General features: G+C 34.2%; 51 protein-coding genes and 4 pseudogenes (2 of these 55 running past the window's edge). 33 read left to right on the top strand and 22 right to left on the bottom strand.

The window, feature by feature from the left end; translation table 11 throughout:
• Nucleotides 1-398, top strand: the 3' portion of a protein-coding gene (locus IPK14_25155; protein ID MBK7996537.1) for a hypothetical protein. 58 nt of this gene lie to the left of the window's left edge; only the last 398 of its 456 coding nucleotides appear in the window; the start codon falls outside the window, past its left edge; it ends in the stop codon at nt 396-398.
• Nucleotides 399-562: 164 nt separating this feature from the next.
• On the opposite strand, the gene IPK14_25150 is transcribed toward IPK14_25155, so the two are convergent.
• The 3 genes from IPK14_25150 to IPK14_25140 form a co-directional block, all read right to left on the bottom strand.
• A complete protein-coding gene (locus IPK14_25150; protein ID MBK7996536.1) occupies nt 563-2,008 on the bottom strand; it encodes a zf-HC2 domain-containing protein in 1,446 nt (481 codons plus the stop codon).
• A gap of 44 nt (nt 2,009-2,052) precedes the next feature.
• Complete coding sequence (locus IPK14_25145; protein ID MBK7996535.1) at nt 2,053-2,688, bottom strand: RNA polymerase sigma factor; 636 nt, start codon at nt 2,686-2,688, stop codon at nt 2,053-2,055.
• 178 nt (nt 2,689-2,866) lie between these two features.
• On the bottom strand, nt 2,867-4,444 hold the full coding sequence (locus tag IPK14_25140; protein ID MBK7996534.1) for a B-box zinc finger protein: 1,578 nt from the start codon (nt 4,442-4,444) through the stop codon (nt 2,867-2,869).
• 288 nt (nt 4,445-4,732) lie between these two features.
• On the opposite strand from IPK14_25140, the gene ruvX reads away from it, so the two are divergent.
• From ruvX to IPK14_25115, 5 genes are all read left to right on the top strand, one after another.
• On the top strand, nt 4,733-5,146 hold the full coding sequence (ruvX, locus tag IPK14_25135) for a Holliday junction resolvase RuvX (GenBank protein ID MBK7996533.1): 414 nt from the start codon (nt 4,733-4,735) through the stop codon (nt 5,144-5,146).
• Between the two features lie 8 nt (nt 5,147-5,154).
• Nucleotides 5,155-6,189, top strand: coding sequence for an endolytic transglycosylase MltG (gene mltG, locus IPK14_25130; protein ID MBK7996532.1), 1,035 nt, complete (start codon nt 5,155-5,157; stop codon nt 6,187-6,189).
• A gap of 127 nt (nt 6,190-6,316) precedes the next feature.
• The gene (locus IPK14_25125) at nt 6,317-6,505 is read left to right on the top strand and encodes a hypothetical protein (protein MBK7996531.1); all 189 of its coding nucleotides are present in this window, start codon (nt 6,317-6,319) and stop codon (nt 6,503-6,505) included.
• A complete protein-coding gene (locus IPK14_25120; protein MBK7996530.1) occupies nt 6,502-7,800 on the top strand; it encodes a hypothetical protein in 1,299 nt (432 codons plus the stop codon). Before IPK14_25125 ends, IPK14_25120 begins: the two co-directional genes overlap by 4 nt.
• A 15-nt stretch (nt 7,801-7,815) precedes the next feature.
• Nucleotides 7,816-8,544: a HAMP domain-containing histidine kinase gene (locus tag IPK14_25115; protein ID MBK7996529.1), complete on the top strand. Its 729-nt coding sequence runs from the start codon at nt 7,816-7,818 to the stop codon at nt 8,542-8,544.
• A 7-nt stretch (nt 8,545-8,551) separates the two neighbouring features.
• On the opposite strand, the gene IPK14_25110 is transcribed toward IPK14_25115, so the two are convergent.
• Nucleotides 8,552-9,529, bottom strand: coding sequence for an MBL fold metallo-hydrolase (locus tag IPK14_25110; GenBank protein MBK7996528.1), 978 nt, complete (start codon nt 9,527-9,529; stop codon nt 8,552-8,554).
• Nucleotides 9,530-9,739: 210 nt separating this feature from the next.
• Here IPK14_25110 and IPK14_25105 point away from each other — a divergent pair, with 210 nt between their 5' ends.
• Nucleotides 9,740-10,972, top strand: a complete 1,233-nt coding sequence (locus IPK14_25105) for a GAF domain-containing protein (protein ID MBK7996527.1) — start codon at nt 9,740-9,742, stop codon at nt 10,970-10,972.
• 596 nt (nt 10,973-11,568) lie between these two features.
• Here the strand turns inward: IPK14_25105 and IPK14_25100 are convergent.
• A complete protein-coding gene (locus tag IPK14_25100; protein MBK7996526.1) occupies nt 11,569-14,811 on the bottom strand; it encodes an exo-alpha-sialidase in 3,243 nt (1,080 codons plus the stop codon).
• A gap of 182 nt (nt 14,812-14,993) precedes the next feature.
• Between IPK14_25100 and IPK14_25095 the strand changes: the two genes are divergently transcribed.
• The 4 genes from IPK14_25095 (at nt 14,994) to IPK14_25080 (ending at nt 19,136) form a co-directional block, all read left to right on the top strand.
• The gene (locus tag IPK14_25095) at nt 14,994-16,160 is read left to right on the top strand and encodes a deoxyhypusine synthase (protein ID MBK7996525.1); all 1,167 of its coding nucleotides are present in this window, start codon (nt 14,994-14,996) and stop codon (nt 16,158-16,160) included.
• A gap of 35 nt (nt 16,161-16,195) precedes the next feature.
• Nucleotides 16,196-16,642, top strand: a complete 447-nt coding sequence (nikR, locus tag IPK14_25090) for a nickel-responsive transcriptional regulator NikR (GenBank protein ID MBK7996524.1) — start codon at nt 16,196-16,198, stop codon at nt 16,640-16,642.
• 202 nt (nt 16,643-16,844) lie between these two features.
• Nucleotides 16,845-18,272 carry a TonB-dependent receptor plug domain-containing protein gene (locus tag IPK14_25085; protein ID MBK7996523.1) on the top strand — a complete coding sequence of 476 codons (1,428 nt, stop codon included), beginning with the start codon at nt 16,845-16,847 and terminating at the stop codon, nt 18,270-18,272.
• Between the two features lie 39 nt (nt 18,273-18,311).
• A complete protein-coding gene (locus IPK14_25080; GenBank protein MBK7996522.1) occupies nt 18,312-19,136 on the top strand; it encodes a TonB-dependent receptor in 825 nt (274 codons plus the stop codon).
• 194 nt (nt 19,137-19,330) lie between these two features.
• Here the strand turns inward: IPK14_25080 and IPK14_25075 are convergent, their stop codons facing one another.
• Complete coding sequence (locus IPK14_25075; protein MBK7996521.1) at nt 19,331-20,248, bottom strand: GDP-mannose 4,6-dehydratase; 918 nt, start codon at nt 20,246-20,248, stop codon at nt 19,331-19,333.
• Between the two features lie 550 nt (nt 20,249-20,798).
• Between IPK14_25075 and IPK14_25070 the strand changes: the two genes are divergently transcribed.
• Nucleotides 20,799-22,019, top strand: a complete 1,221-nt coding sequence (locus tag IPK14_25070; GenBank protein MBK7996520.1) for a hypothetical protein — start codon at nt 20,799-20,801, stop codon at nt 22,017-22,019.
• Nucleotides 22,020-22,057: 38 nt separating this feature from the next.
• Complete coding sequence (locus IPK14_25065) at nt 22,058-22,810, top strand: tetratricopeptide repeat protein (GenBank protein MBK7996519.1); 753 nt, start codon at nt 22,058-22,060, stop codon at nt 22,808-22,810.
• A gap of 60 nt (nt 22,811-22,870) precedes the next feature.
• On the opposite strand, the gene IPK14_25060 is transcribed toward IPK14_25065, so the two are convergent.
• On the bottom strand, nt 22,871-23,884 hold the full coding sequence (locus tag IPK14_25060; protein ID MBK7996518.1) for a (2Fe-2S)-binding protein: 1,014 nt from the start codon (nt 23,882-23,884) through the stop codon (nt 22,871-22,873).
• A gap of 486 nt (nt 23,885-24,370) precedes the next feature.
• Here IPK14_25060 and IPK14_25055 point away from each other — a divergent pair, with 486 nt between their 5' ends.
• On the top strand, nt 24,371-25,075 hold the full coding sequence (locus tag IPK14_25055; protein MBK7996517.1) for a serine/threonine protein phosphatase: 705 nt from the start codon (nt 24,371-24,373) through the stop codon (nt 25,073-25,075).
• Between the two features lie 15 nt (nt 25,076-25,090).
• On the opposite strand, the gene IPK14_25050 is transcribed toward IPK14_25055, so the two are convergent.
• On the bottom strand, nt 25,091-25,333 hold the full coding sequence (locus tag IPK14_25050; GenBank protein MBK7996516.1) for a hypothetical protein: 243 nt from the start codon (nt 25,331-25,333) through the stop codon (nt 25,091-25,093).
• A 260-nt stretch (nt 25,334-25,593) separates the two neighbouring features.
• Between IPK14_25050 and IPK14_25045 the strand changes: the two genes are divergently transcribed.
• The 3 genes from IPK14_25045 to IPK14_25035 all read left to right on the top strand — a co-directional run bounded on the left by IPK14_25045 (nt 25,594) and on the right by IPK14_25035 (nt 27,922).
• Nucleotides 25,594-25,785 carry a hypothetical protein gene (locus tag IPK14_25045; protein ID MBK7996515.1) on the top strand — a complete coding sequence of 64 codons (192 nt, stop codon included), beginning with the start codon at nt 25,594-25,596 and terminating at the stop codon, nt 25,783-25,785.
• A 329-nt stretch (nt 25,786-26,114) separates the two neighbouring features.
• Entirely contained in the window at nt 26,115-26,723 is a 609-nt protein-coding gene (locus IPK14_25040; GenBank protein MBK7996514.1) for a zf-HC2 domain-containing protein, read from the top strand.
• A 131-nt stretch (nt 26,724-26,854) separates the two neighbouring features.
• Nucleotides 26,855-27,922, top strand: a complete 1,068-nt coding sequence (locus tag IPK14_25035) for a tetratricopeptide repeat protein (protein ID MBK7996513.1) — start codon at nt 26,855-26,857, stop codon at nt 27,920-27,922.
• Here IPK14_25035 and IPK14_25030 read toward each other — a convergent pair whose 3' ends face one another.
• Together IPK14_25030 and IPK14_25025 are read right to left on the bottom strand one after the other, a co-directional pair.
• The gene (locus IPK14_25030; GenBank protein MBK7996512.1) at nt 27,923-28,726 is read right to left on the bottom strand and encodes a hypothetical protein; all 804 of its coding nucleotides are present in this window, start codon (nt 28,724-28,726) and stop codon (nt 27,923-27,925) included.
• Between the two features lie 222 nt (nt 28,727-28,948).
• Nucleotides 28,949-29,668, bottom strand: a complete 720-nt coding sequence (locus IPK14_25025; GenBank protein MBK7996511.1) for a hypothetical protein — start codon at nt 29,666-29,668, stop codon at nt 28,949-28,951.
• Between the two features lie 108 nt (nt 29,669-29,776).
• Here IPK14_25025 and rfaE2 point away from each other — a divergent pair, with 108 nt between their 5' ends.
• The 9 genes and pseudogenes from rfaE2 to maf all read left to right on the top strand — a co-directional run bounded on the left by rfaE2 (nt 29,777) and on the right by maf (nt 39,011).
• Nucleotides 29,777-30,286 (top strand): D-glycero-beta-D-manno-heptose 1-phosphate adenylyltransferase, encoded by a 510-nt coding sequence (gene rfaE2 / locus IPK14_25020; GenBank protein ID MBK7996510.1) that lies wholly within the window; start codon nt 29,777-29,779, stop codon nt 30,284-30,286.
• Nucleotides 30,255-31,661 carry a hypothetical protein gene (locus IPK14_25015; protein MBK7996509.1) on the top strand — a complete coding sequence of 469 codons (1,407 nt, stop codon included), beginning with the start codon at nt 30,255-30,257 and terminating at the stop codon, nt 31,659-31,661. The genes rfaE2 and IPK14_25015 overlap by 32 nt, the downstream gene beginning before the upstream one ends.
• Nucleotides 31,662-31,749: 88 nt before the next feature.
• Nucleotides 31,750-33,859 (top strand): annotated as a pseudogene (mfd, locus tag IPK14_25010) (transcription-repair coupling factor).
• Between the two features lie 78 nt (nt 33,860-33,937).
• On the top strand, nt 33,938-34,945 hold the full coding sequence (locus IPK14_25005; GenBank protein MBK7996508.1) for a peptidylprolyl isomerase: 1,008 nt from the start codon (nt 33,938-33,940) through the stop codon (nt 34,943-34,945).
• A gap of 91 nt (nt 34,946-35,036) precedes the next feature.
• Nucleotides 35,037-35,333 (top strand): RNA-binding S4 domain-containing protein, encoded by a 297-nt coding sequence (locus tag IPK14_25000; protein MBK7996507.1) that lies wholly within the window; start codon nt 35,037-35,039, stop codon nt 35,331-35,333.
• A gap of 86 nt (nt 35,334-35,419) precedes the next feature.
• On the top strand, nt 35,420-35,944 hold the full coding sequence (gene hslV, locus IPK14_24995) for an ATP-dependent protease subunit HslV (GenBank protein ID MBK7996506.1): 525 nt from the start codon (nt 35,420-35,422) through the stop codon (nt 35,942-35,944).
• 44 nt (nt 35,945-35,988) lie between these two features.
• Nucleotides 35,989-37,337: pseudogene (hslU, locus tag IPK14_24990) on the top strand (ATP-dependent protease ATPase subunit HslU).
• A complete protein-coding gene (locus IPK14_24985; GenBank protein ID MBK7996505.1) occupies nt 37,309-38,424 on the top strand; it encodes a hypothetical protein in 1,116 nt (371 codons plus the stop codon). The pseudogene hslU and the gene IPK14_24985 overlap by 29 nt, the downstream one beginning before the upstream one ends.
• Nucleotides 38,421-39,011 (top strand): septum formation inhibitor Maf, encoded by a 591-nt coding sequence (maf, locus tag IPK14_24980; protein ID MBK7996504.1) that lies wholly within the window; start codon nt 38,421-38,423, stop codon nt 39,009-39,011. Before IPK14_24985 ends, maf begins: the two co-directional genes overlap by 4 nt.
• A gap of 58 nt (nt 39,012-39,069) precedes the next feature.
• Here maf and IPK14_24975 read toward each other — a convergent pair whose 3' ends face one another.
• The 8 genes from IPK14_24975 to IPK14_24940 all read right to left on the bottom strand — a co-directional run bounded on the left by IPK14_24975 (nt 39,070) and on the right by IPK14_24940 (nt 48,936).
• A complete protein-coding gene (locus tag IPK14_24975) occupies nt 39,070-40,503 on the bottom strand; it encodes an amidase (GenBank protein MBK7996503.1) in 1,434 nt (477 codons plus the stop codon).
• Nucleotides 40,504-40,528: 25 nt separating this feature from the next.
• Nucleotides 40,529-41,416, bottom strand: coding sequence for a tRNA 2-thiocytidine(32) synthetase TtcA (gene ttcA, locus IPK14_24970; GenBank protein MBK7996502.1), 888 nt, complete (start codon nt 41,414-41,416; stop codon nt 40,529-40,531).
• A gap of 27 nt (nt 41,417-41,443) precedes the next feature.
• Nucleotides 41,444-42,898 (bottom strand): hypothetical protein, encoded by a 1,455-nt coding sequence (locus IPK14_24965; GenBank protein MBK7996501.1) that lies wholly within the window; start codon nt 42,896-42,898, stop codon nt 41,444-41,446.
• A gap of 92 nt (nt 42,899-42,990) precedes the next feature.
• Entirely contained in the window at nt 42,991-45,705 is a 2,715-nt protein-coding gene (locus IPK14_24960) for a zinc-ribbon domain-containing protein (protein MBK7996500.1), read from the bottom strand.
• Nucleotides 45,706-45,752: 47 nt separating this feature from the next.
• Nucleotides 45,753-46,145: a hypothetical protein gene (locus tag IPK14_24955; protein MBK7996499.1), complete on the bottom strand. Its 393-nt coding sequence runs from the start codon at nt 46,143-46,145 to the stop codon at nt 45,753-45,755.
• Entirely contained in the window at nt 46,130-47,656 is a 1,527-nt protein-coding gene (locus tag IPK14_24950) for an ABC-F family ATP-binding cassette domain-containing protein (protein ID MBK7996498.1), read from the bottom strand. The genes IPK14_24955 and IPK14_24950 overlap by 16 nt, the downstream gene beginning before the upstream one ends.
• A gap of 63 nt (nt 47,657-47,719) precedes the next feature.
• Entirely contained in the window at nt 47,720-48,547 is an 828-nt protein-coding gene (locus IPK14_24945; protein ID MBK7996497.1) for a peptidyl-prolyl cis-trans isomerase, read from the bottom strand.
• A gap of 206 nt (nt 48,548-48,753) precedes the next feature.
• Nucleotides 48,754-48,936, bottom strand: coding sequence for a hypothetical protein (locus IPK14_24940; GenBank protein MBK7996496.1), 183 nt, complete (start codon nt 48,934-48,936; stop codon nt 48,754-48,756).
• 204 nt (nt 48,937-49,140) lie between these two features.
• Between IPK14_24940 and IPK14_24935 the strand changes: the two are divergent.
• The 7 genes and pseudogenes from IPK14_24935 to IPK14_24905 all read left to right on the top strand — a co-directional run bounded on the left by IPK14_24935 (nt 49,141) and on the right by IPK14_24905 (nt 53,719).
• Nucleotides 49,141-49,327: pseudogene (locus IPK14_24935) on the top strand (50S ribosomal protein L28).
• 362 nt (nt 49,328-49,689) lie between these two features.
• Nucleotides 49,690-50,109 (top strand): annotated as a pseudogene (locus IPK14_24930) (WG repeat-containing protein).
• Between the two features lie 60 nt (nt 50,110-50,169).
• On the top strand, nt 50,170-50,601 hold the full coding sequence (locus tag IPK14_24925) for a WG repeat-containing protein (GenBank protein ID MBK7996495.1): 432 nt from the start codon (nt 50,170-50,172) through the stop codon (nt 50,599-50,601).
• A 138-nt stretch (nt 50,602-50,739) separates the two neighbouring features.
• A complete protein-coding gene (locus IPK14_24920; GenBank protein ID MBK7996494.1) occupies nt 50,740-51,300 on the top strand; it encodes a sigma-70 family RNA polymerase sigma factor in 561 nt (186 codons plus the stop codon).
• Nucleotides 51,263-51,706, top strand: coding sequence for a zf-HC2 domain-containing protein (locus tag IPK14_24915; GenBank protein MBK7996493.1), 444 nt, complete (start codon nt 51,263-51,265; stop codon nt 51,704-51,706). Before IPK14_24920 ends, IPK14_24915 begins: the two co-directional genes overlap by 38 nt.
• A gap of 28 nt (nt 51,707-51,734) precedes the next feature.
• Nucleotides 51,735-52,787, top strand: a complete 1,053-nt coding sequence (locus tag IPK14_24910) for a zinc ribbon domain-containing protein (protein ID MBK7996492.1) — start codon at nt 51,735-51,737, stop codon at nt 52,785-52,787.
• Nucleotides 52,784-53,719, top strand: a complete 936-nt coding sequence (locus IPK14_24905) for a zinc ribbon domain-containing protein (GenBank protein MBK7996491.1) — start codon at nt 52,784-52,786, stop codon at nt 53,717-53,719. The genes IPK14_24910 and IPK14_24905 overlap by 4 nt, the downstream gene beginning before the upstream one ends.
• Nucleotides 53,720-53,724: 5 nt before the next feature.
• Here the strand turns inward: IPK14_24905 and IPK14_24900 are convergent, their stop codons facing one another.
• The 4 genes from IPK14_24900 to IPK14_24885 all read right to left on the bottom strand — a co-directional run.
• Nucleotides 53,725-55,221: a tetratricopeptide repeat protein gene (locus IPK14_24900; protein ID MBK7996490.1), complete on the bottom strand. Its 1,497-nt coding sequence runs from the start codon at nt 55,219-55,221 to the stop codon at nt 53,725-53,727.
• Nucleotides 55,222-55,296: 75 nt separating this feature from the next.
• Nucleotides 55,297-56,166, bottom strand: a complete 870-nt coding sequence (locus IPK14_24895) for a Uma2 family endonuclease (protein MBK7996489.1) — start codon at nt 56,164-56,166, stop codon at nt 55,297-55,299.
• Nucleotides 56,167-56,527: 361 nt separating this feature from the next.
• Nucleotides 56,528-57,475, bottom strand: coding sequence for a Gfo/Idh/MocA family oxidoreductase (locus IPK14_24890; GenBank protein ID MBK7996488.1), 948 nt, complete (start codon nt 57,473-57,475; stop codon nt 56,528-56,530).
• A gap of 30 nt (nt 57,476-57,505) precedes the next feature.
• On the bottom strand, nt 57,506-57,671 hold the final stretch of the coding sequence (locus IPK14_24885; GenBank protein MBK7996487.1) for a 1-deoxy-D-xylulose-5-phosphate reductoisomerase. 1,034 nt of this gene lie beyond the right edge of the window; only the last 166 of its 1,200 coding nucleotides appear in the window; the start codon falls outside the window, past its right edge — the gene reads right to left on this strand; it ends in the stop codon at nt 57,506-57,508.

Below are 57,671 nucleotides of genomic sequence, written 5' to 3'. Positions count from 1 at the left end.
GTCGTTCTGCTAACGGTGCATCAGCCGTAGAAGCAATGAGATTATTCCACTCAGTAGAAGCTACCTATCAAGCTGGCGTTGGTAATGGTGCATTTGGAAGCGCATCAGATTTATTCAATCAACAATTAATTGATGATTCATTAGCAGCAGCAGCTAGTGCTACTGGTACTTCAGTTGCTTCAGGAACAGCAAAATCTGGTTACAATTATACTGTTAATACAACAGCACCTTCTGCTTCATCCTTAGCAGATTTTAACGTAACAGGTACACCTTCTGCTACTAGCGGAATTGGTAGAACTGGCGATCGTACATTCTTCGTAGACGCTACTGGCGTTATTCGTGGTACTACCACTGCTACCGCAATGGCTAATTCTATGTCTACCCCAATTGGTAACTAATTCATTTTATTAGTGATTCTCTAAAAAGCTACGGACTTAAATCTCTAGCTTTTTTATTGTCTTTATATAACGTTATATACATTAAAATAATCTTTCTCTCCCACCAAGTTTTCCAAACAATTATTAAAATAATTAGCTTTTTCTTTTACTATCTATTTATTTATCTATTCAATAAAAACAATATTAATTGTTGAAAAATTAGTTTCTAATTGTTTTCTCTCTTCAGGCTTTTTACTTTTTATTTTATCCATATCTTTTCTTTCTTTTAGTTCATCAACTAAAACAGACCTTTGTCTAGTATTTTCTTTTATTACTTTGCCCACTTTTCTAACAGCTACTAAAGTATTTTCTAAATTGCTAGTTGGTACTTGAATTAAAATAGATGTAATTTTATTATCTGTTACTTTAAGTGTAATATTTCCTTTTTGAGCTTCAGCAATTTGAGTTAATTGTGTTCTAACAACTTGTAAATCTTTTGTTGAAATAGTAATTTCTGTATGTTTAGATGTTTGTCTATTCTCTTCTTCCACTTTTTCAGCAACTTTAGCTGGTGTTTCGGCTCGTCGTGGTTGCGCCATAGATGCTGGTGCAGACATACCAAGATTAGAACTACTTTTACTTGTGTCTGCTTTTTCAGTTTTTTGTATAGAGTTTCCTGGCCTTGCTCCACTTTTTCCTTTAGCTATTTCTGGCCTTGATTGGTTTGGTTGAACTGTTAAATCTCTGCTTTTGTCTTTACTATCTTCTTTTGCAGTAACCTCAACAACTTCAGAAGTGTTTGACTCATTAGAAATATTCTTAGCTTCTTGTTCAGTTAAAACTTTTTTGTCAGCAAAATTATTTTTTGCTAAGTCATCTTGTTCTTTACTCTCAGAAGGTTTCATCTCAACTTTTGAATTACTTACTGCTTTAGGATTGTCACTTGGTGGAGGTGGTGGAGGTGGCGAGGGTTGATTATCTTTTGCACCAAGTACCCCTCCAACTATTGCACTACTATCTAAATTACTAACTTTTCCTGCTAATGCTCCTTCTGTTTCTCCTGCTGAAGCATTTATTTGAGGTTTTGCCAAAGGTTCTGAAGTTGTGAGGGCTTTAGTAGCAATAGAGTTTTCTTTATTTTCTACTATTGGAACTTCAGCCGCAGGAGCCGTAACAGGAACATTTTTAGTCATGTCTTGATTTAAGGATTTTTCCTGTACTGATGTAGCAGAACTTTTTTCTTGCTCAGAATAAAGAGTTATTCTTCCTTCTTTTACCCCACTAATATTAAATGCTACAACTATTAATGTAGCGGCTGTTGCAGTAGCTAAGATCGGAGCTTTATACCTAAAGAAAAATTCATATGTAGAAAGTAAAAAATTAGTAAAGGGATTGGTTTGTTTCTTAGCAGACTGAGAAGCAACTTTAGCAAGCAATTCTTGTCCTGTAGGTAGATTAGGTATTGGAATATCACAACTTTTCATCAAGCTAGACAAATCTTTAAGATCATTAATCATTTGGCTACAATCTTTACAAGTCTGTAGATGTGTTTGTACTTCACTACGACGAGTTAATTGTAACTCATTATCTAGGAATGCTTGTAAATCTTCTATAATTAAGTCGCAGTTCATAAATTTAATTCCTATCGTAATATCTTGCTATTAAGTCTGCTTGCCTAAGTTCTAATATTATCTGATACTCCTGATGATAGTCCGACATTTGGAGGTTTTCGCACTTGTTCAGGAGTATTAGAAAGCATTGGTTCCAATAATTTTTTTAACTCTACTTTACCTCTAAAAATTCTTGATTTTACAGTACCAATAGGTATTTCTAATATTGCTGAAATCTCCTCATAACTTAATTCTTCATACTCACGTAAAATTATGGGTTCACGATATTCTATTTCTACCATCATTAAAGCACGTTGAACTTTTATCTGTAGTTCTTGTTGTTCTAGAGATGTAGCAGGAGAAGAATTTGGTGCTGCAACCTTAGAAACTCGTTCTGCATTTGCTTCATTATCAGCATCCACCATAACTTTATACTCACTACGTCGAATTTCAGAGATAGCACGATTATGAGCAATACGATAAAGATAAGTCTTAAAAGATGATTCTTGTCGCCATTCTCTACAATGTTCAATTATCGCTACAAAAACTTCTTGTGTAATATCTTCTGCTCGTGCTTGATTTCCTAGTCTACGATAAAGAAAACGATAGATAGCCAATTTGTACCGTTCATAAATGGTGACAAATGCTGTCTCATTTCCTGTTTGGAACTGCTGCATGAGTTCCTCATCGGATTTACTCATCCACGTGCCTCCGTGTAAAAGTATAATCTCAACACTAAAACTTTGGTTCCCAACAATATACTTGTTTCTCTAAATAAAATACCAATAAATTCTATAGATAACAAACTTTAAGGGACATAGAAATAACATATTGTATTTCTATGTCCCTATTTTTAACTGGAAAATCTAGGAAAAGTTCTTATTTATCTACAGCAATATCTAATTCTTCAGCACATTTATAAAGAGCTAACCCTAAAATACAAGAAATTACTAAACTAAAATAAAAGGTAAAAATGGCTGCTACAGTTTCATAAACTGCCATACCAAAAAATGGTATTGCTACTATAGGAGCCATAAGTATAAATATTCCTATTTTTATTGTACTACCAGCAATAAACATAGCTGCATACATTAAAAAAGCTTTAACATAAACCATACCCATTCTACGCATAGTGTCTATTCCCACTATAGGATTAACAACCGACCAGAAATCTTGAGTAAATCCTGCAATTGTTATTGCCATTGGATAATAGAAAAAAGCCCAAAGTAGCCCTAAACCAATAACTAAAATAAATATTAAACCAGCACCTACCACTTGTCTTAAGTAATTATTATTAAATTGTTCACTAAGATCTACAGTTTCTTCTTTCTGTTCTCTTTCTTCTTTTTCTAAAGATCTGACTCCAATATCTCGTGTTGGCTCTAATTTTTGTAGTTTTTTGGCAGTTTCTAAATCACGTTCTGCATCATTACCATCAATTAGCCCTTTAATATCTTCTTGGCTAAGAACTTCTTCTTCAGGAACATAGGCAGGCTCTTTAGGGGCAAAAAAACCACCTACTGAAGACAAAGCAAAAAACAAAACCACTACAGGTAAAACACTAACAATGCTTACTCCTATACTTAAAAGCAAAGGCTTAATTACATCATCAAAAAAGGAAAACGCGCTAAAGTCTGGCATAAAGTTACGTTCCATACGTCCCATTGCTACTTGCCTAATAGTTAAAGACATACACCCAAAAAGAAAAACTGTTGCCATAACTGTTGCCATAAAAGAACCAAAACCTATTTGACTACCTAAAACAAGAAAAGCATAAGTAATTGCACCAGATATTAAGGAAATTAAGTGTTGAAAGGGATATTTAGCAGCTTTAACAAATTCATCTACTCCAAAATCTTTTCCTTGCCCATAATAATTTACTGTTTGAGCTACTGCGGTAGCTTTTTCTGCTATATCAGAAACTTTATTACACATATCACCACAAGCAGTACAAATTGCCATACTTCCCATCTTTTTAGGACAATCCTGACAAAACATAGCACTGCAAACACGACAAACAAATTTAGCAGGTACTTGAGGGTGATTTCGGCAAACTCCTGTTGCCATTGGCATAGCGGCAGCAGGATTAAAAACTGGTATGGGAGAAGGAGGAGCTAATGGAGCAGTCATTGGCGTTATTGGCGTTATTGGAGCAGAAACAGAATTATTATAAGAATTATTGCTAGGAAAATTAGGAGGGTTAGGAGATGTTAAATTATTAGTTTGATTTGGTTGTGTTGATGGTGTTTTTGCTACACTAGGCGGAATTGGCTGGCCTGCAAAAATAGCTCTAAGCATAGGGACACGATTAGCATCATTCCAAGCTAAGCTACCTTTTTTTACTTTATCTGTTGGCAAGATCCTACCTTCGGATGCCCATTCTTTTAATGTTTCTGTATCAGCCTCATAAACTTGATCATCAATCATTACTTGCCAAATCTCATTTTGTGTACTCATTAAACTTTTCTCCTATTTATTTTTGGTGGCTGATATTTTTATTGGCTGTTTGCAACAAAAAATATTAAAAAGTTCCATAACTTTATAGGACGAACTATTATATTACTGTCCATCTATTAATATTATTACATAATAGCTAGCCATTTGAGAAGTCTTTTTCGTCTATATTTTTCATTATATTTAATTTTATTTATTTACCGTCTATATCACTTTTATCATTTTCAACCATTTGCTTTATTGCAACTAGCGTTGACAGGCGATTTTAATCACTTCTATACTGTCCTGGCTATGCGAATACTAGCTATTGATTATGGAGAGAAAAGACTTGGTTTAGCTGTTAGCGATGAGCTAATGATGACAGCACGCCCATTAGTTACACTCTCACGAATACCAAAAGAAACAGCCTTAAATCAAATAAAACAATATGTTGAAGACTTAGAAGTTAATCAAATTATTGTAGGCTTACCGCTTAGGCTAGATGGAACAAAAGGAGATTCCGCAGCAAAAGTAGAAAAATTTGTTGCTCAACTTTCAGCTTCTTTATCTTGTCCAATAACTACTTGGGATGAACGGCTTACTTCTTATGAAGCAGAAGAAAGAATGAAAGAATTTGGACTAAGCTTAAAACAGCGACAAGCTAAAATTGATCAGTTTGCAGCATTAATAATTTTGGAAGACTATCTTTCTAATTTGCCTAAGTAAAAACTATAATGAAACGTTTATTAAAAACATCAGTTTTATCTATATTAATATTACTAGCAATAGCTAGTGCAATAGTCTTTTGGGGCTATAAACAACTAATAAAACCAAATAATCATAGTCAAGTAATAATCACTATTGAAGTAGGAATGAGCCGACGAGCAATTGTAGATTTGTTAGTAAAACAAGGGATTGTTAGTAGTAGCTGGCCCCTGTTGGTTTACTTAAGGTTAAATCCAGAAAAAAGTAAGTTACAAGCAGGTGATTATTTATTTGAGTCCCCAATTACCGCATTAGAAGTAATAGCTAAACTAAACCAAGGTTTGGTGGTTACTCAACAAATAACTATTCCTGAAGGTTATGATAAGTTTGACATAATCCAAGCTCTAACGGATGCTCAAATTGATAGTCAAAAAGAAATTGAAAAAGCTATTGCTAATATAGATTTAATAAAAGATTTAGACCCTGAAGCAAAAGATTTAGAAGGATATTTATTTCCTGATACTTACACCTACACTCGTCAACAAAAAGCACCTCAAATTATTGCTGCCATGGTAAAACGCTTTCGCCAAACTCTAACACCTGAACGTCAAGAACGTATCAAAGCAAGGGGAATGACTTTGCATCAAGTAATAACAATGGCATCTTTGGTAGAAAAAGAAGCAAAAATCAATGAGGAACGCCCAACTATTGCGGCTGTTTTTTATAATCGGCTTAAGCGCGAAATGAGATTAGATTGTGATCCTACTTTTATTTATGCAGCTAAAGTAGCTAAAGAATGGGATGGACAAGTAAATAATCCTATACACCGTAAACGTGAATCACCTTATAACACTTATTATATAACTGGGCTTCCTATTGGCCCGATCGCTTCATCTGGCCTGAAATCAATAGATGCAGCCCTTTATCCATCTGAGGTAGATTATTTATATTTTGTTGCTAATGGTGTGGATGGTCATCATAATTTTTCACGAACCGAATCCGAGCATTTAACAGCAGTTGCTGCTTACCGTCGACAAAAGAAACAACAAAATCAAGGTAATTAACTAAGGAAAATTTTAGTTAATTAAAAGCAATGGTTAAAAAATTTGCTGCAAAAGTAGTTAAATCGCTTTATAATCGAGCTACAAATAGAAAACATTAATCCTTAAGTATCTGCAAAAATAAATAATTATGGAAACTTCTGCCGCAAATATTCAAGATTTAGTAAAACGCTATAATGATTATGCTAGACGTTTTAAGATAATTTATGCCTTAAGCAAACATTATTTTGGTCTAGGTCTTCCATTAACTTCTGAAGAAAGTACCCCACCAGCAGACTTAAACCAAGTTTACGGTAAACTTAATTTATTAAGAAAATGATGGAGCAGCCAGACCCAAACCAAGTAACTTCTTTACTTACAGAAATAGATGGGTCATTAAATAGTATTTGGCGATGGTTTGAAGTAATTGACCGTAAACTCACCCCATTTTTGCTACGTAATTATTGTGAAAAAAATAAAGAGCTTCCTAATGAGCATTTACTTTTAATCTCCCAATTTTTGCTTAATAAAAGCGAAAGGCTAGAAGTAGACCAAGGAAAAGTAGATTATTTGCTTACACAATGTTTTTGTGTAGAAACTGATGGACTCCCTAGATTAAAAGTAACTTCTGAACAAAGCTTAAAAGATGAGATATTAAAGTTACTACCAGAATATTTAAGATATGACCACCCAAGTCTAACCACCACTTTAAGCCAATGTGATGCTTTTATTCGTGAACTTATGGGAGTTAACTCTTTTGATGACTTAATTTCTGGTGATTATATTAATAAAGGCCGCAAGCTAAAAAATTCTTTTGGTACACATTTTTATAATGCTAATGTGCTAGCCAAATGTGTCCAAGTAAATACAGTCCTAAGACAGAAATTTGCCCAACTCTACAAAATAGAAAATGAGAAAGTACGCCAATTTAGCCAACTTTTAATTAATACCGGCATGGACATGGTGCAAACAGGTCAAGGAAGCGAAATTACTGCTGAAGGAGCTATGGAATTTAGTTCTAAAAATGACCAAATGTTGCAGTCTGATTATGGGAATAACAGCGAGCGACTACGTACTTTTCTACATATTCGTGCAACTTTAGAAAAGACAATTTCATTTTATGGATTAGATCCTCAATATTCCTCAGAACAAAAAATAGACCGAGATGCCTTAAATGAACAAAGATTAGGTAATAAAATATCTGAGCGATGTAGCAAACTAAAACAATTACTTAGTGGAGTGCCTCAAAATCCTAATGCTTCTGTGCAAATACTTGAGCTAGAAAACTCCCGCCTAATAATTTCTTATTGGGAAAAAGAAGCATTACTAAATAGTAATAATCCTGATCCTGATATGCGTCTTACTAATGATCTTCTAGGGCGTTCTGCTGCAATTATGGCAGAAATAAATGAATCCTATATAACTTACCGTACAGCCCAAGCAAGTTCTCCACCTCACTTATTAGATACTCAGCTAATGACTGTAAATTATTTTATTATGCAAGCCCATCAAATGGCTGATGAACTAGAAAAATTAAGTAATTTTATGCAGCAAAAAGGAAAATTAGAAAAAGCTTGTGATTTATCTGCTACTCGGCATAAATTACTAGATACTTGTTGGAAAATTAAAGTCTAAACTATAGGAAAATATATGCCCCCAACTATAGAAGAATTACAACAACAATTAGACCGATTACATACTATTCTAGCAAGCAATCAAAGGTTTTGGCTAACTGGGATGATGATGGGAAATTTTATTCATGACTTAAACAACCCTCTTACTTCGGTTAATGGCAATGTTGAATTACTGCAAATTAATCCTATAATGGCTGATCCAAAAATTAAAAAACGTATTGATACTATAAACAATGGAGTTAAACGATTATCAGAAAAACTACGAGAATTACAGCTTTTTACTAAAACAACCTCATCTGAAACATTGATTAATATTAATGATTTAGTAAAAGAAGCTGTTCATGTTGCAGGATATTTACCTAAGCCGAATAAATTACCAATTACACTAAATTTAGATTCTAAACTCTTAACTTTTACTGGTAATGCCTACAAACTAGCCCAAGCACTATTAATGATTATAGATAATGCTTTAGATAGCATTACTTATATTACTAACCCAGAAATAAGCGTTAGCACTAGTCAAGATTTGGCAGGTAAAATATTAATTAAGATTACCAATAATGGTTCAATGATTTCTAAAGAATTAGAAGAAAAGATTTTTGAACCATTTTTTTCTACTAAAACCAATGCTTTAGGAATGGGTTTAACTGTAGCCCGCGAAATGATTTTATCTAATTTAGGTACTCTTACTTTTACTAGTAATGAAACGCAAACAGAATTTATTATAACTCTGCCAGTAAAATAGCTTGTGGCTACTGGGCTAAATATAAAGGATTAATACCTTTATCTAAGCTAAAAGTTGCTCCAACTGCTCCAACAACACAAGTTTTGCGACTGAGTGAAGCTTGTTGACGAATACGATAAACAGCCTCTAATCCTGTGCAATGCGCTCCAATAAAATTTTTAGTATTAAGTTCTTTTAATTTCTTTGCTGTCCAATCAAGTTCTTGATCTGTAGCAGCAAAAAGATGAAAGCCGCCTATTGCTGCTAGAATAGGTGCATTTTTGACTGACTTACATGCATGCTCTAATGTATTAATAATACCTGCATGACCACAGCCAGAAATTACTACTAATCCATCAACTGTATTAATTACTAGTGATAATTCTTCGGGAATATTATCATCAATAACCCCTGTGGGAGAGATAGTTTTCCCTGAGCCGCTAATATTTTTTTCTGGATAGATACGTGGAATTGTTCCTGTAACCCAAACACCTGGAGCAATTTCTGTTGGCTTCGTATGTTCAACAAAAGTTCCACCTAAAGCTTTATAGCTAGGTTTAAGTTCTAGCATATCATTAGCTTCTGTTCCAGATTTATTTGGTCTGCTCCAAAATATTCCTGCTCCTACATGTGCGCGAGAAAGTGCCTTAGGAGCTTCTTTCATATAAGCTTGTCTAAGCTCTAATAGTCCTCCTGTATGGTCTGAATGGTTATGACTTAAAATTATATCTTGAACATCTGCTAAATTTACATCTAGTTCACGAGCATTTTTTAACACTGTATCGGGTAATGCCCCTGTATCAAAAAGTATTTTGTAATTATCTGCTGTTACAATTGCAGCAAACCCCCATTCACCAATTCCAGAATCTGCTACCATAGTAGAAAGTATTTGTATATTAAGCTTTTTAACCATATGATCACTTTTGTCTTTTTTAGATGAGCTACAGACATTATTAGTAGTAAGAAATACAAATGTTAAAAGTAAAGTTAAATAAATAAGTTTCATACCACACCTTTTAGATAATTAATTGATATTATTAATAGTTAGGTTACTAGCAATTTTGAAAAAATAGCAACTTTTTGTTTATGATAGTTCAGCTAGTAAATAAATGGAATGTAGGTTTGATATATTTTCAAGTGATCTGCTATAACAATAAACTTATTCCATTCTTATTAATCAATTAAAATTTAATATAAATTGGAGAAAGCGACGGCTATGAGCAAATTTAACTTTCAAGGTTGGTATGAGCAAACTTTAGCTGAAAAGGCCAGATTAGAAGCAGAATTATCACGTGTTTCTAAACTTTCTGAAGTTTTATCTTCTTTATCTACAACAGATAGAACACGTCGCTTGCAACAAACCAGCGAACTTAGTTCTGTGTTTTTAGATAAAGAGTTTGAACAACTTTCTACATTAAATAAAAAAATTCAAGTATTGTATTTTCTAGTAGATACAATTCGCAGTCTTTCGGCAGAAAGTAATCTTACTAAACGCCAAAATTTAATTTTAGAACGTGCCGCTGAGCTTGTAGATGCTGATCAAGGCGCGCTTTTTCTAGTAGATTCAGCTAATAATAATTTGAAAATTAGAGTAAGAGATCAAGAAAGACTAGAAACTCAAGAATTCCCTTCAAATGTTGGGTTAGCAGGTTATGTTGCTTCTAGCGGTAGAACCGTTATGGTTTCAGATACTAGTAAAAATCAGCATTTCTACTCAGAAATTGATGAAAAACCCGTTTATAGAGTAAAAAATATGATTGCAACCCCTTTACGGGATGAATCAGGTAATATTATTGCTGTCATAGAAGTATTTAATAAAAATACTGGAAGCTTTTCTTCTGAAGATGAATATTTATTGCAAGCTTTTGCTGCTCAAGCTGCAACAGTTCTAAATGATAAAATTGATGATGACTCCTCTAGCTTTACTGTTAGCAAAACCATGTTACTAATTATGAAAGCTTTAGCTAGTGGTTTAGATACAGATAATTTACTACAGTCTTTAATGAAGAAAACTTCTCAAGTAATGAATGCTGATCGTAGTACACTTTTCTTAATCGATTTTAACACCAGAGAACTTTGGTCAAAAGTAGCTCAAGGAACAGGAATTAATGAAATTCGCTTTCCTATGGAGTTAGGTATTGCTGGTTATGTTGCTACTAAAGGTGAACTAGTAAATATTCCTGAAGCTTATGATGATGCTCGTTTTAATAAAGATATTGATATTAAAACAGGTTATAGAACTAAAACTATTCTTTGCGCCCCTATTAGAAATGATGTAGGAAAAATTATTGGTGTTCTGCAAGTCTTAAATAAAACTGAAGGTACTTTTGATGACAAAGATGAGCGTCTTATAGGAGCTTTTACTACACAAGTAGGAAAAGTTTTAAAGAGTGCGCAATTTTTAATCAACTTAATTACTATTATGGAACAAATGGGAGATAATAAATAACAGGTAATTTTAAGTAAGTTATTAGTTATATGTAAAACTAATGACTTAAGGCTATTAGTTGTTCCTTTGCTTCTCTAAGAATGGTTTCATATTCTAAAACTTAAGTTTAAAGATTTCAGGGCTTAGTTCTAGAATTTTTTTCATATTTAATAAAGACGTTTTGCCCTATTTACCCAAGTTAACGGAAAAGTAACACAGTGTATTTACCAAGTGTTGTTTAATACACTGTAAACAAAGTTTTCTGAGGTTTTATCTCTTAAAGCCCCAACGGGGCGGCATATTTGTAGCGCAGGGTTTCAACCCTACGTATGATAGTACAGTATTTACAGAGTCACGAACGTGACGACCTAATTAAAATATTGTATTAATTAGGTTTATTATGTTGTCGCTATGCGACTCTGTTTATGTATAATCACCAAGCTTAGGTCTTACGACCTAGGCTATAATTATTTCGTCACGCGCGTGACTTAAGAAACTGAAAAATATCAACTTACTTAGTTTACATTGTATTTAGTTAAGAAATAAAACAGCAATTTTTAGTTTTAATTAAAACTAAAAATTGCTGTAAGCTTACTAAATAGAATAATTATCTAAAATTATTTTGGTGTAGAGGAAATAAATATTTCTGAGTTAGCACTAGAATCATCATTCCAGCCAACAAACAACATATCTTTATTATCAAAAGTAGCTGTAGGTAGTAGAGAAGATCCAGAATTTCCAGATATATTTATTATAGTTCCAAAGTTTTGACCTCTATTATTTGAGCTAGAAAGTAAAATGTCGCGTCCAGTAGTTCCACTTATTTCTTGCCACACAAGAGTTGGATTACCTTGACTATCAACAGCCGTGTAAGGTGCGGTTGCACTACCAGATTTAGATATATTTAGTTTTGGAGTAAAAGTTTTCCCATTATTAGTAGAAGTAAGTAATTGAACATCTCTTCTTATTGCACCTCCAACCCTAACAGACTCATAAAATGACAAATACATAGCATTATTTTGAGAGAAAGCAATGTGTGGTTGGAAAGATTGTAAACTTGAATCAGAAACAACTTTTGCTTTCTTAAATTTTTGACCATTTTTTGAGCTAACTAAGTTAATTTCTACCCTAGTTGAAGTTGGAGCAAATGTAGCAGTATTATAAACAATAAACACTGCACCTTTAGAATTAAAAGCTAAGTAAGGTATAGAGGTTAATAATATTTTATCGTTGGTTTCTTCAAAAACTATTACAGGTTGAGCAAAACTAGTTCCTCCATCACTTGAGCGAGCAGCAAATAGCCCAAAGCGCGAACTTTGGTTATCAAATTCAAAGCCTGCATAGCTAACCATTACATTATTTTTGTTATCTACTGCCACAGCAGAGATAAAAGCAAAGCCTGATTCAGACCCTATTGCTATTGGCCTAGAAAAGGTCTTGCCACCGTCAGTTGATTTAGTAAACAATATTTGTATGTCACCCACCCAAACTACATAAATATTTCCTGCTGTGTCAACAACTAGATTAGGACTAGTATTAAAAAAATCTCCTGTTGTTGAAAGGGTCAGAGGGTCAGAATAAGTTTTTCCTCCATCGGTTGATTGACGATAAAAGACTTGTGTTGCACCTAGGGCAGCAAAATCTGTGTCATCTTCATAAACTGTATGCAAAATATTTTTGCTGTCCATCTTAATACCTGAAGCAATAAAACTATTTCCACGAGTATTGCTAATATTTATAGGTGAAGTGGCTCTACGATTTGAACTATAAACAGTTAAGCGCAAATTAGTTCTTCTTACAGAATTACTACCTGTTGCAGTAACAGTAATAAAATAAGTTCCAGCCGCAACAGTATTAGCAGTAGAAACACTAAGAATAGCAGAATCACCAGCATTAATTGAACTACTATTAAAGCTATAAGTTAGGCCAGCAATTGCTGGTTCAGCCCTTAAGCTAAGACGCTCACGATTACCATTAATCGCAGATGTAGACAAAGAATAATCTACTTTGCTGCCAGCAATTGTATTATCAAAAGTCTTTGTTGTAGAAAGGTTAAAGTCTGCTGCATTAACATCTCGGTTTGTGGCTATTTGAGTAAAGTAGACATCTTGATCTCCACGACGTTCATCACTCCAGGACATATAAAAATTACTATCATCTGCAACTAAACCATCATAATCACCATGATAATCTGAAGTTTCCGAAGGGCTAAACACCCAGTTATGATCAGTAATGCGGAAGTTTTTACCAAAACTAGCACCATTATCTTTAGAAAAAGCCATATAAACATCTGTCAAACTATCATTAACAGTGTCATTACGACGATCCCACCACCTAATTGCTACCGTACCATCACCAGCAACCGCTACTGATGGGTTAATTTGTGTTGTGCCAGTAATATCATCATTTACTTTTAATGGTTGGCTAAAAGTTGTGCCTCCATCGGTTGAGCGAATATAAAAAATATCGCTACGATCTTCTCTTGCATTTCGTGAAGAATCAGCATAAGCAATATGTACACGTCCTTCTTTATCCACTGATATACTTGGGAACCCATTACAGCGCACTCCATCGCCACCAGTCGCACTAAAAAAAGGAAACATATTTGTGTTAGCAATACTTTTAGCTGGACTAAAAGTTTTACCACCATCTGTTGATTTAACTAAAGAAACGCTACTGACTATATTCCCGCTATTAAAATCTATGCCTATAAAAGAGAAAGCCACATAAACTTCGCCATTTGGCCCAACCATAGGCATAGAGCCTTGAACACCAAAACTATCATTTCCACTAATATTTATTGGGCTACTAAAAGTTTGTCCTCCATCAGTAGAAGTTGAAACAGCAATAAATGTGTCTGTTTCTCCAAAAACCGTCCAACTAGCATAAATATTTCCTCTAGTGGCTGTGTTGGTGTTATCAACAGCAATCCATTCTTTATCATGAAAATTGATCTCATTATTTAATGTGTTGCTAGCATCGCCTAAGCCTTGAAATGTAGCACCATTATCAGTAGATTTAGTAACTCCAACTAAAGAATTAAAGTTTGAGCCTTTTAATGCAAGCAAAGCATAATAAAGTTCCCCATTTGGCCCATAAGCTACCACTCCATCACCTAAATTAATTTGATCTATTGGTTCAGGAATAGACTTTTGCTCAAAAGTGTTTCCTCCATCAGTAGAAAAACTATAACCACAAGTATTTCTATTTTCTGAAATATCATTAAAAGAAACTATTACATTATTACCTCTAATAGCAATTGATGATTCGCTTTGAGTACGTAGTATATTGTCAAGTTCAGGCTTGTTAACCGCTACATTACCACCTAAATTTGTTAATTGCTGACTAGTATAGGCTGGTGAAAATTTCTCTTTAGTGTTAGATGAACTTGTCAAACTATTACGTAAAAGTGCTGCTCTTTTACCACCAGAAGAAAGATTCTTAAAAACATGAGGTTTAAGCATCCAGGCGTGTTTTTTGCTTAATGCCAGTTTTTTATTTGCCACAGACAATTTATCAAATTTTGTTGGACTATATTGCCAAGCAGGTCTTTTATCTTTGTTTTTAGGAGAAATTCCCATTTTTTCTTCATAAATTCTTGTCCGTCTGGAAAGTTCTTCCTCCATGATGTTTTGTTGACTATAACTTGCTGGACGATAACGAGGATATCGCAGTTCTCTAGCAATATCTTTTCCTTTTTTAATACCTTTAGTGTCAATTTCCTTTTTTATTTGTTCTCGTCTATTTATTGGTTGTTTTTGGCTTTGTGCATCAACAACATCACTAGTAAATACTAATGATGCCAAAATAAAACTAGTAGCAATTGCTAAAATTAATCCTAGCCTAAAACTATGACTCATAATGCCTCCATATAAAATATTAGGGATAATATACATCAAGACTACTAATTTTACTTACTAAAGTTCAAGTATTTTGCAATGGTGATTAATTAAAATTTCTCTAATTTCTACAAATAACTTAGGTTAAAAGCTGTACTTTATTTTAGTTTTTGCACTTATATAGTCATCAAATTGACGTGAAAATGATATATTTGCAAAATCTTGAGCAAATTATCTACATTTTAAGGAGAACCCTAATTATTTATGGGTGGAAAAAAATATTTATCAGGAAAAAAATCGACCCTTCCCCAATTACAGCTAATACTACTGTAACTGAGTTAATAGAAAATAATTTCTTGTCCTACAATGCTGGACGTTTAAGAGAAGCTTGCCAACTTTTTGTTGAAAAAATGCTGGATGAAGACGTGACAGTAGGCTTAAGTATTACCGGGGCATTAACTCCGGCAGGTTTAGGTATTTCTGCATTAATTCCATTAATAGAAAATGGGTTTGTAGATTGGATTATTAGCACAGGAGCTAATCTTTATCATGATACTCATTTTGGTATTGGGCTAAATCTACATCGTGGTACACCTAATATTAGCGATGTTATTTTGCGTGAACAAGGCGTAGTAAGAATCTATGATATTTTCTTTGATTATAATGTTTTGCTTTCAACAGACGCTTTTTTTAGAGAAATAATTACTGCACCAGAATTTCAGCACACAATGAGCAGTGCAGAGTTTCACCATTTAGCAGGAAAATATGTTAGTGAAAGAGAAAAAATTTTAGGCAGCAAAGGAAAATCCTTAATTGCTGCTGCTTATGAACTTGGAGTACCAATTTATACTTCTTCGCCTGGTGATAGTTCCATAGGTATGAATATCGCAGCTAAACAACTAGACGGCAATAAACTTAATTTTGATGTCTGTTTAGATGTTAACGAAACCGCATCAATAGTTTTAGATACTAAGCGTAAGGGTGGAAAAAGTGCTGTTTTTATCTTAGGTGGTGGTAGTCCTAAAAACTTCCTTTTACAAACCGAGCCACAAATCCAAGAAGTGTTAGGAATTTCTGAAAAAGGACACGACTTCTTCCTTCAAATAACAGATGCTCGCGCTGATACTGGCGGGCTTTCAGGTGCAACACCGGCTGAAGCAGTTAGTTGGGGTAAGGTTGATCCTGATAAACTACCTGATGCCGTCGTTTGCTATGTTGACTCTACAATTGCTCTACCTTTGATTACAGCTTATGCTCTAGCCAGTCATAAGTCCCGCCCATTAAAACGACTTTATGACAAACGCTCCGAGCTAGTAACACAACTTAAGGCAGAATATGAAGCAGCAAAAAATTCTTCTAGCGAAGAATAATTAAATTTTATTAGTCATTATACTTTGGGAGAAATATGTCTAATTTAATTAGATTTGGTGTAAGTATTGAAGACGATCTCTTGGCCCGTTTTGATGATCTAATTAGTGACCGAGGTTATAAAAACCGTTCTGAAGCGTTGCGTGATCTAATTCGTGATGCTTTGGTGCAATCTCAACTAGGAAAAGCTGATAACATAGAAGTATTAGGTAGCTTAACCTTAGTCTATGACCATCATACCAGGGATTTAACTGAGCGTTTAACTAATCTACAACATGAACATCATGACATTATTGTTTCTGTCTTACATGCACATATTAGCCATGATGATTGTATGGAAATGCTGATGTTACGAGGTGCAGCTAGCAAAATTCGTTTGCTAGCTGACTCTCTACTTAGCTTAAAAGGTGTTAAACATGGAAAGCTGTTTACAACTTTTCCTGCTAAATCAATTGTTAGTGGCAAAGACCATCATCGCGGCTAATTAAAACCCTTATCAGTAAGCTAAAATTTAGCTTCTGTTTGTTTTCTGCTAAGATCGTGTTACAAAAATTACTTCTGTGCTACAATGCCATCCAGTAATCAACCTATAAATCAATATAATTAAAGTTTTTATTTAACTTAATATTTAGCCATAAGTGCCACAAAAATTATTTTTGTAGCACTTACAACTTTAAGGATGAGATATGTTATTAAAAAAAATAATCATTGGTGCTTGTTTACTTGGAAGCTTAAATATCAACTCTAGTTTTGCTCAAACTACTGATAATGCAACGGTTAGTAACCAACAAAGAATATTAAAAGGTCAAATAATTGACAGTGTTAGTAAAAAACCTATTGTTGGAGCCACGGTTAAAGTAACCACATCTAGCAGCACTGTTGAAACAACAACGGATGATCAAGGAAATTATTCTATACAAATTAATAATGATTCTGGAACAATCACAGTAGAGGGAAATAACTTAGTAGAAAAATCTATAAATTTCTCAAGCACTGATCAAAGTTTGGATTTAGAGACAAGTTATCTTGTTTCACAAATTCATGACACAGTAGTAATTAAAGCTGAATCTTTAGAACCACAAATAAACCGTCAAGATGAAACACTTTATAGAGAAGGGTTTCCAGCACGAGATGATCAAATTTTATTTCAATTTGGTAGCGGTATTAATGCGGGCCAACATGAAGGCGGGGGAAAAAGCTTAGAAATACGCCGGTTTGGGTTTAACCTAGATCATGGCGGTGTTGGCCCTGGGCTACTGATTAAAGTAGATAATTTTGATCAAAACCAATCTACACAAGGACATGGGCAAGGTTATTTAGGGCAACTTAAATCTTTAACTAGTGAATTAATTGGGGATGTGCAAATCTTAAACGGCCCTTTTGCCGCCCAATATGGTAATTTTTCTGGTCTAGGTGTAGTGCAAGTTTCGTTAAAAGAATCACTTGCACAAACTGCTATAATTCGCCTGCAAGGAGGCAGTTTTAATACAAAACGTGGCTTTTTTGCTGTTAGCCCTCAAAACGGCTTTTTAGCTTATGAAATTTCCCGAACTGACACCCCTTTTGATAAACCTTATGACAGAGATAATGTTACAGGTTCTTATAAATTTAATTTTGGTGACACAAAAAGCTTAGTTTTTAAGTTTAATTTTGGACGCAATGATTTCTTTTCTGCTGGACAAATTCCTGTTGATCTAATTCAAAGCCGCGAAATTGCCCGCTTTGGCGCAATTGATGGCACAGAAGGCGGAAAAGCTAGAACATTTAACGGCAGCGTTTTATTTAGAAAAAACTACTCGGATGGTTCAATCCTAAAGCTTGATGGTCTAATCGCTCGTTCCCTCTTTGATTTATATAACAATTTTACATTTTTCTTAGATCGTCAAGATATTGGCGACCAATTTAACCAACATGATAGCCGTCTTCAACAAGGCATTAACGCCCAGTATTTAAAGCCTTATGATTTTGGCGGTCGTAAAAGTCTGCTTACAATAGGTGGTGGCTATGTTGGCAATCAAATCTTTGTTACTCTAAATAAAAGTGCTAAACGTGATCCCTACCTAAATGGCACTAATGTAAATTCTAATATTCTTTCCGTGAACAGTTATGTTTAATATAGTTTTGCCTTTGGAAAATTACACCTAGATTTAGGCTTGCGTTATGATTCATTTTATTTTGGAGTCAAAGACCGTAATTTCCCTGAATTTAACGGCTCTACAACCAAAGGTGAATTTCAACCTAAAGCGTCTCTTTCCTATCACCCTAGCGAAAAATTACCATTGTCATTTTACGTAAACTATGGACGAGGGGTTAATTCTCAAGATGCTCGTGGAGTAGCACAACGTCCTGAAGGGCCAAAAGTGGCTACAACGGACTTTTACCAAACAGGTTTTGCTTTTAATAAAAGACAACTTAACTTAGCAGGAACATTTTTCTTAATTGATAATTCTGAAACTCAAGTCTATATAACGGACGATAACACCATTGAATTTCAAGGGCCAAGCCGTAGTTATGGATATGAATTAAAGGGGTCTGCTAGACTTAATTCTTTTGTAAGCTTAAATGCTTCTGGAACAAGGGTCTTAAATACATTTTTCAAAGGCACAAGCCCTAGAGAATTTCTTTCCAATGCTCCATCTTTTACATTTAATGCTAATTTAGTGGTTTCAAATCTAAGTGGTTTTAGCGGGGTAGTTAGCTACAGGCATATTAATAGCTATTTACTAGATTCTATTGATACATCTTTAAGAGCAAGTGGACTTGATGTAGTAGACCTAAAAATTTCTAAAAAAATAGTTCGTCGATTTGAAGCTAGTGTTGGGATTGACAATTTATTTAATAAGAAATTTTTTGAAGTTCAAAACTTTGGTGAATCCCGCGCTAGACCTAATGATCCAATTGTTGCTAGAGTTCATGGAACGCCAGGCTATCCTTTTTCATTGACATTTGGCATTACTTTTAGATTCGGTGAAAAATAGTAAAAAATATTTAGATCTATAAATCCAAAACCCTTCTCATTTACGTAATTAATGCACTTGTTGGGTAGTAGAGGTAAGAAAAAGATTTCTATGCCATGAGGAAATATCCCAGCAAAATTTTCCTCCTACCCAACTTTACTATTACTTAATTAGTTAAATTAATAATTTACTAACTTAAATTGTTCTAGTAGCTTCTATGGTTTTTGTAACCAAGAAAAGCCTTTTTCTACTAGGATTTTAGAGCTTTCTTCAGAAGTTTTTAGCCCTAACTCTACTAAATCAGCATCAACCATTATTTTAACCAAATCTGAAAAAGTAACTCTTGGTTGCCAATTTAAAAGTTTCTGTGCTTTTGTTATATCTGCTTTTAGGATAGGAACTTCTATTGCACGTAAATATTGTGGATCAAACTCAACATAATTGGCCCAATCTAGTCCAACATAACCAAAAGCTTCATTTAAGAAATCGCGGACGGAATTTGTTTGACCAGTGCCTAATACATAATCATCAGGTGTGTCTTGTTGTAGAATTTGCCAAATACCTTCAACAAATTCTGGAGCAAAACCCCAATCCCGATAAGCATCTAAGTTTCCCAAATATAGTTTTTTCTGACGACCTGCTAAAATGTTAGCTAAAGCTTTAGTAATTTTTCGTGAGACAAAATTATCTCCTCTTCTAGGGCTTTCATGGTTAAACAAAATTCCATTACAAGCATATAACCCATAACCTTCACGATAATTACGAATCATCCAATAAGAATATACTTTTGCTACAGCATAAGGACTTCTAGGACAAAACGGCGTATCTTCGCTTTGTGGCGGTGGAGAATTACCAAACATTTCACTACTAGAAGCTTGATAAAGACGACATTTAACACCACTTTTTCTAATAGCTTCTAAAAGTCTAGTTGCGCCTAACCCAGTTATATCTCCAGTATATTCAGGAGTATCAAAACTAATTCTTACATGGCTTTGCGCCCCAAGATTATAAACCTCATCGGGCTGAATTTCATAAAAGAGATTTGTCAGCATACTAGAATCAGCTAAATCTCCATAGTGAAGTGTTAAAGGTGTTTTAACTGAAGTCGTATTTTGTTCTAAGTGATCAGGCATCCCGGTTTGCCGAGATTAACGATTATTTGGTAGCAAGAATTGTAAGCTCTCCAATCAATAATCAAAGGTTAGATGAAATAACAACGGAGAGGAAAAGCCTTGAGACCAAACATAGATTTTGAAGAAATTACAGTAATTAATTTGCCAGGTCAAGATGAATGCCAACCAAAGCCCCGCTACAAGATATGAATCAATAACTTACAGACCAAGCTCGCTTTCAATTTCGCTAATTGTTATCCCCATAATTAACCGGGAAGAACTAAACCCCTTCTTTTATGCAAAATTTATCACTCTATTTTCCAAACAATTAATTGGTGATAACAAAAAAAAAAAAAAAAAAAAAAAAAAACAAAAAAAAAAAAAAAAAAAAAAAAAAATAATAAACTTCCCCCCCCCCACACCCCCCACCAATTTTTTTATGTCTTTTAGTATATTTTTACTTACTTATTATTTTTATATTGATAATAAAAAAACTTCTATTCACTCAATACTAATAACTATAACATTATCACTTATTTGCTTAATTAAATTTTCTTTTACAGGTAGCTCTTTGGCAATAATATTTCTAATTACAATAAATGATATTTTAGAAAAACAAAAGCCTATTTTATTAACAACTTTTCTATCTTCCTTCCTTTTACTATGGCTACTTGCAGGACAATCCTTATTTGCAATTCCATCTTTTGTATTAAATGGCTTAACAGTAGCTCAATATTATTCTGAGCTAGCTTTTGGTGGAACACTTTCTGAAATTTCACTAGTGCTATCTACTATATTTTTAGTAATTTTACCAGTAATGCTTAATGAGATAAAACCACAAATAAACAAAGAAAGCTTAAAAACTGCGCTACCATTTCTTGGCTATTTAGGGCTTTCCCAAATGGCTTTTAAGGCTGGTTATACTCGTATAGATGAATTTCATGTATTTACTACTAATAAAGTAATAATAGTAATAGCATTAGTTTACTTACTTATTATTTTTTCTCAAGAAGTAAAGTATTATGTTAAATACTCACTTTTATTAGGTTTACTAGCATCAATAATGTTACTTTCAGCTAACTTAAATTGGTATGGTCGAACAAATCTAATTAAGTATATTAAATCTGGACTAGAAGTATTATCTAATAATATTAGTTTAAGTTTTTCTATAATTACTCAAAAAACAGATTTATCAGCCAATTATCAAGATAAAATGGCAAAAATTCGCCAGCAAAATCCACTACCGCCAATAGATGGATCGGTAGATATATATTCGGCTCGCCAAACTATTTTATTAGCACATAATTTAGATTATCGACCTAGACCAGTATTTCAAAGCAATATGGCTAGTCCAACACAGGTAGCACAAATTAATGTTGATCACTTAAAAAGCAATCTAGCACCTAAGTATATTTTTTTTAATAATGAAGTAATAGACACACGCTACCCTAGCATTGAGGATGGCCTTTGCTGGCCTGAACTTCTAACTTTATATGATATAAAGTCATTTACTCCTAAGCACCAACTCTTACTATTAGAATCTAGTAAAAGCCCAAAAACTTATAGCTTTAAGAATATTTTTAGTCAAAAAACCACTTTTAACCAAGAAATAGATTTAACTCAAATAAACAGTAACCCTCTTTGGGTTAAATTAAATATTGAAACAACATTAACAGGTAAATTAACCTCTGTTTTTTGGCGTATTTCAATACTTTATCTAAAAGTTACGCTAATGGATGGAAAACAATATATTTACTATTTACCAAGAGAAATGGCAAAAAATGGTTTTTAATTTCACCCTTAGTAAATAACTCCATTGATTTTGCTAAATTGGCTAGTCAAAAATGGCAAACAGAGCTTAATCAAAATCTAGTTAAATCATTTACTATTTTAGTAGAAGATAGTAAGTTTACTGATTGGTTCTTTCAATCTAATATTTCTATTTCTTTGGATAATTTAGAATTCCCTAAACAAGACTTAACTAGTCTATTGACTGAACTTAAAGATAGAGAACAACAATTAGCTAAAAATCAAACAAGTACTCAATTATTAAATTTAAGTTTATCTCAAATTCAACAAGGAGATTTTCTTTCAGCTATTATTAGTTGTGAAAAAGCTATAAAGCTAGATCAATCAAGTGCTAGTATTTATAATAATTTAGGAGTAGCCTACACTAGTCTTTCTTTACTTGATGAAGCCATTAAAGCTTTTGAACAAGCCATAGAACTTAATCCAGACTTTACATTAGCAAAAAATAATCTTACAGACGCAACAATAAAGAAAAATAATCCAATAAACACTAGTATTATAACTACTAACTATACATCTTTGACGCTAGCTTACATTAGTAATAATATGTTTGAACAAGCAATAGCCACCTGTGAAAAGTCATTAAACATAAACCCTAATAATTCAATTACATACAATAATTTATGTGTTGCCTACAATAGTTTAGCATTATGGGATAAAGCAATTGTTGCAGCAGAAAAAGCTATTGCTATTTCACCTGATTTCCAATTAGCCAAAAATAATTTAGCATGGGCCAGATCGCAAAAAGAAAAAGTCTCCAATAATAAAAACTAAAATAGCCCAAATTAATGGGCTATAGAAATAACACTCTGTTTTTTAATCTATGTAAGTTAACTAGTAACTAGGTTCACGTTGAGAATCTTTTTCTGCTTCCTTAAGTTGTTGTAAGTATTTTCCTAAAACACCATTCCAGGGAGGAACTACAATAGAAATTGCTCCACTAGCAGGAGTTACACAAGCTAGGCGTATTAGTGGTTTAGCTTCATCTGTATGAATATAACCAAATTCTCTAATACGTTTCTTTTCTCTACCAGTAACGTTTTCTAGTTTTTCTGCTCCGCCTAAAATGCCTACCCAACAAGTTCCACAAGCAGCCGAACGACATTCTACTGGCACAGGGCCTTCCACACAACGTATGTCACGAGCTTTATGATTTCGCTTATCACTAGCTGAGGCCATTGCAATATCTTGACCATTAATTAACTTAAATGTACCTTGAGAGTCATTTTCATTAAAAGTTACTGTCCAAACTTTATCTACTGTACGTAAAAACTGCATTATCAGACCTTGGTTATCATCCTTAGCACGTTGAGATAAAATTTCATCTGGAGATTTTTTTGCTATTTTAGAATCAATTAACACTTTGCCAGGAGCAGCCTTAAAAGCAACAATACCAACTTGTTGCAAGCTCATAAAAGCAACAGCAGTAATACCAACTACTAAAGTGTTATCTACAGATAATTTTTTAGCTACTTGATCGGCTAAATCAAGTATTTGTTTAGCTAGTTCAAGACTAGCAGGAGCTTTATTAGAAACAGCTTGTTCAATAACCGCCGCTTTTACTTCGGGCCAATAACGATGTCCATATAAAAAGGTATGTGAAGAATCTATTTGATCTTTTAAGTAGAAATTACCTTTTAATTGTAATTTTCTAATTAGTTCTTTTGGATCTGAGCTATTTTCTAGTGCTTTTGCTAAAGCTAAAGGAAAAAAAGAAAACCAAATTTGAGTTGCATTTTTATCTATTGGATGAATTTTTGGAAGTATTCTATTAATGGTATTAGACCATCCATCACTATCATATTGATTAAGAAAGGCTTCAAATAACGTTGCCTCATTAGTAGTCATAAGCTGAAAACCTCTTGTAAAAAACTTCTTAGCAAAATAAAACTAAGAGTTTACCAGCTTTTTACTTGCTGTCTCAACTATTGATGGCTAGCTTTCTCCTAAAAGCAAGCTAAACAATAATAAATACTTAGTTTAATGCCTATATTCATTATTAGCATAACGCTCAATAGCATCGGCTATTAACTCAACTTCTAAGCAAGATCTAAACGTTGTTCAACTACTCCAGGGATATTTTTTTCTGAAATAGTAATTTTAGAGAGACAACAAAAAAGACCTGCCACAATTAAACAAAGCACTTAATCCAACAATAACACCCTTAACTAAATATTTTAACCTTCTTTGACTTCTTAATTAAGGTTATTTGCTAGTAGCCTAATGACTTACAGCTAGGCTATATTAAAAAAACTTTTGCCCTAGATTCTATCATAGCTATTTTTTAATAACAGTTTTTATTTATTGTAAATATTAACTTAGGTTAATTACTTTATGAAAAAAACTTTTGCTATTGGTGATGTGCATGGACAATTTAGCACATTAAAAAAATTGCTTGATCAACTGCCAATAAACTGGCAAACAGATGAACTAGTCTTTTTAGGAGATTTAGTAGATCGAGGCTTAGAGTCTCGTCAAGTAATAGAATTCTTAATGCAATTACAAAAAGATTTTCCTACTGTAACAGTGCTTTCAGGTAATCATGAAGAAATGATGGTAAATAGCTATACGGATGAGGAAGAATTTTCCCATTGGTTATTAATGGGAGGTGATACTACTTATTTAAGCTATGTCCAAGGTGTAGTGCATTGGAAAAAATTTATTAAAGAATTATCTTACACTACTTATAATTACTTAAAAAATTTACCTATTAATTACCAAAATGAACATGCTATTTTTGTTCATGCAGGTGCAATGCAAAATAGCAAAAGACAATGGATAGTCGATAATCCGCTGATTGCACGCTGGTATAGAGGTAAAGATTTTTTCCGTAACTACCAAGGAAAAACTATAGTAGTTGGTCATACACCAACTAATAAAATCCGCCTTATGTTAGGAGAAGCTGAAATGCCCCCTAATAGAATGACAGCCTGGAGTCGTAATAATATTATTGCTATTGATTGTGGTGCAGGTCATAATGGTCAACTCTGCGCTGTAGAACTACCTAGCGGAAATCTTTATTATCAACCAGTTATATAATGCTTAAGTATATTCTTAGTCAATTTCTTTTACATTTATTGGCAAATAAATAATAACACTTAGTCCATTTGGAATTAGGTTTTTAGCTTCAATCTTTCCTTTATGTAATTTTACAGTTTGCGCAACAATTGCTAATCCTAAACCACTACCACCCCTATCACGCTCTCTAGCATACTCTACCCGATAAAATGGCCGAAATATTTCTGTTAAATCCGATTGTGGTACACCATCACCTTGATCTTGTACATAACTGCCCAATCTTTACCTAACAAAGTTTGACGGTTTAAAAAAACTTGAACTGTAGAATTTTCTTTAGTATAACAAATAGCATTGCGTAAGATATTATCTATAGCACTATATATTAAGTTTTCATCTGCTAAGACTGAAATTTCATTTAACTGATAAGTCACTTTAGAGTTTTTATTTTGAGCTTCAAAATCAGCATCTTCAGCTATGAATTTGACCCATTTTGCTAAGTTAATACGCTAACATCTAAAGGTCGTTTTGATGAAGCACAAATACGCACTCTTTCACAACAGTATTTACTAACAATGGTTAATATGATAGTTGCCCATACAACCACCACTTTTAATATCTATTCTGTGCTTAATGATGAGCAAAAAAAGACATTTTTAGATTTTCCTCTTTTTAGTGGCCCACCTAGACCTGATGCCCCTTTTTCACCAGGTCATAGAATGCCCAAAAACTAAATTTTTTCTTTCTTACTAATTTTTTTTGATTAGCTTACTCTCCTATAAAATTTTTCTTAAGGTAAAAAGAATGATTAATCTTTTTACCTTAAGTATCATATTTATTAAATTAATTTTAATAGGAATATAAAATAAGGTGATTTACTTATTGTACGTTATATGATTACTAATTCTTTTTACTTACTAATATTAATATGCTAATAATACTAGCAATAGCAATATTAATATGCTAAAGTGCGAAAATTATAACAATTTCTATTAGTTTCAAAACAACCAATAAATAGACTAATCAAAACTATATTTTAACAAGTTAAAGGTGTGATTTTTATATGAGGTTTCACCCTGAAGAATCATCTATGCCGGTTTGTACAGCAGAAAACGTCCCTTTGTTTGTAATGTATGTTAAAAAAGAATTGCCAGAAGAACAAACATTAAAACTTGAGCATCATTTTAAGGAATGTAGCGATTGTAAGATTAATTGTCTTTATACAAAAGAAATTCTTCAACTTAAACATCCACTTTCTTGTGATGAAAAAACCTTGCTGTTAAAATACTTAACCGACCCTCTTTGGTATTATGCAATTAGTAATGCTAAAAAGCAGATTTTATTTGAAGTAAAAGAACTAATACAAGAAAATAAACCTAATAGTATCAAAAAGCTACATTTTGCTAGCAAAACTCCTGATAAGACCATTGATAATCAAAATTATATTAAAAATATTTTTCAACAATATACTTATTTTATTGTAACTGTTTTAATGATTAGCTCTATTACTTTAGGCTATTTTAGCTATGCAACTATTACTAATAAAAGTTTCAATTTATCATCCAAATATTCTTTATCATCTTTATCAATAATTGAAGGAAGTAATTATTTATTGAAAATAGCTCAGATTTTGCTGATAGTTTTCAAGAAAATATCCTTTATAAACAATTAGACACTAACATCAATGAGTATTTAACGACTAAAGATAATTTTTACTTAAAACAATCAAAAACAATTGCTCAAGAATTACAAAACAAATATCAAGAAAATTATGGGGTAGATTTAGTCAAATATTATGAAACCGTGCCAATAGAACAATTATCAAAACTCTCGCTTTATCGTGAGCAAATGTTAGCACTACTTAATGAAACATCTGGAAATAACTTTGAAAAAAGACTTAAAGAAAGCCAAACGTTAGAAAGTAAATTCCTAGAATTAGGCAATACTATTGAAGCTTATAGAATTAAAACCATTAGTAATAAAATGTATACTTTTTTACGTGACTATAAGCAAACAAAAATAACAGCAAATGAAGGGTTAAAATTCTCTATAGATAATAACTACTTACTTTTACAAGGTTATTTTCTACTATGGCAAACAAACTTTTTAAGTGAAGAAGTCAGCCTTGAAGAGTCTGAAAAGGCTTTTCAAGAAATTATTAAGATAGGTGAAAAGATAAAAATATATGATTTTGTTAGTCGTCCTAAGTTATCTTTAGCAACGCTTTATCACCTTAATAATGAAGACCAAAAAAGTTTAGAAATGGTTCAAAATCTACTAAATAACTCAGAAAAAATGAAAAAAGAGCGGATAATTTCACTAATGCAGCTAGCTGGATTGGCTTCATCTAACTTAAAACATTATGAGTTATCAAAATACTACCTAAAAGAATCTATACGTTTAGCTAAAAATCTTAATAATTCAAACTTTAGTTCAGATTCTATAGCTAGGTCTTACACATACTTATCATTAGTCTCTGCTGAATTAAAAAATTTTTCTGATAGTGAAGAATATCATCTTAAATCCATTAATGAAGCAAATAGGCTAGTAGACAATACTAATAGGTTAAATACGATATTCTTAATTTCTGGCTACTATGGCAAAACTAAGTTATTAGCAGGAGATCTTGAAGCAGCAGCAAAAATCTACCAAGATAGCTTAAGTATGTTTCAAGAATTAAAGCTAAAAAATAATCTAGAGTTAAGCCAGTTAAATGAAGGGTTAGCAATAGCGTTAAAAGAGCTTAATAAAATAGATGAAGCTGAAAAATATTTTGCTACTGCTAACCAGTACCGCAAATTGGCTGAAAATAACAAAGAAATAGCTAATTGTTTTCTATCTTTTGTACCAAATCCTTGTCAAATAAACTAATTATTTGATGACAGATTTACCAAAAATAACAGAATCACAAATTATTGGTTTAGGATAAAATGCTGCTTTTTCAACTGGCAATGGCATAAATTTAGGAACATTAACTTTTACTGCGTCATAGTAAAAAACAAAATGGTCAATATTCATCATATCTTTTGATGGTAAATTACTAATTGTTACTGAATAATTAGTACCTGGTTGGTAAGCTAGGCTAACTTCATTTTTTAACCCACTAATTACTAAACTATCTTGTTTATCTAATCCAACTTTAAGCGTAGGTCTTCCAATCTCCCGATTAAATTTATGTAAGCTGCTACCTGAAACAAATTGATATTTGTTCTCTGTTACATTCTCAGAATAAAACATTCCTGCATTAAAGTGTATTTTGGCAAAAAAGTTGTCTTTTAAGTAAAGCTGTTTTTGGAACAAATCATTTTCAATATCTAAACACCAACGAAAATCTTGCTTATCCTTATTCATATCTGGAGAATAATAACGCTTAGGTTGCAGCCTATTGTTAGGCATATTAACATTTAACGTTTTTCCTTTTAATTCATCTGCCTTAATTGTATGAATGAGAGTTGTTTTACCTTGCTTAATTTGCTTAATTTGAATGCTAGGTACATGATGATGAACATCTAAAATTCCCCCACTTACACGGCTATGATCTCCAAAAGCAATTGCGTGAAGCCCATCAAAATGAAAACTTACTTCGCATTTACTACTTGCATCTACATTAACTTTAGTCATTGATAGACAAAAACAAACTACAAAAAACATCATTAAAACAAAAATTTTTTTCATACTTTTTTCTCCTTAATTAATAGATTTTTTGGGGACTTATTAGCAAATAATAAAAAAGACACTATGCCTTATTAGTAGTGGTTTATTACTTTATTACTACCATATATAGTAGTTAAACAAGAATTTACTTCTTATGCAAATTAATATTTTTTACTCTTGTAAATTCAATAAGTAACAAGCGATCAGGAAACCGATCAAGTAGAAAAATACAAGAAATTTAGTTTATTCTTTGGTTGGTTTAATTAAAATTTGCAGTTTTTCTTTTGCATGACTTGCAGCTAAAGAACGAGGATAGCGGCTAAGAATTTGTTTATAAACTGCTCCATCATAACGATAAAATTTTTCTTCTGTATCAATATAAAAGTTTATTCCTAAGCGGCTATATTTATCTAATATAGGATTGTTAAGCAAATAGCGTTCAAGCTCTAATTCTTTATCAAGTTGTTCGGGAAGTCGGCGAGAGATTTTTTTGGAAAGTTCTAAGGCAATTTTTTCTGCTGCTTCACCTTCTGCTAATAAAGCATCAGGGCAAAAGCGAGATTTAGGAAAATTACTAACTAAGATTTGGGCTAAGATAATTTTCTCAACTCCTTTAGATGCTTCTATTAAGCGCATAAGGCGAGCGTCATCACCGGCTTGTGATGGACTAACTACTGATGCTGCATCAATAAAACCTCTTGTTCTACGCGTTATAGCTATATAATAATACTTAATACCATCTTGGTTTTTTATACTAGAAATAATAAAAATTTTTCGTCCGACTCTTAGTCTACGTAAACAAGTTGAAGTTACTTTTGGAGATTTTCTTAATGCTGAAAGTCCATCATCTATTACAAAAGCACGTCTAAATTGTCCATCAGCATTCCAAGCTTCTTTTTCAGCAGCTTGAACAGAAAAGCTAAAAAAACACAGCAAAGTTATAATAAAAAAGAGTTTTTGCATAAAATTCACCTGGATAAAATTTTTCTTAAATTTTTATCCAGCTATAGATGCAAAATGCACAAGATACTTGCCGAGAGTTTCGGAAAGTTGTAGATTGTTTAGTTTCTTATGGAAAAAATTCTTTCTCTTAACCAACTTTTAGAAATTCGCCTTCAAGCTAAACAGCAGGGTCAAAAAGTAGTTTTTACCAATGGCTGTTTTGATTTAATTCATCCTGGCCATATTGCTTATCTTAAAGAAGCACGTTCTCTAGGAAATCTGCTAATTGTTGCAATTAATAGCGATAAATCTATCCAAAATATTAAGGGGCCTCTTCGCCCTATCTTAACGGAAAATGAACGCGCTATTGTAATTGCTGCATTAGAAGTGGTTAGCTATGTAACTATTTTTAATGAAGAAACTCCATATAAGATAATTTCTACAGTACTTCCAGATATATTAGTAAAAGGCGGGGATTGGTCATTAGATAATATTGTAGGTCGTAAAGAAGTTGAGTCGGCTGGAGGACAAGTCTTGTCTTTGCCTTATTTAGCAGGTGCTTCAACTACTGATATTATTGGTAGAATTTTAAGCAGGTATCCTAAAAATGAACACCAAAACAACGACCCCATTAACTAATTTTTTTTCTAGCCTTAATTTTCGTAGGCTGTTAAAAGACTTACAAGCCGCTAATCAGGCCGTTGTGGTAAGTGCAATGACTGGTTCTGCCAAAGCATTGCTAATAGCTGCATTAAATAAAGAACTTTCCCGTCCAATACTTACAATTGTTCGTAGTAATAAAGAATTAGAAACACTAGAAAAAGACTTAAGGTTTTTTCATCAAATTTTATATCCTGCTAAATCCCCTGACGACAAAGCTAAACCTAAAACAGAAGCCGTTTTAACTTTACCATCAGCAGAAGTTGACCCTTACCAAGGGCTTTCGCCACACGCGGAAATAGAACAAAAACGCGCCTTTGCCCTAGATACATTAGCTCTAGGTGGAGGAGAATTATTAATTACTACTGCTAGTGCTTTAATTGAAAGAACTCCATCACCTAAACAAATGTTAAATTTAAGCATTCAACTAAAAGTAGGCGAAGATTGCCCACCTGATTTAGTAGTTGATATGCTTTTTGCTAATGGTTACTTACGAGAAGATCCTATAAGTACAGTTGGATCTTATAGCTTGCGTGGTGGAATTTTAGATGTTTTTTCTCCTAATTATTTAGAACCTCTTAGAATAGAATTTTTTGGCGATACTTTAGAATCTATACGTACTTTTGACCTAGAAACACAGCGATCTAAGGAAATATTGCAGGCTTGCCGACTCCTACCAATGAGAACCCAAACAGCTAGCCCAGAAGATTTACGAAATTTTGCCCGTAAATCTAGAGATTATTGGAAAGAATCTCAATATCAAAAAGAATTATCTAATTTATTGCTAGCGGCTGAAACAGGAGAATGTTTTGAAGGCTGGGAATATCTACTACCCTTAGTAAACCCTTTAGAATCATCTATTTTTGATTATCTACGTAATCCTTTAGTAATTATTGATGAACCAAGCGAAATAGCTCAAGAGTTAGAAAAATGGTTTCTAAAAGTTAATACTAGTTATAATTTGCTTAATGATTCTGGAAGTTTAGCACTACCTCCAGAAAAACTTCTTATGACTACTGAAGGCTTACGCGCCCGCCTAGACCATAGACAACGCTTAGAGTTACGTTTACTTGGAATTGAAGCAGCACAAATAGATAATCAATTTGAAACTGAAACACAGCAAACAAAAAATCTATTCCTTTTCCCTATAGAAGCCTGTTCAAATGAACATCCGCTTAATAGTCATTTAACACAACGCTATCATGGCCGGATTCCTGATTTAGCTGCAAATCTAACTAAATGGCAAAAAAATGAGGACATTAATATCTTAGTAATGCCTAGCTTAGGTGTTGCAGAAAGAATTGTTGAAATCCTGCGGATTATTCTGTTAAAGCAGAACTTAGAGCAGATTTAAGCAACCTAATTTCTACTAACTCTAATGGAATAATAGTAACTATAGGTAGGCTTTCTGCTGGGTGTGAACTACCAACAGCTAAACTTAGATTTTAGTTGAAACAGATATATTTGATGAAACAACTAGCGTGGATCTTCGTCAAACTCAATCACGTCGAAAACGCAATCAAATTAGCTCCTTTTTATCAGACTTTAGAGACTTAAAACCTGGTGATTTTGTAGTTCCCGTAGATCATGGAATAGGACAATTTCAAGGTTTGCAACAAATGGAAGTTAGCCCAACGCTAAAACGTGAATTTATGTTACTTACCTATGCTGAAGGAACCAAGCTTTATGTTCCTGTAGAGCGTTTAGACTTGGTGCAAAAATTTTCTAGTGCTGAAACTGCTTCTCGTCCCTCTTTAGATAAGTTAGGCGGCTTAAATTGGCAAAAAACTAAATCCCGTGTTAAAAAAGCTATGCGGGACATGGCCGAAGAATTACTTAAACTTTATGCAGAGCGCAAACTAGTAAAACGTACTCCATTTAGTCAAGATAGCCCGTGGCAACAAGAGTTTGAAGACGCTTTTGAATACCAACTTACAGTTGATCAAGAAAGTGCATTAGGAGATATAAAAGTTGATTTACATTCTGATACCCCAATGGATCGCCTGCTTTGTGGTGATGTTGGATTTGGTAAAACTGAAGTAGCGATGCGTGCAGCATTTAAGGCTGTTATTGAAGGTAAACAAATTGCTGTTCTAGCACCTACTACAATACTTGCGTATCAACACTATAAAACTTTCCAAAAACGCTTTACTTCTTTTCCTGTAACAATGGACTTGCTTTCTCGTTTTCGCTCTCCTAAAGAGCAAAAAGATACTGTACAACGACTAGCCGAAGGTAAAGTAGATGTAATTATTGGCACTCATCGCTTACTTTCTAAAGATATTGAATTTAAGTCTCTGGGCCTAGTAATTGTTGATGAAGAACAACGTTTTGGAGTAACACATAAAGAAAAACTTAAGCAAATGCGTAGACGTGTAGATGTATTAACTATGTCTGCAACTCCAATTCCTAGAACATTAAATATGTCCCTAGCTGGTCTTAGGGATATGTCAGTAATTGAAACTCCTCCGTCAGATCGTCTAGCTGTGCAAACTCACGTAGTACAATTTAACGAAGGTGTTATTCGTAGTGCAATAGAAATGGAACTCCAGCGTGGTGGACAAGTTTTCTTTGTACATAATCGAGTAGAAACTATTTATTCAATTGCTGATTTAATTAGAAAACTAGTTCCAAAAGCTAGAATAGTTGTAGGGCATGGTCAGCTAAACGAAACTGAGCTAGAAGATGTAATGATGAAATTTATCCAGCATGAAAGCGATGTGTTGGTTGCAACTACAATTATTGAAAATGGAATAGATATTCCTTTAGCTAATACAATTATTATTGACCAGGCTGATCATTATGGATTGTCTCAACTTTATCAACTGCGTGGCCGCGTAGGTCGCTCTAGTCGCCGAGCCTATGCTTATTTGCTAGTTCCTTCTGAACAAAATTTAACACCCATTGCTAGACGTAGACTTGCTGCAATTCGTGAATTTTCCGACTTAGGTTCTGGTTTTCGTATTGCAGCACTAGATTTAAATTACGCGGTGCAGGTAATTTACTAGGCGGTCAGCAATCTGGTCATATGGACACTATTGGCTTTGATCTTTATTGTCAAATGCTAGAAAGAACTGTCCAGAGCTAAGAGGCGAACCCATTGAGGAAGATACTGCTGTAACAATTAATCTAGGTGTAGATATCCGTATCCCAGAAGATTATATTTCTGATATGGGGCAAAGATTACGTACTTATAAGCGTATCTCTACAGCTAATGAAAAAGATTTAGTTAATATTCAAGCAGAATTAGCTGATCGTTATGGTCGTAGACCTCAAGCAGTGGAAAATTTATTTAGTTATGCTCGACTTCGTTCTTTTGCTAGTAGTTTAGGTGTTATTTCTATTGACCGAGAAATTAAACACTTAAATATTAAGTGGAAAGAAAAAGCACAAATAGACACAAACAAACTTATTCAGTTTGTTGCATCTAACAAAGATGTGAGCTTTTCACCTGCTGGAGTGTTAAAAATTAGGTTGGCAGATAATTTTGTAGATTCAGAGGTTTTTCAGGTAGTCGAAAACCTCTTGCACAAATTTGTTAGGCCAACATAAACTAAGACCTGATAAAACAAGTTAAATTAAATAATCTATTCCAACTCAATCTGTTTAATTTGATGGAGTTTAAAATTTATGAAGTTTAGTCGATTTTTCTTTACAGCAATATTAATTGCTTTGCTAAGCATCTCTGTTTTTGCCCAAGAACCCCAACTAGTGGATGAAACTGTTGCAAGGGTCAATACTGATATCATAACTCTTTCTGCTTTAACCAAAGCCAAAGCAGCTTATAAACAAGAGCTTCTAGCTAAATTCAACAATGATCAAGCTAAAACAGATGAAGAATATAAGAAAAATGAAAGTAATATCTTAAATATTCTTATTGAAGATAGACTTATTAATCAACGTGCTTCAGAACTAGCAATTGATGTTGAAGCTGAAGTAAACCAAGCTTTTGTCCGTCTTTCTGAACAAGCACAAATGAGTTTAACTGAGTTTCAAGAATATTTAGTTCAGCAAAATATTGACGCAGAAGATTTACGTAAATCTTTTCGTACTGACGCACAGCGTCGGGTTATTTTATTTCGGGAAATAATTAACCCAATCTATGACAAAGTAACAATGGAAGAAAAACGAGCTTGGTTTGATAGTCATGCTGAAATTTTTAAGCTTCCAGGAGAAGTTACTATAAGTGAAATTTTTGTTTCATTTGAAGGCCGTTCTGAAGCCGAAGCCGCAGCACTTGCTAAACAAGTTGTAGCCGATGCACGCGCAGGAAAATCATTTACAGACCTAAATAAACTTTATTCTGACCCAAAACGAGAATCAACCAAAAAGGGTGGTCTATTGCCTCCTTTTAAGGATAGTGACTTAATAGATTATCTACGCAAACTTGTAGATAATATGAAAGTTAATGATGTGTCCGATCCTGTGCGTTTAGATAAAGGCTTTCAAATTATTCAATTAAACCAGTATAAAGGCGCAGGCTTAAGAGATTTTACAGAAGTTGAGCAATATATTGCTCAAGAAATAGCTTTTGAAAGAGGTAATGGACAGTTAAAAGACTACTTCAAAAAGCTAAGAGAAAAATCTTATATTCGTATTGCTGAAGCCTATAAACCATCTAGTGACAGCAATGATTAACCCTAAATTATTAGTCTTTAGAAAAAAGCACGCAAAATGCGTGCTTTTTCCTTGTAACTACTCGATTATAAATAACTTTGTAGCTTAATTTATGAGATTAGATTTATTCTTAAAACTTAGTCGGCTGGTGATTCGTCGAACTGTTGCAGCAGAAATCTGCCGGGCAGGGGCAATATTAGTTAATGATTTGCCTGCTAAAGCAGGTAGAGAAATTAAAGTAGGCGACAAATTAACATTAAGACGACGTGGACAAAAACTTTCTGTTCGTGTTGCTTTAATTCCTACAGGCAATGTTTCTAAAGCTATAGCTCCAACTCTCTATGAAATCTTAAGTAGCGAACCATTTAACGAAATAGATAATATATTGACTGTAGATGCTGATAGCTAAACTAACAGCAATATTAATGACTAGGAAATATTGTGACTAAAAAAATAACCTTAAAACCTTCCAAAAAAGCTAATAAAGCTAATAAAATTCGTTCTACTACTGTTATCTGTGTACGCAAAGATAATAAAGTAATAATGGCCGCAGATGGGCAAGTTACTTTAGGAAACACAGTAATGAAAGGCAATGCACGTAAAGTACGCCGGCTTTATAATGATAAAGTTCTAGCTGGGTTTGCTGGCTCAACAGCAGATGCTTTTTCCCTGCTTTCTCGTTTTGAATCAAAGCTTGAGCAATATCATGGTCAATTAAACCGTGCAGCAGTAGAGCTTGCTAAGGATTGGCGTACAGATAAATATTTACGCCACCTAGAAGCCCTTCTTCTAGTAGCAGATGAAAAATATTCTTTAGTAATTTCTGGAACAGGTGATTTAATTGAACCAGAGGATGGAATTATGGCTATTGGCTCAGGTGGCCCTTTTGCACTTGCAGCGGCGCGGGCTTTAGCATTACACTCGCAGCTTTCCGCCCGTGAAATTGCTGAAGAAGCAATGAAAATTGCTGGTACTATTTGCATTTATACAAATACAAACTTGATAGTTGAAGAATTATAAGAGGCCCTATGGTTATTTATCTTGCTGGTGAAATAGAACCACAGATTAATTTAGATGAACTAACTCCAAAACAAATTGTTGCTGAACTTGATAAACATGTTGTTGGTCAAAGGGCTGCTAAACGTGCTGTTGCAATAGCATTAAGAAACCGTATTCGCCGCCAAAAATTACCCATTGACCTAGCACAGGATGTCATCCCTAAAAATATTATTATGATTGGCTCAACTGGCGTTGGAAAAACAGAAATTGCCCGCCGTCTTGCTAGACTAGCTAATTCTCCTTTTGTAAAAGTAGAAGCTTCTAAATTTACCGAAGTTGGTTATGTTGGTCGAGATGTAGAGTCAATTGTTAGGGATTTAGTCGAAATCGCTATAGACTTAGTTAGAGAAGAAAAATTGAAGAAATTACTGAGAAAGCCGAATTTAACGCAGAAGAACGAATATTAGATATATTACTTCCACCTAATAAGCCTTCTGAAAATGAAACTGAAAACACTTCAGACCAATTTCAGCGAACGCGCGAAAAACTTCGCCAACAACTTAGAGATGGTCGCCTTAATAACCGTTTGATTGAAATTGAACTTCAAGAAAGAGGCATGCCTAGCGGTATTGAAATTATTACTCCTCAAGGTATTGAGGAAATGGATATTAATCTAAAAGATATGTTGCCAGGAATTTTTCCAGGTGGACGTACCAAAAAACGTAAAATGACGGTTGAAGAAGCTATAGAACATTTAATTGCAGAAGAAGAACAAAAGCTAGTTGATATGGATCAAGTTTCTCGTATCGCTCTGGAACGGGTGGAAAATTCTGGTATTGTCTTTTTAGATGAAATAGATAAAGTAGCAGGAAGAGAAGGTACACACGGGCCAGATGTCTCTCGTGAAGGTGTTCAGCGCGACCTTCTCCCAATTATTGAAGGAACTACAGTTAATACTAAATATGGAATGGTTCGCACTGACCATGTTTTATTTATTGCAGCAGGTGCTTTTCATGTCTCTAAACCTTCAGACTTAATTCCTGAGCTTCAAGGGCGTTTCCCTATCCGTGTTAATCTTGATCCTTTAACTAAAGATGATTTTAAGCGTATATTAACCGAGCCTAAAAATTCATTAATCCGTCAATATACTGCACTGCTTGAAACTGAAGGCATCACTCTACAATTTACTGATGATGCTATTGAATCAATTGCTAGCTTTGCATTTTCTGTAAATAAATCTACTGAAGATATTGGAGCAAGAAGACTTCATACAGTAATGGAAAAACTTTTAGATGAAATCTCTTTTGAAGGCTCGGATTTAGCAGAAAAAAAACAAGTTATTGATGAAGCTTATGTCAACAAAATGTTAGCAAATATTGTTCAAAATGAAGACCTTAGCCGTTATATTTTATAAATATTCTATTATTATTACAGTATTTTTAATGCTTACTACAAATACTATTTTTTTAGTTGGTTGTGGTCGTGTTGGCCCACCGCTACCGCCAATAAAATATAAAGCATTAGTTCCAGAAGTTCTACAAGTACACCAAAGAGGAACAAATTTAGTTTTAACCTGGCCCAAACCTAGCTCTATTTCTTTACAAAATTCTAAAGTCTTGCGGGCTGAAATCCTAAGACGAGATGAAAACCCAAATACACCTCCGAGGCTTCCAGAAGAAACATTTTTAGCCGAAGCCCGCATAGTCGGCACCTTAACTATTAAAGACATTTCTGCTGTTGAAGCTAACACCCTATCTTTTAATGATACCTTGGCTGAAAATGCCCTAACTGCTGATGTACGTTATCGCTATGCTATTCGCTATAGTAATTTTGCCGGTGTCCCTTTACCACTATCTAATTATGCTTTTTTAGAGCCTATTAGCCAAATTGCTCGCCCACCAGAAAATCTTGCTACTGAATTATCACAAGATGCAATTAAACTTTCTTGGAATGCTCCTACAGCTAATTTAGATAACACAACCCCGCCTAGGGTAATTGGTTACAACATTTATAGGCGTGCTAAAGATAACAATTTCCCAAACCAACCAATTAACGCTAACCCTATTATTGAAACTTCTTTTGAGGATCGGCAATTTAAGTTTGGTGGTAATTATTTTTATATAATTCGTAGCATCTCGCCAGGTAAAGATAGCACTATTGAAAGCCCTGATTCTGCTGAAATATCAATTAAGGCAAAAGATACTTTTGCTCCCTCAGCCCCAACTAATGTAACAGGTGCTGCGGCTGCCAGTATTGTAAGCTTATTTTGGCCTGCTAATACTGAAAAAGACTTACGCGGCTATTTAATTTACCGTGCTGATCGTCAAGATATGCCTCAAAGCGAATGGACAAAACTAACACCTACTCCAATGACAACAACAACTGTTCGTGATGAACGCGCTAAAGTAGGTCAAACTTATTACTATTTCATCATTGCTATAGATACAGCAGGAAATGAAAGTAAGCCGTCCTCTAGTGTAGAAGTGGAAATAGTTCAATGAAAAATAATTTAGTCTTAGCTTCTTCTTCACCACGTCGCCGGGAAATTCTTGGTTTATTTGCTCCTAAGCTAGAAATTATTCCTAGCCAAATTAATGAAGATATTTTATCAGACGAAACACCAGAGACTTATGTTCTACGGCTTGCAAAAGAAAAAGCAGAAGACATTGCCAAAAGTTGTAAAGATAAATTTGTGGTTGGGGCAGACACAACAGTTGTTTGTGAAGGAAATATTTTAGCTAAGCCGTTAGACGCAACAGACGCTAAAAGGATGCTAAAACAACTCTCAGGCAATTGGCATAGTGTTTTAACTGGTGTAGCTGTTATTAATACTATTGCTAATAAACAAGCTATTGATATTTGCCAAACTCAAGTAAAGTTTAATCAATTAACCGAGCAAGAAATTGATTGGTATATTGCAACAGGTGAACCTTTTGACAAGGCTGGAGCTTATGCAATTCAAGGTTATGGCAGTATTTTTATTGAAGAAATAGCTGGTAATTACTTAAATGTTGTTGGGCTACCAATAACATTAGTTAGAAAATTACTTAAAGCTGTTGGTGGTGATTTAATTGAGTTTAATAAATAAGAGATACTAATAAAACTATTAATATCCCTTACCTAGCATTTTTCTATTAACCTAAATCTTAAATAGCAAAAACAGGTGGACGACGATTAGCCCAGGGTTGGGCTGTTTCTAACTGTGAAGCTAATCTAAACAAAGTAGCTTCATCCGCGTAACGACCAACAAAGTGAACTCCTATAGGCAAGCCTTGAGCATTCCAATAAAGAGGAACCGACATAGCTGGTTGACCAGTAATATTATTTAATGGAGTATAGGGAACAAATTGACCTGCACGGAAAAACCCAGCTAAAGGATTGTCTGGGGTTGGGTCAAAAGAACCTAGTTCAACAGGTGGTTCTCCAAGAGTTGGTGTAAGGTAAACATCATAATTAACCATAAATTGGGCAACCTGACGGGTGACTTGTTGGAAGTGAAATAGAGATAAAATTAAATCAGAAGCTGGTATTGCTTGACCCATTTTGTACATTGCCCAGGTCAACGGCTCAAAGTATTCTTCTTTTAAGGGTTTGCCAGTGCGACGTTGCCAGCCATTAAGTAAAGAAGTACAAACAGATGACCAAACAGCAAAAAAAGCTTGATTAAGTAAATCTGTGTTTAAGACATCGGTTGGGGAAGCTTCTTCTACTATATGACCAAGGTCAGCGCAAAGTTTAGCCGCATCTTCAACAGCTTTAATGCAATCAGGGTGGATTTCTACACCTGTTAAGCTTTTGGTAGTAAAAGCAATACGAAGTTTTCCAGGATCTGCTCCAACTTCAGACAAAAATGGTTGAGAAGGTAAAGGAGCAAAATAAGGATCGCCTAGGCTTGGGCCTGATGTAGCGTCTAAGACTGCTGCACTATCTCGGACTGAACGAGTAACAACATGCTCAACAACTAATCCGCCTGGGGTTTCTCCTACATCCGGGCCTAAGGAATTTCGTCCTCTAGTTGGTTTTAATCCAAATAAACCACAACAAGCCGCAGGAATACGAATTGAGCCACCACCATCATTAGCATGTGCCATTGGAACAATTCCAGCCGCTACTGCTGCTGCTGAACCACCACTTGAACCGCCTGTAGTTCGTGATGTGTCCCAAGGATTACGACAAGCCCCAAATAAAACTGGTTCTGTTGTGGGCAACAACCCAAACTCAGGAGTGTTAGTTTTACCAATAGTTATTAAACCTGCTTTTTTATACCGAGCAACTAATTCACTATCATGATCTGGTATATAATCTTTTAAGTATCGTGAGCCTGAAGAAAGCTTAACCCCTGTATACATTGGAAATAAATCTTTTAACAAAAATGGCACTCCCTTAAAAGGCCCTTCTGGAAGTTCGCCTGCGGCAATTTCTCTTGCTAGTTCATACATTGGAGTAACTACTGCATTAATAGCAGGATTTATCTTCTCAATTCTAGCAATTGCAGCATCAACTAGTTCAATAGGCTTAACTTCACCTTTTTTTACTAACTCTGCTTGTGCAGTAGCGTCCAATAATGCAAGTTCATCCATAAATATTTCCTCTCACTTAAATTAACTAATTATGACTAGATAAAGCAACTAGTGTTGGGTTAGATACATTTTCGCCATGAGCTAGCACTGAGTCTAGTTCAGCAGATAAATCCCCTGTGCCAGCAGATAAAGACTTAAAATCAAAAATCTTATGATCCATCATATGAGATGGGATTATCCGCCCAAGTGCAGCAAACATTGATGTCCAGACTTGTGGAAATTCTGATTCTAAATCTTTAATTAATCTTTTTACTCGTTTACGTTTTAAGTTTTCTTGTGAGCCGCATAAATCACAAGGAATAATTGGAAAATTTTGTGTAGCAGCATAAGCAGCTATGTCTGTTTCACGTAAGTAAGCCAAGGGGCGAATAATCATATTACGCCCATCATCACTTCGTAGAACTGGAGGCATAGCTTTCATTGTGCCATTAAAAAAGAAATTTAGCAGAAAGGTTTCTAAAATATCGTCGCCATGATGACCAAGTGCTATTTTGCTGCAACCTTCTTCAACTGCTGCATTATAAAGAATCCCTCGGCGAAGCCTTGAACAAACTGAACACATTGTTTCACCTTCAGGAATTAAACGCTTTACAATTGAGTAAGTATCTTTCTCAATAATGCGAAATGGCACACCTAAATTAGCAAGATAGGCAGGTAGAATATCAGGAGGGAAATTTGGCTGTTTTTGGTCTAAATTAACTGCCAACAATTCAAATTTAACTGGCGCACGTTTTTGTAAATGATAAAGAAGTGATAGCAAAGTATAACTATCTTTCCCACCACTTAAACAAACCATAATGCGGTCGCCTTCACTAATCATTGAATAATCTTCTATGGCTTGCCCCATACGACGATAAAGGCGTTTTTGAAGTTTTTCTATTGAATCATTATTTATTTTTGTGGACAAACTCATCTCTTTATCTTTCTATCCATTAAAAATTTAATTTATCAAACGCTGTTTTAATTCTTGTTCAAACTCATTTAAGCTTCTAAAACGAGTATGACGAGAAAGAGCCTGGTCAATATCGCTATTTTGTGCTAATTCTGAAAGAACATTTATTGTTATGTTAATACCACGTTCAGATAAAAGCTCAACTGCGGCTAAAGAATATTGGTAAGCTACTTGAGCTTGTTCAGGAGAAAATCTAATAAAAGAGCCGCTTAAATTTTTTAAGTTAAAGCTAGGATTTTGAGCTACAAGACTTGCTAATTGACGGTAATATTGCCTAGCAGAATCACCTTCTACTAGTTGAGCAATACCTTCATTAAGCCAGGTTGGACATTTTCCACGAGCCTTAAAATATACAAAAGAATGGGCTAACTCGTGTGTTATGGTTTTAGAAAGTTCTGTATTAATTTGATTTAGCCCACCTACAGGAACCCTCAATTTTCCATCATTTACAGCACCTGCCCAGCTTGGAGCGCGAGTTATATCTGAAAAAGTTTGTTTTGTATAAAAAACTGCATTAATTCTTTCTTTTGGTTCATAGTTAAATTGGCGTTTTAATTGGCTGTAGCTTGCTTCTAATGTAATTAATAGCTGATTTTCAAGCTCTAAGTTATTTGACCCACCTTCTAAAACCAGGTTAAAAAATCTGCTACGCTCATTACTAAAATCTCTGGAAACGCTTAATTCTTTTTCAGCTTTTGTTAAAGCATCTTTAATTAGCCCGTTGTCACCTAGTTTTAAGCCTGTTCGCCAAGTGTCAACAGCCTTTTGGATCTCATTTAAGTAATAATAGGCTGAGCCTAAAAAATAATAACCAAGTTGATTTTTATCATCTATTGATAGAATTTTGCTGGAATGTTGGACAACCTCACGATAACGACCTTCTTGCAAGTTAATATTACTTAAACCAAGTAAAGTATCTATATGATCTTCTTTCAAACTTAAAGCACGGTTTAATAGTTCTTTTGCTTTATCTAAATTTCCTGCTTGTTGCTCAGTAAAAGCAACTATATTCAAGGTTTTAACTAAAGAAGCAATTTTTGTTTTGTCTGTTGGGTCATTTTTTAGCTCTGCTTCTAGTTTTTCTACTGCTTCCATATTGGAATTACCCTCTATGGTACGAACAATAGGAAATCTTGGGATTGGGCGTAGTTTTGTTGGTTTAGAAGTATCTGAATTATTATCTGAATTATTATTAGGTTGGTTAGGAAAGGCTTTTAAGTCTTCCCCCTTTTCTTTATCACGTTCTAGGCTTTCTATTTTATCGCGTGAAACAGTTAAAATTGAGTCGCCAATCCAATAGCGAACAACTGTGCCTTCTTCCCGAAAAAAATCGCATTTAATAACTCGACCATCTTTTAATTTTATGGTATCAGCCCAAGAGTAAGGAGTAGAAAATAGTAGTGTTATTAAACTAGCAATTAAAAAATTTTTACTATTGTTCATAATTTATTACCCCTAAATAATATTGCCTAGAATAATGAATGAGGAAGAAACCTTAAATTTCTTCCTCATTCAATTAATTAAAACAAAATAGATTAATATGTAGTAGCTATAAACTCTGCCACTGAACCTTTATTTTTTAGTTCTGCACCTGCTTTTTGGGCTTCTGCAAAGCTTTGATAACGTCCTACTCGTACACGATACCAAATACCTTTTGCTCCTAAATCAGCCCTTACAACATAAGCTTCTGCACCGCTACTACGTAATTTTTTTCCAATACTTTCTGCTTCACCTTGGCTTTGAGTAGCACGTACTTGGACAGTATATTTTCCTGCTCCAGCTAAAGAATCTGGCAAACTACCGCCTGTGCTTGGCTTATCAGTCGCTTTTGGTGTTGGTGTTACTTTTGGAGTTGGGCTAGTTGCAGGTGTTGGGCTAACACTTGCCTTTGGTGTTGGACTAGTTGTAGTTGGTGTTGGGCTAACACTTGCCTTTGGTGTTGGGCTAGTAATTGGCTCATCAGGTGTTTGAACTACAGTAGGAGTATTTTTTACTATTTGTGTTTCTGTAGGTGTAGGTGAACTTGTTACAACTGGTGTTGGAGTCCTAAAGAAAGCAAAATAAATAATTACCCCAAGAAGTGCTACACTAGATCCTACTATCAATCCTTTAAATAAACCACTTCCACTACTCTCAGCTTCTTCTGATGCTGGTGGTGGAGAAAATATATCTGGGTTATAAACTGGTATAGGTAATTCTTCTGTCTTTATTTCTTCTTTTAATGGTTTATTAAGTATATCTGCTTTAGCTTTAGGAGGATCTGACTTTGGCTCCTTTTTAGCTGGTTCTGCTTTAGGTAAGTCTACTTTAGGCGGCTTAAATGCTGGTATTTCTGAAGCAGGCTTATCTTCTTTTTTAAGAACAGGCGGTTCTGTTTTAGGTTTTAAGGATGGTGGAGGAGGTATTTTTGACTCTGCTTTTTTCTCTTCTTCACCTTTAGTTAAACTAAATGGAGGAGAATTTGGTAATTTTTCCTCCATTTTTACAGGCTCTTTAACAAGGTTAGCACCAGGCTTTTCTAGTGTTGGTGCTACAGCAGGAGGAATAAAAGTAAAAGGACTAGATTGTTCTTTTTCTTCTAAATTAAAAGTAGGCTCAGAAGAAAGTTGTTTTGTTTTATTTTCATCTGCTTTTGTAGCTTCATTTAGTGGTGCTAATGAAGGCACACCAACTGAGGTTTTTAAGTCAAAAATATTATCACTTTGCTCTTTCTTGATTTCTGCTTTTTCTTCATTGTCTGCTGATTGCCAAGCAGGTTTACCAGCTTCAACAGCTACTGTAGCATTTAGATCTTCAGAAGCCTGGCTAAGGCCAGAGGATATTTCACTACTAGGTTTTGTTTCTGGTAAATTAAGGTCAAATTCAAATACAGGCGGAATAGGTATTGTTAATTTTTTTTCTGCCTTTTCTGTCTTTTCTTCTGATTTTTCTTTAGTACGAGATTCTATAACAGAAGCAATATCTGCATTAGTCATGGCTAAAGTGCTGTTTACCTCAGAAATTGGTTCTAAGGGATCTGTAAGATCTCTTTTGGTGTCTGCACTAGCTGTTTCTGTATTAGGCAATTCACCTGATTCTTTACGAGTTGTCCCTACTGCAATTGGAGTAGAATCATCAGAAAAACTAAACTTTTCTTTTGGCTCTTCAGCAGGTTTTTCCGCATTTGGATCAAGAAAATTAAAATTTGCTTCTACTTTTTCTTCCTTAGATGGTATAGGTAAGTCAAACCCTACCTCTTTAGGTTTACTTAAATCAGAAAAATCGAAAGCAGGTGATTTTACTGGTTCATTAATTTCATTTGAAGGATCCGTAAAAGAGAAACCAAAGTCTTTTTTTGAAGCTTCTTCATCCGTTTTAGCTTGAGCTTCTTCCATAGCCTTCTTGATTTGTGAGGGAGGAGATCCCATTACCATTGTAGACTCACCATCAAAGATAGCTTGTGCTTCTTGTGCTTCTTTTTTAGATTCTTCTTCAGGAGGCTTAAAGCTAAATGGGCCTGTAATTGGGCCGGGTTTATTTAATTCTTCTTCTGTAGCAGGTTTAGTATCTGTTACATTTGCTACTAAGCCAGCATTTGGGATAGTTGGTTGACAAACTGGAGGAGTTTGATATCTGCTAGTTCCTTTTTGAACTGCTTCTGCCGATTTTTCTTCTGTTTTTTGGTTAGGACGTACTTCTATACGTGCTTGACAATTACGGCAAGTAAATTTACCTCCACCGCCCGGTATACGCGAAGGATCTATACGATATACATGTTGGCATTTTGGACAAGTAATTTTTAAGGGTTGTGCCTTTAGTGTTCCTGTTAAGCCTCCACCTACTAATGCACCTGTTAAACCCGCCTCCACAGATGGATTTGGGGCTGTTTGTAATTTGCTAGGTAGCAGTGGTGCAGTTTTAGCTGCTGAAGTTGGCTCTCGTTTTGGTTCACTATCAGCTTTACTTAGGGTTGATTTCTTTATACCTGGGCCAGTAAAAAAGCCTTCATCTTCACTTTTTGAATCACTTTGATTTGATGTAGCAGGTGGTGGTGAGCTAGTAGCTTTTGCTTCATCAACTGCTTGTTTTTGTTCTTTTAGATCTTTGCTTGATGCTGACTCTGTAACAGTAGCCTCATTTTGTCCAGCTTGTAGTGGTCGAACTTCTACTTTTGCTTGACAACCCCAGCAAGTAAACCTTGCCCCTTTTGCAGGAATGCGCGAAGGATCTAGTCTATACTCACGCCCACATTTTGGACAGGCAATTCTCATGATAGCCTCCTCAACCTGATTAGCTCAAAATCTGATGTCTAACTTCATTAACTATTAACATTTTCTCTGCTTAACATAACTGTTTCCCATTCTTGATAAAGCGATTCTAGCTTTTCATTAAGCCTATCATATTCTATTTGCAATTGAGTTAACCGCTCTGGACTGCGAGCGACCTCTAAGCTAGCTAGTGATTGAGAAACTTGAGAAACCTCTGATTCTAACTCTGCAATGTCTTTTTCAATCACAGTTATATCACGTAGAACTGTTTTTACAGTTTTAGGTTTGGTAATTTTAGTGATATTGCGCACTTCACGTGCTTGCTGTGCGCGAAGTTGCTGCTCTTGTTCAATACGTTTTTGGCGCACTTCACAATATTCTGAATATGTGCCAGAAAAAATTTCTGCTTGTTTGCCGTCTAAGTATACTATTTCTGTTGCCAATCGATCGAGAAAATATCTGTCATCATGGAAACAACTAATGCTGTACCAGCAAATCCATCTAAAGCACTTTCTAGGGCTTCTCTTGAAATAATGTCTAAATGATTAGTTGGTTCATCCAAAACCAGTACATTAACCCGGCTATAGACTAATTTCGCTAAAGCTAGACGACCTTGCTCACCACCACTAAGATCAGAAACTTGCTTAAATACATCATCCCCAGAAAAATTAAATGTTCCAAGAAATGATCTCAATTTTACTTCTTCTGCATAAGGCTCAAGTTCTCTTATCTCATCAATTACCCGATTACTTTGGTTAAGTTCATTAAGTTGCTGGTCATAGTAGCCAATACTAATATTACTACCCCAATGTACTTCACCATTTAATGCAGGTTGACGATTTAATAAAGTGCGTAGTAATGTGGTTTTTCCTGTACCATTACCACCTATGATAGCTAATACTTCTCCCCGACGCAAAGTAAAGTTAATTTTTGTAGCTAAAGAATGTGTTTGATAACCGATGGATAAATCTTCTACAGTTAACACTATATCACCACTACGTGCAATTGGTTTAACAGAAAAACTAGCAACTGCTTCTGTTGTAGTTAAAGATTCTACCTTTTCCATTTTCTCTAGCATACGCCGACGAGATTTTGCTTGCTTAGTTTTTTGACCTGCTAAATTACGTCTAATAAATTCTTCTGTACGTTCAATAAGCTCTTGTTGCTGTTCATAAGCACGAAGTTGTGCTTTACGGCGTTCTTCTCGCTCCTCAAGATAAAAAGAAAAATTACCAGGATAATTACTAATTTTGCCAGTTTCCAATTCTAAGATTCTATTTGTACATTTATCAAGCATATAGCGATCGTGAGAAATAATAACATAGGCTGACTTATAAGAGATTAAAAATTCTTCTAACCATTCAATAGCACTTATATCTAAATGGTTGGTAGGCTCATCTAAAAGTAAAATGTCTGGTTCGCCTAAAAGAAGTTTTGCAAGGCTAAGTCTTGCTTGTTGGCCGCCACTTAGGTGGGTGACAGACAATGAAAAGTCTGCCTTATTAAAACCCAAACCTAGTAAAACAGCTTCAGCACGTGCTGAAACAGTAAAACCACCTGCCATTTCATAGCTTTGTTGCAGTTCACTATATTCAATTAAAGCTGTTTCTAAAGCTTCATCAACAAGTTCTGTCATAGCTTGTTCTAGCTTTTTCATGCGTGATTCTATTTCATGTACTTTTGTAAAAACGCTTAATGCACTTTCTAAAATTGTCGTTCCTGCTACAACCCGATGTTGTTGTGCTAGAAGTCCAATGGAAAGATTACTAGCGCGGAAAATTTGCCCTTGATCTGCTTGTTCTGTAGCTAATAAAAGACGAAAAATTGTAGTTTTACCAGCACCATTACGGCCAACTAGACCAACTTTTTCGCCAGGATTAATCTGGAAGCTTACACCACAAAGCACTTTATCTGTAGCATATGACTTATAAATATCTTCAAATCGAAATAACATAATAGTCAATTGTTAAACCATAAGATAAATAGAGTCATCATCTTATGGTTTAAAGTTAATATTTTATTTTTCTGTTGGTTTCTTTTCGCTACTTTTATCTGTAGTAGCGTCTTTGGTTTCTTTGGTTGGGTCAGTAATTGGATTTTCTTTAACCTCTTTATTTTCCTCTGGTTTAGGTGTAGCTTTATTTTCTGTAGCATTAGAACCTGTAGCTAAACTAGTAGGTCTTAGAGAGCCAAAATTATCTGGGTTTTGAAGCATTCTTTGAGCTAAGAAATTTTCTACTTTAGTTTGGCTCATTGCTGTTGCAAGCAATGCAGAGTTAAGAACATTTTTGCGTTGAGAAAGTAAAAGTTGAGAAATTTGACTCTTTACTTGGGGATTATCTAAAGTAAGCTTTTCTTCTTGAGTGCGTTTAGCCGTCAGCTTAAAGATATACCAACGACCTTTAGAGCCTTGTACAGGAGGAGTGATATCACCTTCTCGCATTTGATAAAAAGCTTGTATAAGTTGAGGAGGAAAGCCTCCTTGTTGCAAAGCTTGTTCATCTAAAAATCCTAGGTCGCCTCCCTTTAATGCAGAAGGATCTTCTGATTGTGTACGAGCTACTGTAGCAAAATCGCCACCTGTTTTTAACTGGCTATAAAGAGTTTCTATTTTTTGTTTAGCTTGGTCTTCACCAATGGCATCGTTTTTTGCTTTATTATCTGCTGCATCAACAGTTATCTGACTAATATTAATACCTTTACCAATAGTAAATTGTCCTGGGTTATTATTATAATATTCTTCTATTTCTTTATCTGTTGGTGGTTTAACCTGGCTAGTTTTTTCTTGTAGTTTAGCAACCGCCATTTTTCTACGTTCTTCTTCACGAAACTCTTCTTCTGACATTCCTATATTTTTTAATTCTTTTTGAAAATCATCAGAAGAAAGCCCTCGTTCCTGAATAGCCTTTTGTATTAAAGCTTGTACATCTTCATCACTAATTTTAATGTTTTCTTGTTTTGACCTTTGATAAAGAACTTCATCAGTAATTATTGAATCTAGTACTTGAAGTCGTGCTGAAGCTAATTCAACGATATTTAGATCGGTAATTTTTACCTGTCTGACTTTGTTGCAACTTGTTCAATAAGTCGATCTACTTTAGAAAGAGGTATTTCTATACTTCCTACTTTAGCGACTGTTTCCCCACCACTACCACTAGTGTTAGAGCCTGCTTTGCTACCAGTATCACAAGCAACGGTTAAAGAAAATAATAAAACTAGAGAAAATAACAACATTTTGAGTCTACTAGACTTGACTTGCACAATAAACTTGCTCCTTTTTGCCCTTATTATTTGACTTAGTAAAAGTGGTTTGCTATAAATAGCGTTTTCTATTAAAAACTGAATTTGAAATCATACCAATAAACGCGCCGAAAATAAAATATCAAAACCCTTGTCACCAAGCATAATTTTTGGCACTAGCAGAGGAGATAAAGTTTTATGTCAATGAAATGTGATATTTGCAAAAGGCCACAATTTGGCAACCGTGTTAGCTTATGCTAATAACCGCACTAGACGCAGATTTAACCCCAATCTACAAAGAGTTCATACAGTTGTTAACAATACACGCTGTCACTTAAAAGTTTGTACTCAATGTATTAAAGGCGGGAAAGTTACTAAAGTTTAATTTTCCATTAAAAATTTACATAAAACCTACTAAGCACGAAATTGTAAGTAATTTCGTGCTTGAGTGTTTATTCTGATACACCTATCTTACTTTTTTGCTTCTTAAATAGCTTAAATAATATTTCTGTAACCTTTCCTTATTCTAACTTCCTAGTTTATACTGTAAAAACCAACTTAAAATTAAATAAACATTACATAAATCAATTTCCATAAACTTAGTTAGGAGTAAAAATTTATGAAAAAAATTTTTCTTATTAGCCTAATAATATGTTCTTTTTTAACAATATCTTATCAAACCTCAATAAATGCACAATCTCATAGCACAAAACTGTTAATTACTCTACTGACATAAATTTATTTCCCATTAAACAAGACAATAAATGGGGTTACATTGATAAAACTGGTAAAGTAGTTATAGCAGCAGAATTTGATCAAGCTAGCTTTTTCTCTCAAGGTCTGGCATTTGTACGTAAAGATAACAAAATAGAAGTAATTAACAGCCGTGGAGAAACAGAATTTTACCTACCTAATAATGTCAATAATTATGCTGCATTTTCTGAAGACTTAGCTGTAGTTGCAATTAATGGTAAATATGGCTTTATTAATAAAAAAGGTGAAATAGTAATTACACCACAGTTTGATCAAGCCCGGTCTTTTTCTGAAGGCTTAGCAGTAGTTAAAATTGGGGATCATTATGGCTTTATTGATAAGTCCGGCCAAACAGTAGTTAATCCACAGTTTTTTTCTGCTACATCATTTTCTGAATCTTTAGCAGCAGTACGATTTAAGCAAAATGATTTACACCCTGCTTTTATAGATAAAACTGGAAAAGTGTTCTTCTATTTGCCTAATGAAACGCTTGGAAATTTTACTAAAACAGATATCACAGAAGTAACTAGCCAAGATTTAGGTTATGAAAAATCCTCCTATAATTTAAGCAACTTTAAAGCATCAATAACTTTTGAAAATCGAGCTTTTTCAGAAGATTTAATTTCTGTAAGAATTAATAATAAATATGGTTATATAAACAAAGCAGGCGAAATTGTTATTGCACCTATGTTTGACTTTGCTGATGCTTTTAATGAAGGTTTAGCTCAAGTTAGCATTAACGGCAAATGTGCTTATATTAATAGTTTAGGCACAGTAATTATAAAAACACCTTTTGATTATTATAACTGTAGTGGTTTTGCTAATGGCTTAGCTCAAATACAAGTAAAAGGTAGTGTTGGTTATTTAGATAAATCTGGACAATTTCTTTGGCCTTTAACTAAATAGCTAATTATAAGAAAAATCTTAAAACCAGTTTGAACCTTTTTTTTTTAAGCTGGTTTATATTTTTGACTAAAGCTTTTAATAAGCTAGACAAAACCATCAAAAAACAACCAAATAAAATTCTTGCGAGGAATCCTAGCTGTGTCTTCTGATGAAAATTTAATGACGCGCTTTGGTCGAGGTGATGAAACAGCGTTTTCCGAAATAGTTGGCCGTCACCAACACCGATTACTTAACTTTATTTACCGTCGAACAGGTTCACGTGAACTAGCTGAAGATATTGTTCAAGAAACATTTTTACGTGTGGTTAATGCTGCATCTCGTTATCAAGCAACTGCTAAATTTACTACTTGGCTTTATACAATCGCTCTTAATCTTTGGCGTAATGAAGTAGCTCGTCGTCGCAATCCATCAGAGCTTTCTGAAAGAGATCGAATTCAAGAAAGTGTTTCTTTAGATCAACAAGTAGATTTTAGAAAACTACAAGATCTAATGCAGGATTTAAGCGAAGAACATCGCCTAGTTTTAGAGCTTAGTTTTATAGAAGGTTGGACAAATCAGCAAATTGCTGATCTTCTTTCTTGTTCAATTGGGACAATTAAATCACGAAAATTTTACGCATTAAAAGCGTTACGCAAACGCATGGGTATAGACGATGAGCGAGATGAACGAATGTCAGAATCTACAACAGCAATTGGATGAGTATTTATCCAATCATTTATCAGACTTTGCTAAACACCGTATTGACAACCATTTACGCCAATGTTCTATTTGTGCAAAAGAAGTAAATGGTTACAAAATAGTTATTGGGCAATTACGCTCACTTGCAAAGTCTGCTAATATTGAGCCAAGCTTATCACTAGAATATAGCTTAAAGCGTATTACTCAACCAAATCCAACACAAGAACTATTTACTAGTAGTAACTATAATGTTTTGATCCTTAGTGGTACATTATTATTTGTACTTGGTACAATATTTGGATTACTTAATTATTATGGTGCTGTAAGTAGTTCATTATTAATTAGTTTTATAAGTGCTTTGTTGGGAAGCGTAGTTTTAGCAACAGGTCTAATACAAATGAGACGTAAAACTAAAAGCAGTAAGTAATTTTAAGCAACAATAACTTCTATCTATCATGACAAATCGGCTGCAAATTCCTAAGCTAGTAGAATTGCTAGGAAGGCTAGCTTTAGCTGGCTTAGGGTTATTGTTACTTTGTACAGTTAGCTTAGTAATTCTGCGAAATTACACGGAAAATATTCTTGTACAACGAGCCGCACTAGATTTGCCTTTGCTAAAAAATCGTTGGCCGCAATTTAAGAAATCTGTTGCTCATTTGCATGAACCTATTAGCAAACTTTTAGCAAACTCAGATAACTTAACTGTTGACGAAAACATTCAACAGCTAATGCATGAAACTACATCAGCCCATACTTATACATTAGCTGGAAGCTATGACCAAGGCAAAATTATTGCTCACATTGAAGTGGTTTTATTTGAAAAAGACAAAGTTCGTCCTGTTGCCTGGTTTTGGTCGCCCTATGTAGATACAGGTCTTACTAATACAGAGCTTTATACAAGAGTAAGTTTACAGCAACTTGAACAAACAGAACTACTTAACACCAATGGATTAGTCTTAGAAGTTTTTTCACCAGAAACAATTGCTAATGAACGTCGTGCAAGAATCTTTTTTTACTTACATACAGAATGGCATTATTACGAAACTTGGATAAAAATCTTAGTCCGTGTCTCACAACTTTTAAGCCTTATTACAGTTTTATTAATAGCTACCTGGGCTTACTTTTCTACTAATAAACTAACTAGCAGTCTGCTAGTAATACTAATATCTATTGTAGGACTAATAATTTACAGTTCTTTTATGTTAAAAGCTCTTAGTTTACGTACTATCCTAACAATGTTGATAACACTTCAATTTGGAGCTAGTGCTAATCGAGCTAGTGACTTTGCTGGTCTAAGTTTATTAGTAGGTGCTGCTTACGCACTATTATTATTAGGTTTATTACATCTACCAAGCAAGTCTGCTTGCAGTAGTTGCAAACGAAATGTTAAAGAAGATTATCGTTTCTGTCCATTTTGTAATTTTGCACTAAAACGTAATTGCTCCCGCTGTGCTAAGGCTGTTGATACACGTTGGAATTACTGTCCTAGTTGTAGCGAGGAAATATGACCAAAGATAGTGCTTTCCTTATATTTCTAAGACGGACTCTAACTATATTACTAATAGGGTTAATAGGACTTTTATGTACTTATTTAACTTTAGCACGTATTAATAAAGCAGAATCTTATAAAAAAGGAATGGCAGCTATTAACCAATCCCTTGAATTTTGGCCTACAATTTTATCTCAATTAGAAGCTTCACGTGGAACTATCCCTATTTCAACAACACAAGAAACTTTACTTAATAACTTAAGATTTATCAATTTGTTAGACTCTTTAGCTGCTAAACAAAAAGAAAAAATCCTAGTAGCAGGAACAAAAGTCCCTATTTATGTAAGATTTTACTTACATACTACTAATGCTCATATAGTACCTTTACCAGGTAATATTAGTACACCAAAACAAGATAAAGACCTTTGGCTACCAACTTCTGTAGAAGTAATTGCAGCACAACAAGATATTTTGCTAGCAGATTTTATTGACAAAAAAAGCCAACCCACTTGGGCAATTGACCCATTAGAACTAGAAACTCGACTTAATAATAACCCTGGGGTTTTATCTTGCATACTTGTAATTAACGCGCCTGGAGGTCAAGAACAAACTCTATCCTGGGTTTATCAAATATTACTAATGGTAATTTCCTTACTTATTTTCTTTGTTCCAACTTATGTTTGGTATGACTCACGTGGTCGCTATAGAAATGTTGTTTTGTGGACAATGCTTGTAACACTAACCAACATAGCAGGATTATTAATTTACTTGTTAGCAGGTCGAGTTTTAGCAACTACTTGTCCAGAATGCAACCAAGCTGTTAGCGAAGACCAAAAATTTTGTCCTTTTTGCCGAGTTTCTCTTAAAACGGAATGTATCCACTGCGGCCAACCTTTTGGCTCAAACTGGCAATTTTGTGCTAGTTGTGGTCATAAACCTACAAAAGATTAGCTTTACTACTTATTTTGTGCTTTTTCTTCAATCTCTCTTAAAAGTAGTTCTGCTTTTGTTTTTAATTCTATGTCTTCTTCCTTAAGTAATGGCTGAAGTATCTTTTTTGCTCCCTGGTAATCTGTTGTAGCTATTTGTAGTTGAGCTTGTGTTAAAAGAAATTGTTTCTTCCTTGGAGCAAGTAAAACTGCCATTTTTGCTTGCTCTAATCCTGTTTTGTAATCTTCTCCTAAACCTAGCTCGCTAAGTGCCGCTAAATTATATGCTTGGGCAAATTCTGGGCGAAGTTTTATAGCTGATTGAGCATTATTTTTAATCTCTTTTAGCACTTCTCCACTTAACTTGTTGTCTATTTTACCCATCAAATAAAGTGCATTAGCATATTGGTAGTAAACTTGATAATTTTTTGAACTACGTGCTATTGCTTGCTGAAAATATTCTTTTGCTTGAGAATATTTTTCTTGCTTCATAGCAATAAACCCAAGGTTTTCTAGAGTTTCAACTAAGTTTGTATCCAAAGCTTTAGCTTGTTGTAAAGATTTTTCAGCATCTTCTAAACGCCCTATTTGCAGCAGTAAATTACCTAAATAAACTTGTGTTTGTGCTTCGCTTAAGGTTTGTATAGGTAAATTTTTATCTAATGCAGGTGCCTTTAATTGATACTTGACTACAGGATAGTACTTATTATTAACATAGCCTCTTAAAGTATCTTGCATTTCTTCAAAACCAACCCCAAAAGCTTCTGTAAAAGCTTGTTCAGGTGTTTTGCCAATTCTAATTAGCTTAATAAACTTAAAAAGCTGTGGTTTACGAACTCCTCGTTCAGAAATCATTAAATAATGCACAAATAACCAAGATTGGGTATAAAAAAAGCTAGATTTATCACTTTCATTATAGGCAGGAGAGTTAAAATCAACTTGGATTAACTCCTTTAATGGAATTAGCTTTAAGCCATTGTTTTGCAAATACTCTACATGAAAAGGCAATGGTGTTCCAAGTACAACTTCGTTTTTATCTATTTCAAATGTGGAATAAAGTTCTGCTAGCCCTTCATTTATCCAAGGTGGAAGTTCAACGGTGCTAAAATTGAGTAGCAAATGAACATACTCATGAAAAATAACTCTTAAGGTTTCTACCGTACTATCAATAGCTATAATATTTCCATCTTCGCCAGATTGAAAATAGCCGCTAATATCTTTTCTTACTTTGCCTTTATAAATAGGCTTAAAAGGGTTAAAAGACCTATCATCCCTAAAAATAACTACTGTCACTGGCACAGGTTCGCTTTCAGGTACATTTGGATAAAGCTGGACTAAGGTATAGCGAAATTGTTCTAGTTTTTGAGTAATTTCTTTTGTTTTCTTCTCATCAGCATTGCTAACAACATTAAAATTTTTACTTTGCAGATTTATCCATTTATCTTTTGCCAAAGCAGTTGAAGCAAAACAAAATATTATTAGTCCAACAATAACAACACTTAGCTTATTTTTAAGGTTTTTCATAACTAGTTCCTAAAAGCTATGTTTAATGATAATTTCTCTAAGTTTATATTTAACTTTTAGTTTTCTCCAGAACTTTTACAAATCTTCTGGATCTATGCCAAGTTCCTTTAACTTTGCTGCTAGACGTTCTGCCTTTTGTAAAGCTTCTTCCTTAGCTTGTGTTTCTTCTCTAACTTTTTGTAATGCAAGTTCTTTCTCTTGGCGTTCTTGTTGGGCTAACTCATCCCCTGTCAAAATAAGATTTCCCTCTGAATCAGTCCAACGTAACCAAGTGTCATGCTTACCTTCAAACTCACCTTCCCAAAGAGTAACCCTTAAATTTGGCAAAAGATCTTCACTTTCATAAGAATATAAGTAATAAGCATTATCCCTAAGATGGTACACTGATAATTTTTCACTCATAATATGCTTCATTGGATCATAAATTATATAAAATGGTATCCTCATCTTGGCATAACGATTTACTTTTCTACCTTTTTCGCCACCTTCTTTGTTAGAAACAATTTCAATTACTAAATCTGGCACTTTTCCAAACTGCCAAACAAAATAAGAACGATGTTCTTTTTTCCACCAATCATCATCTATTTCTACATCCAAACTTACAAAAACATCTGGAACTATAGGATTTTCTTTTACTGAATTAAAAATACCTACATTTGCCGTTGCTAAAAACTTAGCTTCTCCAGGAGCTTTCCAACCACTGTAAAGAGAACTTGTTAATAATCTTTGATTTTTTTCTGAAGGTAAATTATCCACTGGCGTTTCGTCCTCCGTTACCAAATGACTTACATCTACTTCTATTTTTTCCGTTAACTCTTCAACTTCGTCATCTTCTGTTACTAAATGACTTACGTCTACTTCTATTTTTTCTACTAGTTCCTCAGTTTTATCATTTTGTGTAACTAAAGGGATTAGAACCGTTTCTCTTACTAACTCTTTAGACATATTTACTCCTTAAAACCTCTTAAACTACCTAAGTTTTTTACCAGCTATTTATCTTTGGATATTTCTAAAGGCTTGATTTTTATTGTGCAAGAAAGTTGCTATTTTGTCTATAGTTTACCCCTTTAAAAACCTTAAAGTTTGTTTTGAACCTTAAAGCTTTTAACTTTGTTTAAACGAGACAAAAGAAAACGTGTAAAAAATATGGGAGGCTTTATGCGTGCAGCCCTATTATTGATAACTGTGGTTTTATTGCTAGCATTTATTTTTAGCTTGTTAGGCTTTCAATTAAGCTTAGTTGTGCTTATTTTTACTTCCTTATTTATCCTATGGACAAATTCTAAATCATCCAACAATTACTAGGCTATAGCCCAATTTTCCTTGCATGTTCTGCAATTTTTTCGCTCACTTGTAAAGCTAAATCCAAAGCATTACGTCCATCTTTACCCGTCACTGCTGGAATTTGATTGTTAATTACTGACTCAACAAATGATGCTAGTTCGGCTCTTAAAGGTTCATCTGCTGTCACTGGCAAAAGCCCTGCTTGAATAGGCAAGCCTCCAGCATTTTTTGTAGGTCTTAAACTCCAAATCCCTGCTTGTTGAGTAACATAATCTAAAGAAATATAATCATTTGGCTGAAAAAGTCTTAGCTTACGAGTCTTTTCATTAGAAATACGACTAGCAGTAATATTTGCTATACACCCGCTAGCAAATTCTAAACGAGCGTTAGCAATATCAAATTTAGGAGAAATCACTGGGATTCCTACAGCAGTAATGTTTGTTACCAGAGATTTTACAAGCCAAGAAATAATATCTAAGTCATGTACCATTAGATCCATTACTACATCAATATCTAGGCTACGTGGTGAAAATAAACTTAAACGATGAGTTTCAAAAAATCTTGGAGTAGTAACAACTTTACTAACAGCAACAACTGCTGGATTAAAACGTTCTAAATGACCAATTTGCAGACAAAGATTGTTTTTTTCTGCTGTTGCAATTAGCTCATCCGCTTCTGCCAAAGTACAAGCAATAGGTTTTTCAATTAGCACTGCAATTTTATTACTTAATAAATCACACCCAATAGAACAATGATCAATGGTAGGAACAGCTAAACTAGCAGCATCAATTTTTCCAAAAAGCTCTCTATAATCAGAATAAAACTTAGTGTTATATTCGCTAGCAATTGCCTCTCCTCGTTCCTTATTGCTATCACAAACCCCAACTAGCTCAACTCCTGCCATTGATGAATAAATTCTGGCATGATGACGACCTAAATAACCTACTCCAATAACAGCAACTTTTAACATCTAAATTTAACCTTCCTAATTTTTAATTTTCTAATTTGATTTTCCTACAGTTAAGCTATTTAATTCTAAAATAAAGTCTTCTGCCCACAGACGAGTTTTAGCATCTGCTGTTAAAGCATCTTCAATACTAGATAAATTGCCAACACCTTGTTTTTCACAGCTAGACAAAGCATTATCTATAACTCTTGGAATATCC

The sequence above is a fragment of the Blastocatellia bacterium genome (assembly GCA_016713405.1).
Classification (GTDB): domain Bacteria; phylum Acidobacteriota; class Blastocatellia; order Chloracidobacteriales; family JADJPF01; genus JADJPF01.
Note: the sequence above shows the minus strand (reverse complement) of the source record. Positions and strands in the feature narration are given on the sequence as shown.

Excerpts from the sequence above, each read along its gene's own strand:
- IPK14_25150 (MBK7996536.1), bottom strand. The coding sequence starts at position 2,008 with ATGAACTGCGACTTAATTATAGAAGATTTACAAGCATTCCTAGATAAT.
- IPK14_25145 (MBK7996535.1), bottom strand. The coding sequence starts at position 2,688 with ATGAGTAAATCCGATGAGGAACTCATGCAGCAGTTCCAAACAGGAAAT.
- IPK14_25140 (MBK7996534.1), bottom strand. The coding sequence starts at position 4,444 with ATGAGTACACAAAATGAGATTTGGCAAGTAATGATTGATGATCAAGTT.
- ruvX (MBK7996533.1), top strand. The coding sequence starts at position 4,733 with ATGCGAATACTAGCTATTGATTATGGAGAGAAAAGACTTGGTTTAGCT.
- mltG (MBK7996532.1), top strand. The coding sequence starts at position 5,155 with ATGAAACGTTTATTAAAAACATCAGTTTTATCTATATTAATATTACTA.
- IPK14_25125 (MBK7996531.1), top strand. The coding sequence starts at position 6,317 with ATGGAAACTTCTGCCGCAAATATTCAAGATTTAGTAAAACGCTATAAT.
- IPK14_25120 (MBK7996530.1), top strand. The coding sequence starts at position 6,502 with ATGATGGAGCAGCCAGACCCAAACCAAGTAACTTCTTTACTTACAGAA.
- IPK14_25115 (MBK7996529.1), top strand. The coding sequence starts at position 7,816 with ATGCCCCCAACTATAGAAGAATTACAACAACAATTAGACCGATTACAT.
- IPK14_25110 (MBK7996528.1), bottom strand. The coding sequence starts at position 9,529 with ATGAAACTTATTTATTTAACTTTACTTTTAACATTTGTATTTCTTACT.
- IPK14_25105 (MBK7996527.1), top strand. The coding sequence starts at position 9,740 with ATGAGCAAATTTAACTTTCAAGGTTGGTATGAGCAAACTTTAGCTGAA.
- IPK14_25100 (MBK7996526.1), bottom strand. The coding sequence starts at position 14,811 with ATGAGTCATAGTTTTAGGCTAGGATTAATTTTAGCAATTGCTACTAGT.
- IPK14_25095 (MBK7996525.1), top strand. The coding sequence starts at position 14,994 with ATGATATATTTGCAAAATCTTGAGCAAATTATCTACATTTTAAGGAGA.
- nikR (MBK7996524.1), top strand. The coding sequence starts at position 16,196 with ATGTCTAATTTAATTAGATTTGGTGTAAGTATTGAAGACGATCTCTTG.
- IPK14_25085 (MBK7996523.1), top strand. The coding sequence starts at position 16,845 with ATGTTATTAAAAAAAATAATCATTGGTGCTTGTTTACTTGGAAGCTTA.
- IPK14_25075 (MBK7996521.1), bottom strand. The coding sequence starts at position 20,248 with ATGCCTGATCACTTAGAACAAAATACGACTTCAGTTAAAACACCTTTA.
- IPK14_25060 (MBK7996518.1), bottom strand. The coding sequence starts at position 23,884 with ATGACTACTAATGAGGCAACGTTATTTGAAGCCTTTCTTAATCAATAT.
- IPK14_25055 (MBK7996517.1), top strand. The coding sequence starts at position 24,371 with ATGAAAAAAACTTTTGCTATTGGTGATGTGCATGGACAATTTAGCACA.
- IPK14_25040 (MBK7996514.1), top strand. The coding sequence starts at position 26,115 with ATGAGGTTTCACCCTGAAGAATCATCTATGCCGGTTTGTACAGCAGAA.
- IPK14_25030 (MBK7996512.1), bottom strand. The coding sequence starts at position 28,726 with ATGAAAAAAATTTTTGTTTTAATGATGTTTTTTGTAGTTTGTTTTTGT.
- IPK14_25025 (MBK7996511.1), bottom strand. The coding sequence starts at position 29,668 with ATGCAAAAACTCTTTTTTATTATAACTTTGCTGTGTTTTTTTAGCTTT.
- rfaE2 (MBK7996510.1), top strand. The coding sequence starts at position 29,777 with ATGGAAAAAATTCTTTCTCTTAACCAACTTTTAGAAATTCGCCTTCAA.
- IPK14_25015 (MBK7996509.1), top strand. The coding sequence starts at position 30,255 with ATGAACACCAAAACAACGACCCCATTAACTAATTTTTTTTCTAGCCTT.
- IPK14_25005 (MBK7996508.1), top strand. The coding sequence starts at position 33,938 with ATGAAGTTTAGTCGATTTTTCTTTACAGCAATATTAATTGCTTTGCTA.
- IPK14_25000 (MBK7996507.1), top strand. The coding sequence starts at position 35,037 with ATGAGATTAGATTTATTCTTAAAACTTAGTCGGCTGGTGATTCGTCGA.
- IPK14_24985 (MBK7996505.1), top strand. The coding sequence starts at position 37,309 with ATGAAGACCTTAGCCGTTATATTTTATAAATATTCTATTATTATTACA.
- maf (MBK7996504.1), top strand. The coding sequence starts at position 38,421 with ATGAAAAATAATTTAGTCTTAGCTTCTTCTTCACCACGTCGCCGGGAA.
- IPK14_24975 (MBK7996503.1), bottom strand. The coding sequence starts at position 40,503 with ATGGATGAACTTGCATTATTGGACGCTACTGCACAAGCAGAGTTAGTA.
- ttcA (MBK7996502.1), bottom strand. The coding sequence starts at position 41,416 with ATGAGTTTGTCCACAAAAATAAATAATGATTCAATAGAAAAACTTCAA.
- IPK14_24965 (MBK7996501.1), bottom strand. The coding sequence starts at position 42,898 with ATGAACAATAGTAAAAATTTTTTAATTGCTAGTTTAATAACACTACTA.
- IPK14_24960 (MBK7996500.1), bottom strand. The coding sequence starts at position 45,705 with ATGAGAATTGCCTGTCCAAAATGTGGGCGTGAGTATAGACTAGATCCT.
- IPK14_24950 (MBK7996498.1), bottom strand. The coding sequence starts at position 47,656 with ATGTTATTTCGATTTGAAGATATTTATAAGTCATATGCTACAGATAAA.
- IPK14_24945 (MBK7996497.1), bottom strand. The coding sequence starts at position 48,547 with ATGTCAGAAGAAGAGTTTCGTGAAGAAGAACGTAGAAAAATGGCGGTT.
- IPK14_24940 (MBK7996496.1), bottom strand. The coding sequence starts at position 48,936 with ATGTTGTTATTTTCTCTAGTTTTATTATTTTCTTTAACCGTTGCTTGT.
- IPK14_24915 (MBK7996493.1), top strand. The coding sequence starts at position 51,263 with ATGAACGAATGTCAGAATCTACAACAGCAATTGGATGAGTATTTATCC.
- IPK14_24910 (MBK7996492.1), top strand. The coding sequence starts at position 51,735 with ATGACAAATCGGCTGCAAATTCCTAAGCTAGTAGAATTGCTAGGAAGG.
- IPK14_24905 (MBK7996491.1), top strand. The coding sequence starts at position 52,784 with ATGACCAAAGATAGTGCTTTCCTTATATTTCTAAGACGGACTCTAACT.
- IPK14_24900 (MBK7996490.1), bottom strand. The coding sequence starts at position 55,221 with ATGAAAAACCTTAAAAATAAGCTAAGTGTTGTTATTGTTGGACTAATA.
- IPK14_24895 (MBK7996489.1), bottom strand. The coding sequence starts at position 56,166 with ATGTCTAAAGAGTTAGTAAGAGAAACGGTTCTAATCCCTTTAGTTACA.
- IPK14_24890 (MBK7996488.1), bottom strand. The coding sequence starts at position 57,475 with ATGTTAAAAGTTGCTGTTATTGGAGTAGGTTATTTAGGTCGTCATCAT.